Source organism: Streptomyces sp. NPDC086147 (genome assembly GCF_040702165.1).
Lineage (GTDB): Bacteria > Actinomycetota > Actinomycetes > Streptomycetales > Streptomycetaceae > Streptomyces.
Window position 1 is genome coordinate 334,895 of the sequence record NZ_JBFBJO010000006.1, and the last position, 56,980, is coordinate 391,874.

The 56,980-nt window shown below is 73.1% G+C and carries 47 protein-coding genes and 3 tRNA genes (2 of these 50 cut by a window edge); 23 read left to right on the top strand and 27 right to left on the bottom strand.

Going from position 1 to position 56,980, the window contains the following annotated elements; genetic code table 11:
* A protein-coding gene (locus AB0398_RS16935; RefSeq protein ID WP_366375772.1) for a GNAT family N-acetyltransferase crosses the window boundary here: on the bottom strand, window positions 1–2 show a 2-nt sliver of it. Its footprint begins 451 nt before the window's first position; a 2-nt sliver of its 453-nt coding sequence is all that appears in the window; only part of the start codon is in view: it crosses the left edge, with 2 bases visible at window positions 1–2; the stop codon falls past the left edge of the window.
* A 649-nt stretch (window positions 3–651) separates the two neighbouring features.
* Between AB0398_RS16935 and AB0398_RS16940 the strand changes: the two genes are divergently transcribed.
* Window positions 652–2,250 carry a prenyltransferase/squalene oxidase repeat-containing protein gene (locus AB0398_RS16940; protein WP_366375774.1) on the top strand — a complete coding sequence of 533 codons (1,599 nt, stop codon included), beginning with the start codon at window positions 652–654 and terminating at the stop codon, window positions 2,248–2,250.
* Window positions 2,251–2,255: 5 nt separating this feature from the next.
* On the opposite strand, the gene AB0398_RS16945 is transcribed toward AB0398_RS16940, so the two are convergent.
* Complete coding sequence (locus tag AB0398_RS16945) at window positions 2,256–2,816, bottom strand: MarR family transcriptional regulator (RefSeq protein ID WP_366375775.1); 561 nt, start codon at window positions 2,814–2,816, stop codon at window positions 2,256–2,258.
* A gap of 117 nt (window positions 2,817–2,933) precedes the next feature.
* Between AB0398_RS16945 and AB0398_RS16950 the strand changes: the two genes are divergently transcribed.
* Both AB0398_RS16950 and AB0398_RS16955 read left to right on the top strand, forming a co-directional pair.
* A complete protein-coding gene (locus AB0398_RS16950) occupies window positions 2,934–3,350 on the top strand; it encodes an organic hydroperoxide resistance protein (RefSeq protein WP_125668527.1) in 417 nt (138 codons plus the stop codon).
* A 229-nt stretch (window positions 3,351–3,579) separates the two neighbouring features.
* Window positions 3,580–5,634, top strand: coding sequence for a phosphocholine-specific phospholipase C (locus AB0398_RS16955; RefSeq protein WP_366375777.1), 2,055 nt, complete (start codon window positions 3,580–3,582; stop codon window positions 5,632–5,634).
* Between the two features lie 105 nt (window positions 5,635–5,739).
* Here AB0398_RS16955 and AB0398_RS16960 read toward each other — a convergent pair whose 3' ends face one another.
* The gene (locus AB0398_RS16960; RefSeq protein ID WP_366375779.1) at window positions 5,740–6,807 is read right to left on the bottom strand and encodes a hypothetical protein; all 1,068 of its coding nucleotides are present in this window, start codon (window positions 6,805–6,807) and stop codon (window positions 5,740–5,742) included.
* A gap of 110 nt (window positions 6,808–6,917) precedes the next feature.
* Here AB0398_RS16960 and AB0398_RS16965 point away from each other — a divergent pair, with 110 nt between their 5' ends.
* A complete protein-coding gene (locus tag AB0398_RS16965) occupies window positions 6,918–7,505 on the top strand; it encodes a HAMP domain-containing protein (protein WP_366375781.1) in 588 nt (195 codons plus the stop codon).
* Window positions 7,506–7,733: 228 nt separating this feature from the next.
* Here the strand turns inward: AB0398_RS16965 and AB0398_RS16970 are convergent.
* The 3 genes from AB0398_RS16970 to AB0398_RS16980 form a co-directional block, all read right to left on the bottom strand.
* Window positions 7,734–7,810 (bottom strand) — tRNA-Ile (locus AB0398_RS16970).
* A 166-nt stretch (window positions 7,811–7,976) separates the two neighbouring features.
* Window positions 7,977–8,049 (bottom strand) — tRNA-Asn (locus AB0398_RS16975).
* 5 nt (window positions 8,050–8,054) lie between these two features.
* A tRNA-Asn gene (locus AB0398_RS16980) sits at window positions 8,055–8,127 on the bottom strand.
* Window positions 8,128–8,297: 170 nt separating this feature from the next.
* Between AB0398_RS16980 and AB0398_RS16985 the strand changes: the two genes are divergently transcribed.
* From AB0398_RS16985 to AB0398_RS17000, 4 genes are all read left to right on the top strand, one after another.
* Complete coding sequence (locus tag AB0398_RS16985; RefSeq protein WP_366375783.1) at window positions 8,298–8,609, top strand: YtxH domain-containing protein; 312 nt, start codon at window positions 8,298–8,300, stop codon at window positions 8,607–8,609.
* 27 nt (window positions 8,610–8,636) lie between these two features.
* Window positions 8,637–10,076, top strand: a complete 1,440-nt coding sequence (locus tag AB0398_RS16990) for an FGGY family carbohydrate kinase (protein ID WP_366375784.1) — start codon at window positions 8,637–8,639, stop codon at window positions 10,074–10,076.
* A gap of 190 nt (window positions 10,077–10,266) precedes the next feature.
* Window positions 10,267–12,000, top strand: a complete 1,734-nt coding sequence (locus AB0398_RS16995; RefSeq protein ID WP_366375786.1) for an ABC transporter ATP-binding protein — start codon at window positions 10,267–10,269, stop codon at window positions 11,998–12,000.
* A complete protein-coding gene (locus AB0398_RS17000; protein ID WP_366375788.1) occupies window positions 12,000–13,928 on the top strand; it encodes an ABC transporter ATP-binding protein in 1,929 nt (642 codons plus the stop codon). Before AB0398_RS16995 ends, AB0398_RS17000 begins: the two co-directional genes overlap by 1 nt.
* 51 nt (window positions 13,929–13,979) lie before the next feature.
* On the opposite strand, the gene AB0398_RS17005 is transcribed toward AB0398_RS17000, so the two are convergent.
* From AB0398_RS17005 to AB0398_RS17030, 6 genes are all read right to left on the bottom strand, one after another.
* Window positions 13,980–14,948: an RNA polymerase sigma factor gene (locus AB0398_RS17005; RefSeq protein ID WP_366375893.1), complete on the bottom strand. Its 969-nt coding sequence runs from the start codon at window positions 14,946–14,948 to the stop codon at window positions 13,980–13,982.
* A gap of 212 nt (window positions 14,949–15,160) precedes the next feature.
* Window positions 15,161–17,050: a DNA primase gene (gene dnaG, locus AB0398_RS17010; RefSeq protein WP_366375790.1), complete on the bottom strand. Its 1,890-nt coding sequence runs from the start codon at window positions 17,048–17,050 to the stop codon at window positions 15,161–15,163.
* A 29-nt stretch (window positions 17,051–17,079) separates the two neighbouring features.
* Entirely contained in the window at window positions 17,080–18,339 is a 1,260-nt protein-coding gene (locus tag AB0398_RS17015) for an FAD-dependent oxidoreductase (RefSeq protein WP_366375792.1), read from the bottom strand.
* Window positions 18,340–18,647: 308 nt separating this feature from the next.
* On the bottom strand, window positions 18,648–19,958 hold the full coding sequence (locus AB0398_RS17020; protein WP_366375793.1) for a deoxyguanosinetriphosphate triphosphohydrolase: 1,311 nt from the start codon (window positions 19,956–19,958) through the stop codon (window positions 18,648–18,650).
* 34 nt (window positions 19,959–19,992) lie between these two features.
* A complete protein-coding gene (locus tag AB0398_RS17025; protein WP_366375795.1) occupies window positions 19,993–20,772 on the bottom strand; it encodes a sirohydrochlorin chelatase in 780 nt (259 codons plus the stop codon).
* A 532-nt stretch (window positions 20,773–21,304) separates the two neighbouring features.
* Complete coding sequence (locus AB0398_RS17030) at window positions 21,305–21,769, bottom strand: GNAT family N-acetyltransferase (RefSeq protein WP_366375894.1); 465 nt, start codon at window positions 21,767–21,769, stop codon at window positions 21,305–21,307.
* Window positions 21,770–21,854: 85 nt separating this feature from the next.
* Between AB0398_RS17030 and AB0398_RS17035 the strand changes: the two genes are divergently transcribed.
* The 3 genes from AB0398_RS17035 (at window position 21,855) to AB0398_RS17045 (ending at window position 25,505) form a co-directional block, all read left to right on the top strand.
* The gene (locus tag AB0398_RS17035) at window positions 21,855–22,577 is read left to right on the top strand and encodes an aquaporin (protein ID WP_366375796.1); all 723 of its coding nucleotides are present in this window, start codon (window positions 21,855–21,857) and stop codon (window positions 22,575–22,577) included.
* A gap of 34 nt (window positions 22,578–22,611) precedes the next feature.
* Window positions 22,612–23,298, top strand: a complete 687-nt coding sequence (locus tag AB0398_RS17040; RefSeq protein WP_366375798.1) for an ElyC/SanA/YdcF family protein — start codon at window positions 22,612–22,614, stop codon at window positions 23,296–23,298.
* A 104-nt stretch (window positions 23,299–23,402) separates the two neighbouring features.
* The gene (locus AB0398_RS17045) at window positions 23,403–25,505 is read left to right on the top strand and encodes a molybdopterin oxidoreductase family protein (protein ID WP_366375800.1); all 2,103 of its coding nucleotides are present in this window, start codon (window positions 23,403–23,405) and stop codon (window positions 25,503–25,505) included.
* On the opposite strand, the gene cutA is transcribed toward AB0398_RS17045, so the two are convergent.
* The 4 genes from cutA to AB0398_RS17065 are packed head-to-tail and all read right to left on the bottom strand — an operon-like array spanning window position 25,492 to window position 30,508.
* Window positions 25,492–26,214 (bottom strand): divalent cation tolerance protein CutA, encoded by a 723-nt coding sequence (gene cutA, locus AB0398_RS17050; protein ID WP_366375802.1) that lies wholly within the window; start codon window positions 26,212–26,214, stop codon window positions 25,492–25,494. The genes AB0398_RS17045 and cutA overlap by 14 nt on opposite strands.
* Window positions 26,211–28,112 (bottom strand): ABC transporter ATP-binding protein, encoded by a 1,902-nt coding sequence (locus AB0398_RS17055; protein ID WP_366375804.1) that lies wholly within the window; start codon window positions 28,110–28,112, stop codon window positions 26,211–26,213. The genes cutA and AB0398_RS17055 overlap by 4 nt, the downstream gene beginning before the upstream one ends.
* Complete coding sequence (locus AB0398_RS17060; RefSeq protein WP_366375806.1) at window positions 28,109–29,842, bottom strand: ABC transporter ATP-binding protein; 1,734 nt, start codon at window positions 29,840–29,842, stop codon at window positions 28,109–28,111. Before AB0398_RS17060 ends, AB0398_RS17055 begins: the two co-directional genes overlap by 4 nt.
* Before the next feature lie 12 nt (window positions 29,843–29,854).
* Window positions 29,855–30,508: an NAD(P)H-dependent oxidoreductase gene (locus tag AB0398_RS17065; RefSeq protein ID WP_366375808.1), complete on the bottom strand. Its 654-nt coding sequence runs from the start codon at window positions 30,506–30,508 to the stop codon at window positions 29,855–29,857.
* A 336-nt stretch (window positions 30,509–30,844) separates the two neighbouring features.
* On the opposite strand from AB0398_RS17065, the gene AB0398_RS17070 reads away from it, so the two are divergent.
* Both AB0398_RS17070 and AB0398_RS17075 read left to right on the top strand, forming a co-directional pair.
* A complete protein-coding gene (locus AB0398_RS17070) occupies window positions 30,845–31,375 on the top strand; it encodes a hypothetical protein (RefSeq protein ID WP_366375810.1) in 531 nt (176 codons plus the stop codon).
* A 122-nt stretch (window positions 31,376–31,497) separates the two neighbouring features.
* Window positions 31,498–32,115: a class F sortase gene (locus AB0398_RS17075; protein ID WP_366375811.1), complete on the top strand. Its 618-nt coding sequence runs from the start codon at window positions 31,498–31,500 to the stop codon at window positions 32,113–32,115.
* A 15-nt stretch (window positions 32,116–32,130) separates the two neighbouring features.
* Here the strand turns inward: AB0398_RS17075 and AB0398_RS17080 are convergent, their stop codons facing one another.
* From AB0398_RS17080 to AB0398_RS17090, 3 genes are read right to left on the bottom strand one after another with little or no spacing between them, the layout of a single operon-like run.
* Window positions 32,131–32,916 carry a TSUP family transporter gene (locus AB0398_RS17080; RefSeq protein WP_366375812.1) on the bottom strand — a complete coding sequence of 262 codons (786 nt, stop codon included), beginning with the start codon at window positions 32,914–32,916 and terminating at the stop codon, window positions 32,131–32,133.
* Window positions 32,917–32,953: 37 nt separating this feature from the next.
* Window positions 32,954–33,196 carry a hypothetical protein gene (locus AB0398_RS17085; protein WP_366375814.1) on the bottom strand — a complete coding sequence of 81 codons (243 nt, stop codon included), beginning with the start codon at window positions 33,194–33,196 and terminating at the stop codon, window positions 32,954–32,956.
* Window positions 33,189–34,763, bottom strand: a complete 1,575-nt coding sequence (locus AB0398_RS17090; RefSeq protein WP_366375815.1) for a ferric reductase-like transmembrane domain-containing protein — start codon at window positions 34,761–34,763, stop codon at window positions 33,189–33,191. Before AB0398_RS17090 ends, AB0398_RS17085 begins: the two co-directional genes overlap by 8 nt.
* Window positions 34,764–34,980: 217 nt before the next feature.
* On the opposite strand from AB0398_RS17090, the gene AB0398_RS17095 reads away from it, so the two are divergent.
* The 5 genes from AB0398_RS17095 to AB0398_RS17115 all read left to right on the top strand — a co-directional run bounded on the left by AB0398_RS17095 (window position 34,981) and on the right by AB0398_RS17115 (window position 40,565).
* Complete coding sequence (locus AB0398_RS17095; RefSeq protein ID WP_366375817.1) at window positions 34,981–36,204, top strand: FAD-dependent oxidoreductase; 1,224 nt, start codon at window positions 34,981–34,983, stop codon at window positions 36,202–36,204.
* A 1-nt stretch (window position 36,205) separates the two neighbouring features.
* The gene (gene nirB / locus AB0398_RS17100; RefSeq protein ID WP_366375819.1) at window positions 36,206–38,737 is read left to right on the top strand and encodes a nitrite reductase large subunit NirB; all 2,532 of its coding nucleotides are present in this window, start codon (window positions 36,206–36,208) and stop codon (window positions 38,735–38,737) included.
* Entirely contained in the window at window positions 38,734–39,084 is a 351-nt protein-coding gene (gene nirD / locus AB0398_RS17105; RefSeq protein WP_366375821.1) for a nitrite reductase small subunit NirD, read from the top strand. The genes nirB and nirD overlap by 4 nt, the downstream gene beginning before the upstream one ends.
* 41 nt (window positions 39,085–39,125) lie before the next feature.
* Entirely contained in the window at window positions 39,126–39,710 is a 585-nt protein-coding gene (locus AB0398_RS17110) for a helix-turn-helix domain-containing protein (protein WP_366375823.1), read from the top strand.
* A gap of 87 nt (window positions 39,711–39,797) precedes the next feature.
* Entirely contained in the window at window positions 39,798–40,565 is a 768-nt protein-coding gene (locus tag AB0398_RS17115) for an SDR family oxidoreductase (protein ID WP_366375825.1), read from the top strand.
* A 52-nt stretch (window positions 40,566–40,617) separates the two neighbouring features.
* Here the strand turns inward: AB0398_RS17115 and AB0398_RS17120 are convergent, their stop codons facing one another.
* Both AB0398_RS17120 and AB0398_RS17125 read right to left on the bottom strand, forming a co-directional pair.
* A complete protein-coding gene (locus tag AB0398_RS17120; RefSeq protein ID WP_366375826.1) occupies window positions 40,618–41,031 on the bottom strand; it encodes a VOC family protein in 414 nt (137 codons plus the stop codon).
* 117 nt (window positions 41,032–41,148) lie between these two features.
* On the bottom strand, window positions 41,149–41,598 hold the full coding sequence (locus AB0398_RS17125; RefSeq protein ID WP_366375828.1) for a group III truncated hemoglobin: 450 nt from the start codon (window positions 41,596–41,598) through the stop codon (window positions 41,149–41,151).
* Window positions 41,599–41,863: 265 nt separating this feature from the next.
* Between AB0398_RS17125 and AB0398_RS17130 the strand changes: the two genes are divergently transcribed.
* Window positions 41,864–43,018: an alkaline phosphatase PhoX gene (locus AB0398_RS17130; protein ID WP_366375830.1), complete on the top strand. Its 1,155-nt coding sequence runs from the start codon at window positions 41,864–41,866 to the stop codon at window positions 43,016–43,018.
* Here AB0398_RS17130 and AB0398_RS17135 read toward each other — a convergent pair.
* From AB0398_RS17135 to AB0398_RS17155, 5 genes are all read right to left on the bottom strand, one after another.
* Window positions 42,988–44,013, bottom strand: a complete 1,026-nt coding sequence (locus tag AB0398_RS17135; protein WP_366375831.1) for a winged helix-turn-helix domain-containing protein — start codon at window positions 44,011–44,013, stop codon at window positions 42,988–42,990. The genes AB0398_RS17130 and AB0398_RS17135 overlap by 31 nt on opposite strands.
* A gap of 600 nt (window positions 44,014–44,613) precedes the next feature.
* Window positions 44,614–47,325, bottom strand: coding sequence for a pyruvate, phosphate dikinase (ppdK, locus tag AB0398_RS17140; RefSeq protein ID WP_366375833.1), 2,712 nt, complete (start codon window positions 47,323–47,325; stop codon window positions 44,614–44,616).
* Window positions 47,326–47,681: 356 nt separating this feature from the next.
* The gene (dusB, locus tag AB0398_RS17145) at window positions 47,682–48,818 is read right to left on the bottom strand and encodes a tRNA dihydrouridine synthase DusB (RefSeq protein ID WP_366375834.1); all 1,137 of its coding nucleotides are present in this window, start codon (window positions 48,816–48,818) and stop codon (window positions 47,682–47,684) included.
* A gap of 134 nt (window positions 48,819–48,952) precedes the next feature.
* Complete coding sequence (locus AB0398_RS17150) at window positions 48,953–51,586, bottom strand: FG-GAP-like repeat-containing protein (protein WP_366375836.1); 2,634 nt, start codon at window positions 51,584–51,586, stop codon at window positions 48,953–48,955.
* Between the two features lie 74 nt (window positions 51,587–51,660).
* Window positions 51,661–51,882, bottom strand: a complete 222-nt coding sequence (locus AB0398_RS17155; RefSeq protein ID WP_366375838.1) for a DUF6243 family protein — start codon at window positions 51,880–51,882, stop codon at window positions 51,661–51,663.
* A gap of 202 nt (window positions 51,883–52,084) precedes the next feature.
* Between AB0398_RS17155 and AB0398_RS17160 the strand changes: the two genes are divergently transcribed.
* A complete protein-coding gene (locus tag AB0398_RS17160) occupies window positions 52,085–53,143 on the top strand; it encodes an aldo/keto reductase (protein WP_366375840.1) in 1,059 nt (352 codons plus the stop codon).
* A gap of 37 nt (window positions 53,144–53,180) precedes the next feature.
* Window positions 53,181–53,768 (top strand): TetR family transcriptional regulator, encoded by a 588-nt coding sequence (locus AB0398_RS17165; RefSeq protein ID WP_366375842.1) that lies wholly within the window; start codon window positions 53,181–53,183, stop codon window positions 53,766–53,768.
* Between the two features lie 98 nt (window positions 53,769–53,866).
* On the opposite strand, the gene AB0398_RS17170 is transcribed toward AB0398_RS17165, so the two are convergent.
* Window positions 53,867–55,249 (bottom strand): glycine--tRNA ligase, encoded by a 1,383-nt coding sequence (locus AB0398_RS17170; RefSeq protein WP_366375846.1) that lies wholly within the window; start codon window positions 55,247–55,249, stop codon window positions 53,867–53,869.
* 234 nt (window positions 55,250–55,483) lie between these two features.
* On the opposite strand from AB0398_RS17170, the gene AB0398_RS17175 reads away from it, so the two are divergent.
* A complete protein-coding gene (locus AB0398_RS17175; RefSeq protein WP_366375848.1) occupies window positions 55,484–56,473 on the top strand; it encodes a metal ABC transporter substrate-binding protein in 990 nt (329 codons plus the stop codon).
* Window positions 56,474–56,499: 26 nt separating this feature from the next.
* Window positions 56,500–56,980: the 5' portion of a metal ABC transporter ATP-binding protein gene (locus tag AB0398_RS17180; protein ID WP_366375850.1), read on the top strand. 305 nt of this gene lie beyond the right edge of the window; 481 of the gene's 786 nt are visible here — the first part of the coding sequence; its start codon is at window positions 56,500–56,502; the stop codon falls past the right edge of the window.

Consider the following 56,980-nt stretch of genomic DNA (forward strand, 5'->3'; position numbering starts at 1 on the left):
ATGGGGCGAGTATAGGGGCGGATACGGAATGGGCTCCTTACAGTTTGATGAACGGGGAGACGGAGGGGGCGGGAGTCCGGACCTCCGGGATTCGAACGGCCGGTTCGGCAGGGAGTTCGGGAGGTGGCCCGGGAGGGGTGCGGGAGAAGGGTGAAGATCGCTGTTGGGTTTACGATGCGTCATCATGCAAGTACGACGCGTCACCCCTGGTGTGCCCCCGGCCCCTCTTCGCGAGGTCACCGCGCGGGCTTCCGGAGCACCCTTTTCCGGCCTCTTCCTCCGCTTCCTCCTGGCGACACCCCTGCCCGGTGACGGAACGCGGCGCATCGGTCCGGGGGTTACGCGTCTCCACGGGCGGACATGAGCGCGCGGGCCCCGGAGCCACACGCCCCTGGCGCGCGCTCGCCTCTCGCGCGCCCCTTCTCCGCCCGCCCCTTCGAACAGGTCGGCCCCCGAGACCGGGTCCGCCCGGACCACTACGACGTCCTGACCGGCGGCGCGGTCCGGACCGGTGAGGGGCGCCGGGCGGCCGCACCCCGCCGGCCCCGGCCGACTCGGAGGCCGTGCGGCGCCTCTTCCCCCTTCGACGACTCCCCCGCCTTCGCCTTTCCCCCACCGCCTCCACGGCCCTCACCAAGGACGTCCCTCACCATGACGCACTGCGCGCCGCCCTTATCCGGCACCTCCCTCGCCGACCCCGGCCCCCCGCCCCTCACCCGCCCACCCTCCGGTACGGGCCGGCTCGACCGGGCCCGGGCCCGGCTCGCCGCCCGGCTCCTGGCCGCCGCCGGGCCGGACGGCCTGCTGCGGGCGCCCTGCGACAGCCGGATGCTGGAGTCCGCCCTGGCCCTGCGGCTGCTGACGGTGACGGACGTGGACCCGGACGCGCGGGAACGGCTCGTACGGAGGCTGAAGACCGGTCTGGACGAGGGCGCCCCCGATCCCGTGCAGGAGGCGGCGGCCCGCGCGGCCCTCGGCGAGTACGCGGACGGGCGGGGCGCGCTGGCCCAGCTGCTCGGCGGCTTCGACCACTTCACCGCCGGGCGCAAGCACCTGATGTTCCGGACGGTCCTGGCGGAGCTGGGCGCCGACGCGTTCCCCGAACTCCCCGCCCCCGGAACCGCCTTCGGGGCGCGCGGCCAGCAGCGCTGGCTGATCACGGAGATGGCCGCCCTGAAGGTCCTGCACGCCTTCGGTACGCGCTCACCCGGACGCGTCACCGAGGACGACTGGCGGACCCTGGAGCCCTGCGCGCTCCCCGGCCCTCCTCCGTACGGCAACCACCTCGCCCGGATCCTCGCCCTGCTCGCGCTGCGGCTGCGGCCCCGGTACGCGGCGGCCGTCCGGGCGCGGGCGGGCGAGCTGCGGAACGCGCTGCGCGGGGACGGCGGCCTGCCGTTCCTCACGGGCATGGACGTCTTCGCGACGGCGACCGGCGGCCTCGCCCTGGCCGGCGCGGGAGCGCCCGCCCCCGCCCTGCGGACGTTCGCGGACGCCTTGACGGCTCGTCAGAATTGTGATGGCGGCTGGGGTTTCGAGCGGGGCGTCGATCAGAGCGACGTGGACGACACGGCGTACTGCGTGGAGTTCCTGCGGACCGCGGCCCCGGAGCGGTGCGGGGCCGGGGTGGCGGCCGGCGAGCGGTACCTGCTCGCCCGGCAGGGCGCGGACGGCGGCTTCCCGACGTTCGAGCGCGGGACGGCCTCCGAGGTGGCGATAACGGCGGCGGCGGTGAACGCGCTGGCCCCCGAGCCCGCGCACCGCGCGGCGGTCGCGGCCGGCGTCCGGTTCGTCACGGCCCGGCAGGAGGCGGCCGGTCCGTTCGAGCGGAGCTGGAGCCTCAACGAGAGCAACGCCCTCTTCCGCACCGTCCTCGCCCACGACTCCTTCCTCGCGGTGGCGCCCGGCCACCCGGCGGCGGCCGGGGCCGCGCGGGGCCGGGCGCGGGCGGTGGCCCGGCTGCTCGCCACCCAGAACCCGGACGGCGGCTGGGGGCACGTGCCGGCGGACCCGAGCGACCCGATCAGCACGGCGTACGCGCTGATCGGCGTGGCGCGCACGCCGGGCGCGCGGACCGCGACCGCGCGGGCGGTGCGCCACCTCCTGGAGCGGCAGCGGCCGGACGGCGGCTTCACGTCGCGCCCGGACCAGGCGGGCCCCCGGCCGCTCGCCTATCACGTCCCGCTCCTGACGGACGTCTGCGTACTGCTCGGCCTGAACCACGCGCGCGCGGGGCTGGCGGCGCCCTGAGGGGATCAGGCGCAGCCGGAGAGGTCCCCGGGGTCGACGGCGTCGAGCCGGACGGCCAGCGCGTGGAGCCGTTCGCGCAGGTCGCCGAGGTCCGCGAGGTCCAGGCCGGTGGCGGCGGCGATCCGGCGCGGCACGCCGAGGGCCTTCTCCCGCAGCGCCGTCCCGGCCTCCGTGAGGCGCACGGTGACGGACCGCTCGTCCTCGGGGCTGCGCCGCCGCTCGACGTACCCGGCCGCTTCGAGCCGCTTGAGCAGCGGCGACAGGGTCCCGGAGTCGAGCCGCACCCGCTCCCCGATCCCCTTCACGGACAGCTCGCGGTGCTCCCAGAGCACGAGCATCACGAGGTACTGGGGGTAGGTGAGCCCGAGCTCCCTGAGGGCCTCGCGGTAGACGCCGTTGAAGGCGCGGGTCGCCGCGTGCAGCGAGAAGCAGATCTGCCGGTCGAGGCGGAGGAAGTCCCCGTCCGGGAGACCGTCGGGAAGGCCCGCGGAGGGACCGGTGGGGCCGTCGGGAAGGCCCGCGGAAGGACCGGCGGGGCCGTCGGGGAGGGTGTCGGGCGTCTCCATGCCTCCAGGATACGCGAGAACGCATCACACCCGATTGAGTTGCGCACAATTAAATAGCGCGCTACAAATGAAGGACCACCGCATCCCAGGACAGCGATCAGGACGGAAGAGGAACCCATGGACGCGATCTACACCGCCGTCGCCACCGCCAACGGCCGCGAGGGCCGCGCCGTCAGCTCCGACGGCCACATCGACCTCCCCCTCGCCCACCCGCAGGCCCTCGGCGGCAACGGACAGGGCACCAACCCCGAGCAGCTCTTCGCCGCGGGCTACGCGGCCTGCTTCGCCAGCGCCATGGGCGTGGTGGCCCGCCAGGAGAAGATCGACATCACGGACGCCTCCGTCACCGCCGAGGTCTCCATCGGCAAGGACCCCGCCGACGGCGGCTTCGGCCTCGCGGTCGTCATGCGCGCCGAGTTCCCGGAGCACCTCCAGGGCGAGGCGGGCCTGGCGCTCCTGAAGAAGACCCACGCCTTCTGCCCGTACTCCAAGGCCACCCGCGGCAACATCGAGGTCGAGCTCGTCGTCGAGTAGCCGCGCCCCCGCCTTCGCGCGGGAGACGTGTGAAGGTCCCGGTGCCGCCCGCGCGCACCGGGACCTTCGCACGAACGGCACGGGGGGTTCGTCCGCCGTACGGCGGGCAGCCATGGGACGGCCGCCGGGCGGTGGCCCGCGGACGCTGTCCTTGGGGCGCCCGCCGGGCAGGAGCCCGGCCGCCGCACGCTCCGCCCGTGCCCGCCCCCACCCCGGAGGAGAACTCCCCATGGCCGACCTCGACCGCCGCCGGTTCCTTCAGCTGACCGGCGGCGCCGCCGCGTTCACGCTGCTCTCGGAGAGCATCGCCCGCGCCGCCGCGATACCGGCACAGGGTTCCACCGGCACCCTCCAGGACGTCGAGCACATCGTCGTCCTGATGCAGGAGAACCGTTCCTTCGACCACTACTTCGGCGCGATGAAGGGCGTACGGGGCTTCGGCGACCCCCGGCCGGTGACCCTGCCCAGCGGCAAGTCCGTCTGGAACCAGTCCGACGGCTCCAAGGTGACGCTGCCCTTCCGGCCGGAGAGCGCCCGCCTCGGCATGGAGTTCCTCCAGGGCCTCAACCACGACTGGGCGGGCGGCCAGAAGGCCTTCGCGAAGGGCCGGTACGACCAGTGGATCCCGGCCAAGACCAAGGCCACGATGGCGCACCTCACCCGTGAGGACATCCCGTTCCACTACGCGCTCGCCGACGCGTTCACGGTCTGCGACGCGTACCACTGCTCGTTCATCGGCTCCACCGACCCGAACCGCTACTACCTGTGGAGCGGCCACACCGGGAACGACGGCACGGGTGGCGGCCCGGTCCTCAACAACGCCGAGGCGGGCTACGGCTGGAAGACGTACCCCGAGCGCCTGGAGGCGGCCGGGGTCTCCTGGCGGGTCTACCAGGACGTCGGCGACGGCCTGGACGCGGCGGGCTCCTGGGGCTGGATCAACGACGCGTACCGGGGCAACTACGGCGACAACTCGCTCCTCTACTTCAACAGCTACCGGAGCGCCCAGCCCGGGAACCCGCTGTACGACAAGGCCCGCACGGGCACGAACGCCAAGGCCGGCGAGGGCCTCTTCGACCGGCTGCGCGCCGACGTGCAGGGCGGCCGGCTGCCGAAGGTCTCCTGGATCGCGGCCCCGGAGGCCTTCTCGGAGCACTCCAACTGGCCCGCCAACTACGGCGCCTGGTACATCGCGCAGGTCCTGGACGCGCTGACCTCGAACCCGGACGTGTGGGCCCGTACGGCCCTGTTCATCACGTACGACGAGAACGACGGCTTCTTCGACCACGTGGTCCCGCCGTACGTCCCGGCCTCGGCGGCGCAGGGACTCTCCACCGTCGCGACCTCCCTGGACCACTTCCCCGGGAAGACGGGCTACGTCGCCGGCCCCTACGGCCTCGGCCCGCGCGTCCCGATGATCGTCGTCTCGCCCTGGTCGAAGGGCGGTTACAGCTGCTCGGAGACCTTCGACCACACCTCGGTCATCCGCTTCATGGAGGCGCGCTTCGGCGTCCGGGAGCCGCAGATCTCCCCCTGGCGGCGGGCCGTCTGCGGCGATCTGACCTCGGCCTTCGACTTCACGCGCGCGGACGCCCGGCCGGCCGCGCTGCCGCCGACCGCCGGCTACTACCCGCCGGACCGCAGCCGCCACCCCGACTTCCCGGCCACCGCGCCCGCGTCGGGCACGATGCCCCGCCAGGAGCGGGGCGCGAAGCCGACCCGCCCGCTGAAGTACGCGCCGTACGTGGACGGCGCCGCCGACACGGCGGCCGGTACCTACCGCCTGACCTTCGGCGCGGGCCCCGGCGCGGGCGCCCAGTTCTACGTCACCTCGGCCAACCGCACGGACGCGCCCTGGACGTACACGGCAGAGGCGGGCAAGTCGATCGCGGACACCTGGAACACCACGTACTCGGCCGGCGTCACCGACCTCACGGTCCACGGCCCCAACGGCTTCCTGCGCCGCTTCCGCTCCCCCGGCAGGACGCCCGTCCCGGAGGTCGCCGCCCGCCACAACGCCGGCACGGGCCACCTGGACCTGACCTTCACCAACGCGGGCGCGACCACGACGGTGACGGTGACCAACTCCTACGGAGGCTCCCCGAAGACCCTGACGGTCGCCAAGGGCGCCACGGTCACCCACACCGTCCCCCTGACCGCCGGCCACCGCTGGTACGACGTGACGATCACGGCGGCATCGGCCCCGGACCACCTCCGCCGCCTCGCGGGCCACGTGGAGACGGGCGCCCCGGACGTCTCGGACCCGGGGATCCTGACGTACTGAGCCCGACCTGGCCGGTGCCCGTTCCGGTGCCCGGGGGCGCCGGGACGGGCACCGGTCCACGGCCCGCCCGTCACCCGGTCCGGTCGCCGCTCCGCGGCAGGCGCTTCAGCGCGAGGTACAGGAGTGCGGCCGTGTACGCGCACAGCACGGTGATCCCGGCCCACCACGGGAGCGGGTGAGCGGCGTGCCGTCCGCGGGCCCGGTCCGGTGCCCGGCGACGGCGAACCGCGCCGAGACCACGAGCACGACGAGCAGGGCAGGGATCAGGCCGCCCAGGGTGCTTTCCACCGGGCGCGCGCCGTCCTCGGCGCCTTTCGGGCCGATGTCGCCGGCGCCGGTGATCGCACCATTCTTCTCCACCGCCCCGGACGCCAGGTGGTCCTTCTCCCAGTCCGTACGGTTCCGCTCGCCGACCCCGTCGTCGCTCCAGCCCCCGGCGGCGGCGCCCCGGAGGGCGATCCTGTCGAAGGTGCCGCCGGCCTGCGTCCAGCGCACCTGTTCCGTGGCGCCGCCCAGGCCGGTCCGCCGCAGCGTCAGGTCCCCCGGGGAGGCGGCGAACAGCCCCACCCGCACGGTCCCGGGCAGCCCCGGCAGGCGTACGGCACCGACCTCCGTCCACGTCGTGCCGTCGGCGGACTCGTGGCCGGTGACGGTGTCGCCCGACCGGGTCAGCCGCAGCCAGCGCGGCGCCCCCTCCGCGACTCCCCCGCCGCTGCCGGCGATGTCGTGGCGGTAGTCGTACTGCATCCGTACGCCGTGGCCGCCGGTGACCATCAGCGCCGCGTAGGAGGAGCCCGGGCGGACGCCGTCCTTGACGATGATCCCGGCCTTCGCCCACGGCACCAGGCCAGGGACGATCCGGTCGTGGTGCGGCGGCGGATAGGTGATCGTGCCCGTCATGGACGTCAGCCGGACCGTGATGCTGCCCTCGGGGCCCATCTCGCGGTTCAGGAAGGAGAACCGGTCGTTGACGAGGGAGCCGTCCGGCCCGGTCGGCTCGGCCGGGCAGGGGTCGTCGCAGGAGGCGTGGTTGCCGTACGCCTGGAGCAGTCCCAGCGCGACGACGGCCAGGGCGGCGACCGCCATCGCGACCAGCCTGTCCACGCGCCGGAACCCGGTCCACTCCCGCCGGAGCCGTTCTGTGGTCGAAGTCGTCGGAGTCGTCGAAGTCATGGACCCGGTCTACGGATCCGGCCGTAACACCGTCCGAACCGCCGCTGTCACCCCGCTGTCAGGTCCGGCCGGGCATGCTGGGTCCGGCCGGACGCGAAGGGGTGGGGACCATGGGCAGAGTGCGGGGCGGAACCGTCCGCCGACGATTCACGCTCCTGTACGCCAGCGGGTACCTCGCGTCCGGGACCGTGCTGCTCGCCCTGGCCTACCTGCTCTCCGGGACCCGGGTGACCGCGCTCGCGCCCGAGCGGCTTCCCGGGCGGGTCCCGCCGGGCGGTTCCGAACCCGGCTCCGACCTCGCCGCCGCCGAGCAGCGGATCCGGGACCTGGGGAGCCGGCTCGCGGACGCGCAGCAGAACCGCCGGCTGCTCGTCGGCTTCCTGATCGCACTGGCCGTGACGGCGGTCGTCTCGCTCCTGCTCGGCCGGCTCCTCGCCGACCGGGTCCTGCGCCCGCTGCGACTGATCACGGCGGCGACACGGCGGATCTCCGCGGAGAACCTGCACGAACGGCTCGCCGTCTCCGGCCCCGCGGACGAGGTCAAGCAGCTCGCCGACACGGTCGACGGCCTTCTGGAACGCCTCGCCGACACGGTGACCGTCACCATCGGACGGCTGCGCCGCAAGCTGGGCGGCCCGCCGGTCATCACGACGACGACCGGGGTGGGCTACCGGATCGCCGACGCCCCGAACGCCTGAACGGTGAGGTGCCGTCAAGAAAGCGGATGTTCGGCACGATGTGCGGCGTGTCACACGAGGGAGTCGCGGGACCGCCGTGGGACCCTCGTCCTGGATTCGACCCTGTGTTCCGCCGAGAACCCCGGACCGAGACGGTTCGCGCCCGGCGAGGCGGACCGCAGGCACCCGAACCGCCCCGCGCGAGAACACCCCCGTATGGGCGTTTCCGCAGCTCAGAACGTTTTTCTTTGGTGGGGCGGGTGGGACTCGAACCCACGGCCGACGGATTATGAGTCCGCTGCTCTAACCGGCTGAGCTACCGCCCCGTTCGGTGAGGCGCGTACATGTGTGCGCGCCGTCTGCCGCAGCATAGCCGCTCATACGATCTCCTGCTCCGGAAGATCGGCTCTGCTCGACCATGAGGACTCCGCCGTGCCCCGTGCGGTTCCCCCGGACGCGAAAAAGGACCCCGAAGGGTCCTCTTCCGTTCCGCTCCCCCGGCTGGACTCGAACCAGCAACCCTCCGGTTAACAGCCGAATGCTCTGCCAATTGAGCTACAGGGGATCGCGCTCCCCCGACTGGACTCGAACCAGTAACCTGCCGGTTAACAGCCGGCTGCTCTGCCAATTGAGCTACAGGGGATTGCTGCGTTGCACCGAACGGATCCACCTCGGACCTTCCCGGGCGGCGCGCGTTCGCTGCGACACATACATTAGCGCAAGCAGGGGGGTGCTCCGCCAATCGGTATCGCCGTGGCACCGCCGTGGGCACCAGCGATGCATCAAGCAAGCTCTCCAGGGAAGGTGGTGGCCATGCGATACAAGCTGACGTTCATCGTGGGACTCGCCCTCGGTTACGTGATCGGCACGCGGGCCGGACGCGAGCAGTACGAGAAGTTGAAGAAGTCCGCCAAGGACTTCACCGACAACCCGGCCGTGCGCAACGCCGCCGAGTCCGCCGCCCAGACCGGGCGGCAGGTCGCCGGCAAGGCCGCGCACGTCGTGGGCGACAAGGTGGGCGACCACCTGCCGCCCGCCGTGGCCGACAAGGTCCACGCGCTGCGCGAGCGCGGCCAGAGCAACGGAAAGGTCGAGAGCAAGGAGTGGGGCACCAGCAACACCTGAGGCCCCGCGTGCGGCAGAATCTCTGTCATGGGGATAGTCGCCGGACTGGACAGCTCTGCTGAGTTCACACGCATCGTCGTCTGCGACACCGACACCGGTGCCGTACTGCGCCAGGGGTACGCCCCGCATCCCGGCGAGCCGAAGGCGGTGGACGTCGATCCGCAGACCTGGCTGCTCTCGCTCGGGGAGGCCGCCACCGGCGGCCTCCTGGAGGGCGTGGAGGCCATCGGGGTCTCCGCGCAGCAGCACGGGCTCGTGCCGCTCGACGCGCAGGGCGGCCTCGTGCGGCCCGCGCTCGTGCGCAACGACAAACGGGCGCAGGTCGCCGCCGCCGATCTGATCGACTCCCTCGGCGGCCGGCAGGCCTGGGCCGAGGCCGTCGGCAGCGTGCCCGCCGCCGGGCAGCCGGTCGCCAAGCTGCGCTGGCTGGCCCGCACCGAGCCCGAGCAGGCCCGGCGCACCGCGCTCGTCCTCCAGCCGCACGACTGGCTGGTCTGGCAGCTCCTCGGCCGTCCCGCGCGCCGCACCACCGACCGGGGCGCCGCCTCCGCCACCGGCTACTGGTCGGCCCGCACCGGCGCGTACCGCCCCGACCTGGTCGAGCTCGCGCTCGGGCACCGGGCCGCGCTGCCCGAGGTCCTCGGGCCCTCCGACGCCGCCGGCACCACCCCCGAGGGGCTGCTGATCTCGGCCGGCACCGGCGAGACGATGGCCGCCGCGCTCGGCCTCGGGCTCGGCCCCGGCGACGTGGTGGTCTCGCTCGGCGCCTCCGGTTCCGTGATGGCCGTGCACCACGAGGCCCTCTCCGACCCCGGCGGCATGATCACCTCCTTCGCCGACGCCACCGGCATGCACCTGCCGGTCGTCTCCACCTCCAACGCGGTGCGGGCGCTGCGCGGCACCGCCGAGATGCTGGGCCTCGACTCCCTCGACGAGCTCTCCGCGCTGGCCCTGAAGTCCACGCCGGGCGCCTCCGGGCTCGTCCTGCTGCCCTATCTGGAGGGCGAGCGGACCCCGAACCTGCCGCACGCGGCGGGCACGCTCAGCGGGCTGCGGCGCGAGTCGATGAAGCCCGAGCACCTGGCGCGGGCGGCGTTCGAGGGGATGCTCTGCGCGCTCGCCGACGCCCTGGACGTGCTGCGCGGGCGGGGCGTGGAGGTGCGGCGGGTCTTCCTGCTCGGCGCCGCCGCCGCGCTGCACGCGGTGCAGGCGCTGTCGCCGGCGGTCTTCGGCGCGCAGGTCGTCGTCCCCCAGCCGGCCGACTACGCGGCGCTCGGCGCGGCCCGGCAGGCCGCCTGGGCCCTCGGGGTCGCGCGGGGCACCCTCTCGCCCTCCGCTCCCCCGGCCTGGCAGGGCGCCGCCACGCAGGTCCTGGAGCCCGGGGACGAGCTGGCGGCGGGACAGGCCGTGCGGCAGCAGTACACGGCGACGCGGGAGCAGATCCACCCGGGCGCGTTCGCCGGGTGACCGCCGGCCCGGGGGCGGCCGGCTCCCGGGCCTCGGACGGGTGACCGCCGCCGGTCCGGGGCGGTGCGCGGGATCCGGGGCCCGCTCGGGAAAGGTCCCGCGGAAGTCCCTTCGTAAAGACTTCCCCAGGCTTTCCACCGCCCCGGAAACCGGTCGTAACGGCCCGGGGCGGCGGGCGATAGTAAGTCCCGTGCTCATAAGACTTCTCCGGACCCATCTGCGCCCGCATCGAAAACCCATCGCGCTGCTCGTGCTGCTCCAGTTCCTCCAGACCTGCGCGAGCCTCTACCTGCCGACCCTGAATGCCGACATCATCGACAACGGTGTCGTGCACGGGGACACCGGCTACATCCTCCGCTTCGGCGCCCTGATGGTCGGCGTCTCCGTCGTCCAGATCGTCTGCAACGTCGGGGCCGTGTACTACGGCGCGCGGACCGCGTCCGCCCTCGGCCGGGACGTGCGCGGCGCCGTCTTCGACCGGGTGCAGTCCTTCTCCGCCCGGGAACTCGGGCACTTCGGCGCGCCCTCGCTGATCACCCGCACGACCAACGACGTGCAGCAGGTCCAGACGCTGGTCCTGATGGCGTTCACCCTGATGGTCTCCGCACCCATCATGTGCGTCGGCGGCATCGTGATGGCGCTCGGCCAGGACGTGCCGCTGTCGGGCGTGCTGCTCGCGGTGGTGCCGGTGCTCGGCGTCTCCGTGTCGCTGATCGTGCGGCGGATGCGGCCTCTCTTCCGGACCATGCAGACGCGCCTCGACACGGTGAACCGGGTGCTGCGCGAGCAGATCACCGGCAACCGCGTCATCCGGGCCTTCGTGAAGGACGGGTACGAGGAGGAGCGCTTCCGGGGGGCCAACGCCGAGCTGACCGACGTGTCGATGGCGACGGGCCGGCTGATGGCGCTGATGTTCCCGACGGTGATGACGGTCGTGAACGTGTCCAGCGTGGCCGTGGTCTGGTTCGGCGCGCACCGCATCGACGGCGGCGGGATGGAGATCGGCGCGCTGACCGCCTTCCTCGCCTATCTGATGCAGATCGTGATGGCCGTCATGATGGCCACCTTCATGTTCATGATGGTGCCGCGCGCCGAGGTCTGCGCCGAGCGCATCGAGGAGGTCCTCGCGACCGACTCCAGCGTGGTGCCGCCGACCGAGCCGGTGACGGCGCTCGACCGGCGCGGGCACCTGGAGGTCAGGGGCGCGGAGTTCCGCTACCCGGGCGCGGAGGAGCCGGTCCTCAAGGACGTCGGGCTCGTCGCCCGGCCCGGCGAGACCACCGCGATCATCGGTTCGACGGGCAGCGGCAAGTCGACCCTGCTCGGGCTCGTGCCCCGGCTCTTCGACACGACCGGCGGCGAGGTCCTCGTGGACGGCGTGGACGTCCGCGTCCTGGACCCCACCCTCATGGCCAGGACCGTCGGGCTCGTGCCCCAGAAGCCGTACCTCTTCTCGGGGACGGTGGCGACGAACCTGCGGTACGGGAAGCCCGACGCGACCGACGAGGAGCTGTGGCACGCCCTGGAGGTCGCCCAGGCCGCCGACTTCGTACGGAACCTGGAGAACGGTCTGAACGCGCCGATCGCGCAGGGCGGCACCAACGTCTCCGGCGGGCAGCGGCAGCGGCTCGCCATCGCGCGGACGCTCGTGCAGCGGCCGGAGATCTACCTGTTCGACGACTCGTTCTCCGCGCTCGACTACGAGACGGACGCGCTGCTGCGGGCCGCGCTCGCCGAGGAGACGGCGGACTCGACCGTGGTGATCGTCGCCCAGCGGGTGTCGACCATCCGGGACGCCGACCGGATCGTGGTCCTGGACGAGGGCCGGGTGGTGGGCACCGGACGGCACCACGAGCTGATGGCGGACAACGAGACGTACCGGGAGATCGTGCTCTCCCAGCTGACCGAGGCGGAGGCAGCCTGATGGCCGGTCCTGGCGGACGCATGATGGCCGGTGGCGGCCCCGACCAGCGGTCGATGGACTTCAAGGGCTCGGGCAGGCGGCTGCTGAGGCAGCTCGCGCCGGAGCGCGGCGCGCTCTGGGTGATGCTGGTCGCCGGCGTGCTCTCGGTGGCGGCCTCGGTGGTCGGGCCGAAGATCCTGGGCCGGGCGACGGACCTGATCTTCGCGGGGGTGATCGGACGGCAGACGGACGCGGGCGCCACCAAGGCGGAGACGCTGGAGCGGCTGCGCGCCGGCGGGCAGGACGGCATGGCGGACATGCTGTCCGGCGTCGACTTCGTCCCGGGGCGGGGCATCGACTTCTCCGCCGTGGGCGAGGTGCTGCTCCTGGTCCTCGCGGTGTACGTGGCGGCGGGCCTGCTGATGCTGGTCTCCACCCGGCTCTCGATCAAGGTGATCAACCGGACGGTCTACCGGATGCGGGAGGACGTCCAGACGAAGCTGGCACGGCTGCCGCTGTCGTACTTCGACAAGGCCAAGCGCGGCGAGGTGCTGTCCCGGGCGACCAACGACATCGACAACATCTCGCAGACGCTCCAGCAGTCGATGGGGCAGCTCATCAACTCGCTCCTGACGATCGTCGGCGTGCTCGTGATGATGTTCTGGATCTCGCCGCTGCTCGCCCTGGTGGCGCTGGTGACGGTGCCGGTGTCTGTGTTCGTGGCGGCGCGGATCGGCAAGCGCTCGCAGCCGCACTTCGTGCAGCAGTGGAAGTCCACGGGCACGCTCAACGCGCACATCGAGGAGATGTACACCGGGCACGCCCTGGTGAAGGTCTTCGGGCGGCAGGAGGAGTCCGCGCGGGACTTCCGCGAGCAGAACGAGGCGCTGTACGAGGCCGGGTTCAAGGCGCAGTTCAACTCCGGCGTGATGCAGCCGGTGATGTTCTTCATCTCGAACATCAACTACGTCCTGGTGGCCGTGGTCGGCGGTCTGCGGGTGGCGAGCGGCACGCTCTCCATCGGTGACGTGCAGGCGTTCATCCAGTACTCGCGCCAGTTCTCGATGCCGCTGACGCAGGTCGCGTCGATGGCGAACCTGGTGCAGTCGGGCGTGGCCTCGGCGGAGCGGGTCTTCGAACTGCTCGACGCGGAGGAGCAGGAGCCGGACGCCCCGACGAGTGAGAAGCCCCTCGAAGCCCGCGGCCGGGTCTCCCTGGAGCACGTCTCCTTCCGCTACGAGGAGGACAAGCCGCTCATCGAGGACCTGTCGCTGACGGTGGAGCCGGGGCAGACGGTCGCGATCGTCGGTCCGACGGGCGCGGGCAAGACGACCCTGGTGAACCTGCTGATGCGGTTCTACGAGGTGACGGGCGGCCGGATCGCCCTGGACGGGGTGGACGTCGCGAAGATGTCGCGCGAGCGGCTGCGGAGCGGGATCGGGATGGTCCTCCAGGACACCTGGCTCTTCGGCGGGACGATCGCGGACAACATCGCGTACGGCGCGACGCGCCCGGTGACCCGGGAGGAGGTCGAGGAGGCGGCGCGGGCCGCGCACGCCGACCGCTTCGTCCGGACCCTGCCCGACGGGTACGACACGGTCCTGGACGACGAGGGCTCGGGGGTGAGCGCGGGCGAGAAGCAGCTGATCACCATCGCGCGCGCGTTCCTCTCCGACCCGGTGATCCTCGTCCTGGACGAGGCCACCAGCTCGGTCGACACCCGCACCGAGGTCCTCATCCAGAAGGCGATGGCCCGCCTCGCCCACGGCCGCACCTCGTTCGTGATCGCCCACCGCCTCTCCACGATCCGGGACGCGGACGTGATCCTGGTGATGGAGAACGGCTCGATCGTGGAACAGGGCACGCACGAGGAACTGCTGTCCTCGGGCGGCGCCTACTCCCGCCTGTACGCGGCGCAGTTCGCGCAGGCGGTGGCGGAGGTGGACTGACGGCGGGCCGGCCCGTACCGCTCCACGGGTGGTACGGGCCGGGGGCCGGTCTCAGTCGAGGTAGCCGCGCAGCTGGTCCGCGTAGGCGTGGTCGCGGAGTTTGTTGAGGGTCTTGGACTCGATCTGGCGGATGCGTTCGCGGGTGACGCCGAAGAGCCGGCCGATCTCCTCCAGGGTGCGGGGGCGGCCGTCGTCGAGGCCGTAGCGGAGCTGGACGACCTTGCGTTCGCGTTCGTTGAGGGTGGAGAGGACGTCCTCCAGGTGGCGGCGGAGGAGCAGGAAGGCGGCGGACTCGACCGGGGAGGCGGCGTCGCCGTCCTCGATGAGGTCGCCGAGGGCGACGTCCTCCTCCTCGCCGACGGGAGTGTGCAGGGAGACCGGCTCCTGGGCGAGGCGGAGCACCTCCCCGATGCGCTCGGGGGGCAGGTCCAGCTGGGCGGCGACCTCTTCGGCGGTGGGTTCGTAGCCGCGTTCCTGGAGCATGCGGCGCTGGACGCGGACGACCCGGTTGATGAGTTCCACGACGTGGACGGGGACGCGGATGGTGCGGGCCTGGTCGGCGAGGGCCCGGGACATGGCCTGGCGGATCCACCAGGTGGCGTACGTGGAGAACTTGAAGCCGCGCGCGTAGTCGAACTTCTCGACGGCCCGGATGAGGCCGAGGTTGCCCTCCTGGACGAGGTCGAGCATGGTCAGGCCCCGGCCCACGTACCGCTTGGCGACGGAGACGACGAGGCGGAGGTTGGCCTCGACGAGCCTGCGCTTCGCGATCCGGCCGAGGACGACGAGCTGGTCCAGTTCGCCCGCCAGGCGGGTGTCCAGGTCCGGGGTGCCGGCGAGCTTCTCCTCGGCGAAGAGGCCGGCCTCGACGCGGCGGGCCAGTTCGACCTCCTCCTCGGCGCTGAGGAGCGGGATGCGGCCGATCTCGCGCAGGTACTGCCGGAAGAGGTCGGAGGAGGGAGCGTTGCCGCCGGGGTCCGGGCGGCGGCGCGGGGCCGGGACGGCGGGCTCCTCCGTCATCTCCTCCGCGGGCTCCTCCGTCATCTCCTCCCTCACCTCGCCGGACTCTGCCCGGTCCTGCTGGTCCTGCTGGTCCTGCGGCACGGTCTGGGTCTGCACGGCGGGCGACCTCCAGGAGGAGCGGAACGGCACCGTCGTCCAGTGTGGGGTACGACACATCGCCGCCACGAGGGGCGTGCGGTGACTTTTTGAGTCCGCCGGGTGACCGTGCGTCAGAGCGCGGCGGCGCCGTTGTTCCGCAGGGACTGCCCGTACTGGGTGAGCACCCACAGTTCGTTCTGCACGGCGGCCACCTTCTCCGGGTCGCCGTTCGGGCCGAGGCGGGCCAGGGTGCCCTGGACGTCGCGGATGCGGCGGTCGACGGCGCGGAGCCGGACGGTGACGAGCTGGTCGCCCGCGTAGGCCTCGTCGACGGTCTTGGCGAAGATCGTCTCGACGGCGAGTTCGGTGACGAGGGCGCGGACGGTGTCGTCGGGGGCGGCCGCGCGGACCGCGTCGAGGTAGTCGGCGGGCGCGCCGGTGGCGCCGCCCGCGTCCTGGACGCACTGGCGGACCGCCGCGTAGGGCGGGGCGGTGAACTCGTCGATGCCGTAGGCGTCGAAGGCCGGGGAGACCAGTTCGGGCCGCTGGAGGGCGAGTTTGAGGAGTTCGCGCTCGGTGCGGTGGGCGGGGCTGCGCAGGTTGAGCGCGGGGCCCGGCGGTGCCGCGGGTGCCTGGATCTGCGGCATCTCGCGGCGCGGCCGGTCGTCCGTGCGGCCCCGGCCGCCGCGGTCGCGCTGCCACTGGGCGACCCGGCTGACCCGCTGCACGACGAACCGCTCGTCCATGATCCCGAGCATGCCGGCGAGCTGGACGGCGACGCCGTGCCGTACGGCCAGGTTCTTGAGCTTGGCGACGATCGGGGCGGCCTCGTCCAGGGCGGCGGCCCGGCCCGCCGGGGTCTCCAGGTCGTAGCGCCGCACGATCTGGCGGAGGGCGAACTCGAAGAGCGGGGTGCGGGGTTCGACCAGGTCGGCGACGGCCTCGTCGCCCTTGGCGAGCCGCAGGTCGCAGGGGTCCATGCCCTCGGGGGCGACCGCGATGTACGTCTCGGCGGCGAACTTCTGGTCGTCCTCGAAGGCGCGCAGGGCCGCCTTCTGGCCGGCGGCGTCGCCGTCGAAGGTGAAGATGACGCGGGCCGAGCCGTTGTCCATGAGGAGGCGGCGGAGGATCTTGACGTGGTCGCCGCCGAAGGCGGTGCCGCAGGTGGCGATGGCGGTGGTGACCCCGGCGAGGTGGCAGGCCATGACGTCGGTGTAGCCCTCGACGACGACGGCCCGGCTGCTCTTGGCGATGTCCTTCTTGGCGAGGTCGATGCCGTAGAGGACCTGGGACTTCTTATAGACCGGGGTCTCGGGGGTGTTGAGGTACTTGGGGCCGTTGTCGTCGTCGCGGAGCTTGCGCGCGCCGAAGCCGACGATCTCGCCGCCGACGTCCCTGATCGGCCACATGAGCCGGCCGCGGAAGCGGTCGATGGGGCCGCGGCGGCCGTCCTGGGAGAGTCCGGAGAGGATCAGCTCCTTGTCGGAGAAGCCCTTGCCGCGCAGGAAGCGGGTGAGGTGGTCCCAGCCGGCCGGGGAGTAGCCGACGCCGAAGTGCTCGGCGGCGGCCTGGTCGAAGCCGCGCTCGGCGAGGAACTTCCGGCCGATCTCGGCCTCGGCGGAGCCCAGCTGGTCGGCGTAGAAACGGGCGGCGGCCTGGTGGGCCTCGATCAGCCGGATGCGCTCCCCGCGCTGGTGGCCGGGGTTGTAGCCGCCCTCCTCGTACCGCAGCGTGATGCCCGCCTTGGCGGCGAGGCGCTCGACCGTCTCCGAGAAGGAGAGGTGGTCGATCTTCATCACGAAGGCGATGGTGTCGCCGCCCTCCTGGCAGCCGAAGCAGTGGAAGAGTCCCTTGCTCGGGCTGACCTGGAAGGAGGGCGACTTCTCGTCGTGGAAGGGGCAGAGCCCCTTGAGGTTCCCGCCGCCCGCGTTGCGCAGCTGGAGGTACTCGGACACGACGGCGTCGATCGGGACCGCGTCCCGGACCGCCTTCACGTCGTCATCGTTGATCCTGCCTGCCACGCGTGAAGTCTACGTGCGGGCGGAGGTGATCAGATCAGGCTCTCCAGGGAGACGGAGGGGTCGGCGAGGGCGTCGGTGTCCACGGCCGCGCGGGAACGGATGAGCCGCTGGATCGGCTCTGTGACGTCCCACACGTTCACGTTCATCCCGGCGAGGACGCGCCCGTCCTTGAGCCAGAAGGCGATGAACTCGCGCTTGCCGGTGTCGCCGCGGACCACGACCTGGTCGTACGAGCCGGGGGGCGCCCAGCCCGAGTACTCCATGCCCAGGTCGTACTGGTCGGTGAAGAAGTACGGCACCCGGTCGTACGAGACGTGCCTGCCGAGCATGGCGCGGGCGGCGGCGGGGCCGCCGTTGAGGGCGTTGGCCCAGTGCTCGACGCGGAGCCGGGTGTGGAGGAGCGGGTGGTGGGCGGCGGCCACGTCGCCGGCGGCGAAGACGTCCGGGTCGGAGGTGCGCAGGGACTCGTCGACGGCGATGCCGCCGCCGTCGGCCCGGTCGACGAGGGCGAGCCCGGAGTTCTCGGCGAGGGCGGTGCGGGGGGCGGCGCCGATCGCGGCGAGGACGGCGTGCGCCGGGTGCTCCTCGCCGTCGTCGGTGCGGACGGCGAGGACCAGGCCGTCCTGGCCGACGATCTCGGTGAGCCGGGCGCCGAAGTGGAAGCGGACGCCGTGGTCGCTGTGGAGGTCGGCGAAGAGCTGGCCGAGCTCGGGGCCGAGGACCCGGTGGAGCGGGGTGGGGTCGGCCTCGACGACGGTGACCTCGGCGCCGTAGCCGCGGGCGGCGGCGGCGACCTCCAGGCCGATCCAGCCGCCGCCGGCGATCACCAGGTGCCCGTTGTCCCGGCCGAGGCCGGCGAGGACCTGGCGGAGCCGGTCGGCGTGGGCGAGCCGGCGCAGGTGGTGGACGCCGGTGAGGTCGGTGCCGGGGACGTCGAGGCGGCGCGGCTCGGAGCCGGTGGCCAGGAGCAGCTTGTCGTAGCGGATGACGGTGCCGTCGCCGAGGCGGACCGTGCGGGCCTCGCGGTCGATCGCGGTGACGGGCTGCCCGAGGTGCAGTTCGACGTCGTTCGCCGCGTACCAGGCGGGCTCGTGGACGAGGGTGCTGTCGCGCTCCTTGTCCCCGGTGAGGTAGCCCTTGGAGAGGGGTGGGCGCTCGTAGGGGTGGTCGCGTTCGTCCCCGATGAGGATCACCCGGCCGTTGAACCCCTCGGCGCGCAGGGTCTCCGCCGCCTTGGCCCCTGCCAGGCCCCCGCCGACGATGACAAAGGTCTGATCTGCGTCGACCACGTCGTTTCCTCCTCGTTGCGACCGGTTCCAACCTACGCCCCCGGACGCTCGTCCGGCCGTACCGCCCCGGGGCCGCATGCGAGCGTCCCGCACGGAGGGGGGCGGCGGAAGAGGGCCCGGGGGCGGGGGTCCCAGGGCGTGTGTCGAAAGTGGCGTCGTCTGCCCGAAGGGCAGGCCCGGCGGTGTCCGGTGCGTGCGATCGCAAGGCGGAGGGTCGCCCCGATACTGGTTGTATCGGGGCGATCCCGACAACGCGGCGAGCGTGCGTGCCGGGCGCCGCTGGGCAGGCGGGACTTTCGACACACGCCCTAAACCCGCGGGTGGTGGAAGCGGGCGTGGAGGGCGCGGGCGGAGGCGTCGGTGAGGGAGGCGATCTGGTCGACGACCACGCGCTTGCGGGCCCGGTCGTCGGGCGCCGCGTCGTAGGCGGCGCGGAACTGCGGTTCGAGTCCGTCGGGGGCGCGGGCGGCGAGGGCCTCGGCGAGTTCGGCGACGACGATCCGCTGGTCGGCGCGGAGGGCCTCCTGCTCGGCGCGCTGCATCACGTAGCGGACGGCGACGGCCTTGAGGACGGCGCACTCGTTGCGGGTCTCGCGGGGGACGACGAGCTCGGCGCCGTAGCGGGTGAGGCGGCCGGAGCCGTACGCCTGGCGGGTGGCGCCCTCGGCGGAGAGGCAGAAGCGGCCGATGAGCTGGCTGGTGGCGTCCTTGAGGCGGGCCTGCGCGACGGCCGAGCCGTCGTAGCCGTGCGGCCACCACTCCTGGTCGACGAGCCGGTCCAGGGCCTCGGCCAGCTCCTGCGGGTCGGTGTCCTCGGGTACGTAGCGGCCGATGGCGACCTGCCAGATGTCGGCGCGCTCGGGCTCGGCGAGGAGGAGGTTGGGGTCGATGTGCCCGGCGTGCAGGCCGTCCTCGAAGTCGTGGACCGAGTAGGCCACGTCGTCGGACCAGTCCATGACCTGGGCCTCGAAGCACTTGCGGTGGGCGGGGGCGCCCCGCCGGATCCACTCGAAGACGGGCAGGTCGTCCTCGTACACGCCGAACTTGGGGGAGCCGGGGTCCCGGGGGTCGCCGCCGCGTTCCCAGGGGTACTTGGTGGCGGCGTCGAGGGCGGCGCGGGTGAGGTTGAGGCCGACGCTGACGAGTTCGCCGTCGGCGTCCTTGACGAAGCGCTTGGGCTCGATGCGGGTGAGGAGGCGGAGGGACTGGGCGTTGCCCTCGAAGCCGCCGCAGTCCTTGGCGACGTCGTTGAGGGCCTGTTCGCCGTTGTGCCCGAAGGGCGGGTGGCCCATGTCGTGGGAGAGGCAGGCGGCTTCGACGAGGTCGGGGTCGCAGCCGAGGGCGGCGCCGAGTTCGCGGCCGACCTGGGCGCACTCCAGGGAGTGGGTGAGCCGGGTGCGGGGGCTGGCGTCCCAGGCGTGGCTCCTGGTGCCGGGGGTGACGACCTGGGTCTTGCCGGCGAGGCGGCGGAGCGCGGCGGAGTGCAGCACGCGGGCGCGGTCGCGCTGGAAGGCGGTGCGGCCCGGCTGCTTGTCGGGCTCGGGGTCCCAGCGCTCGGTCGCGGCGGGGTCGTATCCGGGGAGGTCGGTGCTGTCCTTGGTGTCCTTGATGCCTTCCATGACCCGAAGGTAACCGGAAGGACCTGAGAAGCGCTCAGACGGCGGTGAGTTCCCGCGCGTGGACGGCGGCGGTACGGGCGGCGAGCGCGCGGTCGTGGCGGTGGAGGACCAGGCGGGCGAGGGCCGGGTGGGCGCCGAGCGGCGCGGCGGCGATCCAGGGGGCCTGGGCGGCGGCGCGGGCGGCGAAGAGACCGGGGGCGGTGAAGCAGGAGGCGACCGCGACCCGGTGGCGGCCCCGGGCGGCGAGGGCGGCGACGGCCTCGGGGACGGTGGGCGCGGCGGCGGAGGCGTAGGCGGGGACGACGGGGACGCCGAGGCGCTCGCCGAGGAGGGTGGCGATGCGGCGGGTCTCGGCGCCGGACCGGGGGTCGCGGGAGCCGGCGGCGGCGAGGACGACGCCGGTGGTGCGCCGGTCGCGCTCCTCCGGGGTCCAGCCCGCTTCGGCGAGGCGGCCGGCGAGGGCCTCGACGAGGAGGGGGTGGGCGCCGAGGGGGGCGGCGACGTGGGCCCGGAGGCCGGGTGCGGCGGCGACGGCGGCGGGCAGGTCGTGGGTGACGTGGTGTCCGGGGGCGAAGAGGAGGGGGACGAGGACCGCCTCCCGGCCCTCGGCGGCGAGGCCGGCGAGGGTCTCGTCGAGGAGGGGTGCGTTCAGCTCGATGTGGGCGAGGCGGACGTCGAGTCCGGGGCGGAGCTCGCGGACGCGGTCGAGGAGCCGGAGCAGGGTGGCGCGGGCGCGCGGGTCGCGGCTGCCGTGGCCGACGGCGACGAGGGTCGCCGGACGGCGGGGGGTGGCGGGTGCGGTGCGGTGGTGCATGGCGGGTGTACCTCCTCGTGGGGCTTCCCCTGCGGGCGGCCGTACGGACGCACCCGGCCGGATTCCTCTGGCGGGCGGCCGCGGGGCGGGGTCGCCGTGCCCGGCGTCGTCGGCGGGCGGATGCCGGGCGGGAGCGTCGGTTCCTGCGGCGGACGGGCGCCGGGCGGAGGGATTCGGACCTCCGGGGGCCGTGCCTCCGGGGGCCGTGCCTCCGGGGGTCGTGCCTCCGGGGGTCGTGCCTCCGGGGGTCGTTCCTCCGGGCCCTGGGGCTCCGGTGGCCGTACCCCCGTCCTCCGGGTCTCCGGCTCCCGGATCTCCGGTCTCCGCGTCCCCGGGTGGCGGGTGCCGTACGGACGCACCTCGCCGAGCCGGTTCCCGAGGTGCTCGGTGATCCTGATGAGCAGTTCGGCGGCGTTGTCGAACGTGCTGTCCGGCTCCGTCATGGACCGATCCTGCGGGTCCCGCGTTGCCTGCCCGTTGCGCGGGGGTCACGGCTGTTTTCCGCGACCTCACGGCCGCCGCGCGCGTCCTGTCAGGACGGTTCCGGGCGCCACGCGTACCGGACGTCCGGCTCGCGCTCCTCGTTGCGCGAGCCGTCGGTGTGCTCGGCGGCGACGAAGCCGTGCCGCTCGTAGAAGCGCCGCGCCGGGGCGTTGACCCGGAACGTCCAGAGCTCCAGGCCGGCCGGGCGGCGCCGCTTGGCCAGGTCCACGAGCCGGTCGCCGACGCCCCGGCCGCGCCACGGCGGGTCGACGTAGAGCTGGTCCAGGTCCTCGCCGTCGAGGACCATCACGGCGACGGGCACGTCCCCGACGGTCGCCACCCAGGTCTCCCGGTGGGGGACGAGCACCTCCCGGAACCAGTACCGGACCTCGTCGTCGGTGTGCGCCCGGCGCACGTCCGGGAGCGCCGCCGCGTAGGAGCGCAGCCAGACCTCGGCCGCCCCGGCGGCGTCGGAGCCGACCGCGCGGCGGACGACGAGGTCGTCGATCTTCATCGTGTTCACGGTCCGGATCGTACGGACACCGCGCTCCTCCCCTCCCCTCTTTTTTCCTTCCGAATCACGGAATATCTTTTCCACCATGAGAATGTCCCCCGCGTCGCTCCCCCGGCGCGCCGCCGCCGAGTTCATCGGCACCGCCTCCCTCGTCGCCGTCGTCGTCGGCTCCGGCATCCGCGCCGACTCCCTCAGCCAGGACACCGGTGTCCGGCTGCTCGCCAACGCCTCCGCCTCCGCGCTCGGCCTCGGGCTGCTCATCGCCCTCATCGGCCCGCTCTCCGGGGCGCACTTCAACCCCGTCGTGACGCTCTCCGAGTGGTGGTCCCGGCGCCCCGAGCGCGGAGGGCGCGAGGCCCTCGCCTACATCGGCGCCCAGCTCGCCGGGGCGGTCTCGGGCGCCCTGCTCGCCGAGGCGATGTTCGGCCGGGCGCCCGGCTCCTGGGCCACCGAGCCGCGCTCGGCCCTCCACCTGCTGCTCGGCGAGGCCGTCGCCACCGCCGGTCTCGTCCTGGTCGTGCAGGGCCTGCGCCACATCGGCCGGCCCGCCCTCGCGCCGGTCGCCGTGGCCGGCTACATCGGCGCGGCGATCTGGTTCACCTCCTCCGGCTCCTTCGCCAATCCGGCGGCCACCGTGGGCCGTTCCCTCTCCGACTCCTTCACCGGGATCGCCCCCGCCTCGGTGCCCGCCTTCGCCGCCGCGCAGCTCCTCGGGATGCTGTGCGGCCTGGTCCTGGCGGGTGTGCTCTACGGCACGGACCGGGCGTCCGGTGAACCGAACCCGGCCGAGGCGCGTCGGACGGGGTGACAGCACACACGTTCCCGTCCACGGAGGTTCCCGCATGCCGGCACGGTTCACCCGGTGGCTCCCCCGCAGCGTCCGGGCCCGCCGCAGCGCCGTCCAGGCCGTGATGGCGGGCGCCGTCCTCGCGCTCCTGCCCGCCGCCTGGATGCACACGGCCGCCGCCGGGAAGCTCCGCACCACCGCCGACGTGCCCGCCCGGGACGTCGCCGTCGTCTTCGGCGCCGGCCTGTGGAAGGGCCGCCCCACCCCGTACCTCGCGCACCGGCTCGACACCGCCGCCGAGCTGTACCGCACGGGCAAGGTGCGGGTCCTCCTCGTCACCGGCGACAACAGCCGGACCGCGTACGACGAGCCCAGCGCCATGCGCGCGTACCTCACCGGGCGCGGGGTGCCGGACGAACAGATCGTCAGCGACTACGCGGGTTTCGACACCTGGGACTCCTGCGTCCGGGCCAGGAAGGTCTTCGGCGTCGACCGGGCCGTCCTCGTCACCCAGGACTTCCACGTCAAGCGGGCCGTCGCACTGTGCGGGCGCGCGGGCGTCGACGCGTACGGGGTCGGGGTGGCCGAACCCCACGACGCCACCTGGTACTACGGCACCACCCGGGAGGTCCTCGCGGCGGGCAAGGCCGCCCTCGACGCCGGTCTGCGGCCCGATCCCCGCTTCCTCGGCCCGGAGGAGAGGGGCGTCACCGAGGCGCTGGCGTCACCCCACGGGCGGTGAACCGGGCGGACTCACCCTCCGCCGCCCGCCCGGCGGAGGGCCTGGCACCGCGCCCGTAATACGCCGCGCCGTCCCGCGTAACACTCCCGTCCCACGCTTGCGGCATGTCCGACGCCACCGCCGTCCCCACCCACTGCCCCTACTGCGCCCTCCAGTGCGGGATGTCGCTGCGTCCCACCGGCGCTCCGGAGCTGCCCGCCGAGGTGGTCGAGCGGACCGACTTCCCCGTCAACCGGGGCGCCCTGTGCGGCAAGGGCCGCACCGCCCCCTCCGTACTCTCCTCCCGGGTCCGGCTCACCGAGCCCCTGGTCCGAAGCCCTGACACGGGGGCCCTGGTGCCCGCGTCCTGGGAGGAGGCGCTCGCCGCCGTCGCCGACGGGCTGCGCCGGACCCGCGCCGACCACGGTCCCGATGCCGTGGGGGTCTTCGGCGGCGGCGGCCTCACCAACGAGAAGGCGTACTCCCTGGGCAAGTTCGCCCGGGTCGTCCTCGGCACCTCGCAGATCGACTACAACGGGCGCTTCTGCATGTCGTCGGCGGCCGCCGCGCACCAGCGGGCCTTCGGTCTCGACCGGGGCCTCCCCTTCCCCCTGGAGGACGTCCCGGGGACCGGGTGCGTGATCCTCGTCGGCTCCAACCTCGCCGAGACCATGCCGCCCGCCCTGCGCTACCTCACCGAGCTGAGGGAGAACGGCGGAAAACTGATCGTCGTCGACCCGCGCCGCACCCGCACCGCCGAGCAGGCCGACCTGCACCTGGCGCCGCGCCCCGGCACCGACCTCGCGCTCGCCCTCGGCATGCTGCACCTGGTGGTGGCCGAGGGCCGGGTGGACGAGGAGTTCGTGCGGGAGCGGACCGGCGGCTGGGAGGAGGCCCGCGCCGGGGCCATGTCCCACTGGCCCGAGCAGGTCGAGCGGATCACCGGCGTGTCCGTGCCGCTGCTGCGCGAGGCCGTCGCGATGTTCTGCGACGCGCCCACCGGCATGGTCCTCACCGCGCGCGGCCCCGAGCAGCAGTCCAAGGGCACCGACACCGTCGGCGCCTGGATCAACCTGTGCCTGGCCACCGGCCGGGCCGGACGGCCGCTGAGCGGCTACGGCTGCCTCACCGGCCAGGGCAACGGCCAGGGCGGCCGCGAGCACGGCCAGAAGGCCGACCAGCTCCCCGGCTACCGCAAGCTCGACGACCCGGCCGCACGCGCGCACGTGGCCGGGGTGTGGGGCGTCGACCCGGAGTCACTGCCGGGGCCGGGGCGGAGCGCGTACGAACTCCTGGACGCGCTCGGCGGGGACGTGCGGGCCCTGCTGCTCATGGGCTCCAACCCGGTGGTCTCCGCGCCGCGCGCCGCGCACGTCGAGGGGCGGCTGCGGTCGCTGGACTTCCTCGCCGTCGCGGACGTGGTGCTCTCCGAGACCGCCGCCCTCGCCGACGTCGTCCTGCCCGTCGCCCAGTGGGCGGAGGAGACCGGCACCATGACCAACCTGGAGGGGCGCGTCCTGCTCCGCCGCCGGGCCCTCGACCCGCCCGCCGGGGTGCGGAGCGATCTGGAGGTGCTGCACGGGCTCGCGGGGCTCCTCGGACACGGGAAGGGCTTCCCCGTCGACCCCGAGGAGGTCTTCGAGGAGCTGCGCCGCGCCTCGGCCGGCGGGCCCGCCGACTACGCGGGCATCGACTACCGGCGCGTCGAGGAGGAGCGGGGCGTGTTCTGGCCGTGCCCCGGGCCGGACCACCCGGGGACGCCCCGGCTGTTCCTGGACCGGTTCGCGACGGCCGACGGGCGGGCCCGGTTCGTGCCGGTGACGCACCGGGCGGCGGCCGAGGAGACCGACGCCGAGTACCCGGTCGTGCTGACCACGGGCCGGGTGGTGTCCCAGTACCAGTCGGGGGCGCAGACCCGGCGGGTGGACGAACTGAACGCGGCGGCGCCCGGCCCCTTCGTGGAGCTGCACCCGAGGCTCGCGCAGCGGATCGGGGTGACCGAGGGCGAGCGGATCACGGTGGTGTCGCGGCGCGGCCGGGCGGTCGCGCCGGCCCGGATCACCACGTCGATCCGGCCGGACACCGTCTTCATGCCCTTCCACTGGGCGGGCGAGGGCCGGGCGAACACCCTGGTGAACCCGGCGCTCGACCCGGTCTCCCGGATGCCGGAGTTCAAGGTGTGCGCGGTGCGCCTGGAACCGGCCGACAACGCCGCTACGGCCGGCTGAACCAGTCGCCGCTCTCGATCACCGGGCCGAGGGGCGCGTCCGGGGCCGCCAGGAAGACCCAGGCGGAGACCCGCGCCCCGTCCCGTGACCGTACGACGTCCTTCGCCACCCGCTCGTAGCCGACGGGCAGTTCGAGGCGGTCGAGCAGGCCGAACAGCTCGCCGTAGGCGCCGGGCGCGGGCGTGAGCAGGGTGCCGACCACCCGGCCCTTCGCCGCCGGGACGACGTACGGGTAGCCGGGACCGTCGTACAGGACCGCGCCGTCGAGCACGGCGTCGTCCTCGGTGCCGATCCGGCCGGCCAGGAACCGGTCGTGGTTGTACGCGCCCGGGCGGAGCGTCCCGTACACGAAGAACGGCAGCTCGTCGTCGGCCACCGGGCCCTCGATCGCCGGGTCGGGCGAGGTCTCCCGCTCGACCCAGCGGGCGTACCCCTCGCTCACCCGGGTGACCCGGGTGGCGAGGATCTCGGGCGTCTCGTAGTCGTGGGCGGCGAGGAGGTGCGCCTCCAGGGCGGGATAGCGGGCCTCGGTGGTCTTGAGGACCACCTCCCACTCCTCGGTGGTGTCGATCGCGCCCCGCCAGTGGTAGACGGAGGTGACGGGCCCGGCGATCTGCGCGCAGGCGGCGAGCCGGGCCTCGACGGCGCCGCGCGCCAGGGCGTCGGCCTTGGCGCGCGCGTCGGTGGTGGTGCGGACGGTGACGATCACGTCTCCACCGTACGGGCGAACTGGGCCGCGTGCAGCCGGGCGTAGGCCCCTCCGGCGGCGAGCAGCTCCTCGTGGGTGCCCTGCTCGGCGATCGCGCCGCGCTCCATCACCAGGATGGTGTCGGCGTCGCGGATCGTGGAGAGCCGGTGGGCGACGACGAAGCTGGTGCGGCCCGCGCGCAGCGAGGACATGGCCTGCCTGACGAGGAGTTCGGTGCGGGTGTCGACGGAGCTGGTGGCCTCGTCGAGGACGAGGATCACCGGGTCGGAGAGGAAGGCGCGGGCGAGGGTGACGAGCTGCTTCTCGCCGGCGCTGAGGCCGCCGCCGTCCTCGTCGAGGACGGTGTCGTAGCCGTCGGGCAGGGTGCGGACGAACCGGTCGGCGTGGGCGGCCCGCGCCGCCGCGACGATCCGCTCGCGGGAGACCTCGCCGGGGACCCCGTAGGCGATGTTCTCGGCGATGGTGCCGCCGAAGAGCCAGGTGTCCTGGAGGACCATGCCGGTGCCGGAGCGCAGCTCCTCGCGGGTCATCGCGGCCGTGTCGACGCCGTCGAGGGTGATCCGGCCGCCGGTGGGCTCGTGGAAGCGCATCAGCAGGTTGACCAGGGTGGTCTTGCCGGCGCCCGTGGGGCCGACGACGGCGACGGTCCGGCCGGGCTCGACGGTGAGGGAGAGGTCCTCGATCAGCGGCCGGTCGGGCTCGTGGCGGAAGGAGACCTTCTCGAAGGAGACCCGGCCGCGCAGCGGTTCGGGCCGCCGGGGCTCGGCCGGGTCGGGCGTCTCCTCCTCGGCGTCGAGGAGGTCGAAGACCCGCTCGGCGGAGGCCACTCCGGACTGGAGCAGGTTGGCCATGGCGGCGACCTGGGTGATGGGGCCGTTGAACTCGTACGAGTACTGGACGAAGGCCTGTACGTCGCCGACGGTGAGCGTGCCGCTCGCGACCCGCAGTCCGCCGACCACGGCGACGGCCACGTAGTTCAGGTTGCCGACGAAGGTCAGCGCGGGCTGGATGAAGCCGGAGACGAACTGGGCGCGGAAGCTCGCCCGGTACAGCTCCTCGCCCAGCTCGTCGAAGCGGCGCACGGCCTCCTCGCGCCGCCCGAAGGCGACGACCTCGGTGTGGCCGGTGACCATCTCCTCGACGTGGCCGCCGAGCCGGCCCGTGACCGCCCACTGCTTCACGAACTGCGGCTGGGCGCGCCGTCCGACGAGGGCGGCGACGGCGAGGGAGACCGGGACGGTGGCGAGGGCGACGAGGGCGAGCAGCGGGGAGATCCAGAACATCATCGCGAGGACGCCGACCAGGGTGAGCAGGGCGCGCACCATCTGGCTGAAGGCCTGCTGGAGGGTCTGGGTGACGTTGTCGATGTCGTTGGTGGTGCGGGAGAGGACCTCGCCGCGCGGCTGCCGGTCGAGGTGGGAGAGGGGCAGCCGGGCCAGCTTGTGCTGGGCCCGCTCGCGCAGCCGGTGCCCGGCCCGCTGGACGACGTCGGTGGCGATCCGCTGCTGGAGCCAGATGAGGACGGAGGAGCCGAGGACGACGGCGGCGGAGAGGGCGAGGACCCGGCCGACGGCGGCGAAGTCGACCCCGGCGGGGCGGGTGACGCCGGTGACGACGAGGTCGGTGGCGCGGCCGAGGAGGAGGGGCGCGAGGACGGAGAGGGCGACGCCGCCGGTGCCGGCGGCGAGGAGGGCGAGCAGCCGGGCCCGGTCGGGGGCGAGGGTGCGCAGGAGGCGGAGGCCGGAGGCGCGGAAGGAGAGGGAGCGTTCGAGGGAGGGGGTGGCGGGGCCGGGGCCGCGCTGGGGCGGGGGGCCGGTGCGGGCGGGGGCGGCGGGGGCCCGGTCCCGGGCCCCGTCGTGGTCGGGGGCCGGGTCGCGGGGCTTCGTGGGCGTGGTCACGCGGCCTCCTCCTCGGTGAGCTGGGAGAGGACGATCTCCCGGTAGGTGGGGTCGTCCCGCAGGAGGGACGCGTGGGTGCCGGTGCCGACGACCCGGCCCCGGTCGAGGACGACGATCCGGTCGGCGTGGCGGACGGTGGAGACGCGCTGGGCGACGACCACCACGGTGGAGCCGGCCGTCTCCTCGGCGAGCGCGGCCCGCAGCCGGGCGTCGGTGCCGGGGTCGAGGGCGGAGAAGGAGTCGTCGAAGAGGTAGAGCCGGGGGCGGGCGACGAGGACGCGGGCGATGGCGAGCCGCTGGCGCTGGCCGCCGGAGAAGTTGGCGCCGCCCTGGGAGACGGGCGCGTCGAGCCCCTCGTCGAGCTCCCGGACGAAGTCGGCGGCCTGGGCGGTCTCCAGGGCGTGCCACAGCTCCTCGTCGGTGGCGTCGGGCCTCCCGTAGCGGAGGTTGGAGGCGATCGTGCCCGAGAAGAGGTACGGCTTCTGGGGGACGATCCCGACGGTCCTGGCCACGAGGGCGGGGTCGAGGGTGCGGACGTCGGCGCCGTCGACGAGGACCCGGCCCTCGGTGGCGTCGAAGAGGCGGGGCACGAGCCCGAGGAGGGTCGACTTGCCGCTGCCGGTGGAGCCGACGATCGCGGTGGTCTCGCCGGGCCGGGCGACGAGCCCGACCTCGTGCAGGACGGGTTCCTCCGCGCCGGGGTAGCGGAAGCCGACGCCGTCGAGTTCGAGCCGGCCGGGGCCGTGGAGCTCGCGGACCGGGTACGCGGGCGGGGCGACGGAGGAGCGGGTGTCGAGGACCTCGCGGACGCGTTCGGCGCCGGCCTCGGCGCGCGGCATGTGCATCAGGAGGAAGAGGGCCATCATCACGGACATGGCGGTCTGGAGCAGATAGCCGAGGAAGGCGACGAGCCCGCCGGGCTGGAGGGCGCCGGAGTCGATGCGGTGGGCGCCGACGTACACCAGGGCGACCGTGGTCAGCTCCCAGATCACCAGGACGACGGGGAACATGAGGGCCTGTAACCGGCCGGCCCGCAGGCCGACGGAGAACAGCTCGTCGTTGGCGACGGCGAACCGTTCCCGCTCGTGCCGGTCGCGGACGAAGGCGCGGACGACCCGGACGCCGGTGATCTGTTCGCGCAGGATCCGGTTGGTCAGGTCGACGCGGCGCTGCATGCCCCGGAAGAGGGGCCGCATGCGGAGCACGACGCTGCCGACGGCCCCGGTCATCACGGGCACGAAGAGGACCAGGACGAGGGCGAGCGGCACGTCCTGGCGCAGGGCCATGACGATGCCCCCGGCGCACAGGAGCGGGGCGGCGACCAGCATGGTCAGGACGAGGACGGTGAACGTCTGGATCTGCTGGACGTCGTTGGTGGTGCGGGTGATGAGGGAGGCGGCGCCGAAGCGGCCCCGCTCCCGGGCGGAGAAGTCCTGGACCCGGCGGAAGACCTCGGAGCGCAGGTCGCGGGCGACGCCCATGGCGACGCGGGCGCCGGTGTAGGTGGCGGCGGCGGCCGCCGCGACCTGGAGGAGGGTGACGGCGGCCATCCGGGCGCCCCCGGAGAGGACCCGTCCGGTGTCGCCGCGCAGGACGCCGTGGTCGATGACGCCGGCGTTGAGGGCGGGCAGGGCGAGGGAGGACAGGGTCTGGACGAGCTGGAGGGCGACGAGGAGGACGAGGAGGTTCCGGTACGGCCGGAGGCGGGGGAGGAGGAGCCGGAAGAGCACGGTGCCGCCTCCTCACGCGCCGTACGGGCGGACGGACTTGGCGTCCCGGAGGGCGTGGGCCCACCAGGCGAGCTGGTCGAGGAGGGCCTTGGCCGCGCCCTCGGGCCCGGCCGGGTCCCGGTGCCGTCCGTCCTCGTCGAACTGCGCGTGGGCGTGCGGGAAGGAGACGGTGTCCCGGACGGTGACGGCGTGCATCTCGGCGAAGACCTGGCGGAGCTGCTCGACGGCCCGCAGGCCGCCGGAGATCCCGCCGTAGGAGACGAAGCCGACGGGCTTGGCCTGCCATTCGGTGTAGTGGCGGTCGATCAGGTTCTTGAGGGCGGCGGGGAAGGAGTGGTTGTACTCGGGGGTGAGGACGACGAAGGCGTCGGCGTCGTCGAGGACCGGGGTGACCTTGGCGAGTTCGGCGCGGACGGCCGGGGAGGGGTCGTACGAGAGGGCGGTGGGGAGGTCGACCTCGGCGAGGTCGACGACCGAGACGGCGAAGTCCTCGCGCTCGGCGAGGCGGGAGAGGAACCAGTCGGCGACGACGGGGGCGAACCGGCCCTCACGGTCGCTGGCGACGACGAGGGCGAGGGAGAGGGGGGCGGGAGGAGCGGAGACGGCGGCGGGATCGGGGCCGGGGGCGGGGGAAACGGCGGGCTGCGTGGAGTCGGTGAGGTCCATGTCGATGATCGTGGTACCTCAAGTTTGGTTGAGGTCAAGCGGCGGTCCGGGGCGGGTGCGGGCGGCTCGGCCCCCCGCCCAGTGAAGAGGGTGCGGACGGCCCGGTCACCCGTTCGGCGCGAGTCCCGACCGGGCGTGTCGAGAGCGGCTCCGACCTGCGGAAACGTCCGGCATCCAGGCGGCGCGCCGTATCGAACGGCCCCATCCTGATGCCCCATCAGCAGGCGGCGGGCGTGCGGCGGCCTTTACCTCGGTCACAGAAGGTCCGGTCCCGGGAAGTCCCTCCCGGGAGGACCGTCCCGGCATGACCGCACGCGCGCTCCGGAGGACCCCATCATGCGCACCACTGCCCGCCTGTTCACCGGTACCGCGCTGACGGTCGCCGCACTCGGGGCGTTCGCCGTCCCGGCGGCGCACGCCGGTGAGGAGTGGAACGAGTCCGAGGGTCGGCACGAGACCCTGGAGGTCTACCCGTCGTCCGCGTCCCCCGGCACCACGGTCACCGTGAACACCCTCGCCTGCGGCAAGAACGGACGCGGCGTCGGCGACGCGAACTCGCTCGGCGCGGGCGACTTCCGCCTGAAGCCGAGCACCCACAAGGAGATCGTGGTGGGGCAGTTCACCGTGCCCCAGCACGCCAGGGCCGGTACCTACGGCATCAGCGTGGCCTGCGACAACGGCAAGACGGCCCGGGGCGACCTGACCGTCACGCACCGGCGTCCCAGCGGCCACGTCCAGACCGGTGTCGGGGGCAGCGTCGGCCCCGACACCGCCCAGGTCGCGGCGGGCGCGGCGGTGCTGGCCGCGACCGCCGTCGGCGGTGCCCTGTTCCTGCGTCGCCGGGCGAGCGGCGCGCGGGGGCACTGAGGCACCGCCCCATCCTGCCCCCGCCGCACGCCCGTACGGGCCCGGCGGGGGCAGGACCACATCCCGGCACGTTCCGGCAGCGCGTCGAGAAGCGGTGCATCGAAGAGACGGAAGGGATCCAGGTGAGCAACAGGAGCAAGGGCTGGGGCATGGCGGTGGCCGCCTGCGTGGGTCTCTGGCTCGTCCAGAACGGCTCGGAGAGCGTCACCCCGCCCGTGCCGTCCGCCGCCCAGGCCTTCGCCGCCGGGCCGAGCGTCCACACCGACGCCGCCGCCGACCCGCTGCCGCCCTCGGCGCCCGTACGGCTGCGCATCCCCGAGACCGACGTGGACACCCCGATGAAGGGGCTGGGCCTGGCGGCGGACGGCACCCTCGAAGTGCCGCCGGCCGGGGACCGGAACCTGGCCGGCTGGTACGAGGGCGGCACCACGCCCGGCGCGAAGGGGACCGCGGTCGTCGCGGGCCACGTCGACAACGCGGACGGGCCCGCCGTCTTCTACACCCTCGGCGCGCTGAAGAAGGGCCACCGGATCGAGGTGGACCGGGAGGACGGGCGCACCGCCGTGTTCACGGTCGACGCGGTCGAGGTGTACGAGAACGACGCCTTCCCGAGCGGCAAGGTCTACGACGAGGCGGACCGGTCCGAGATCCGGGTCATCACCTGCGGCGGCGGGTTCTCGAAGAAGAACGGCTACCAGGGGAACGTGGTCGCCTACGGGCACCTCATCGGAGTGAAGTAGCCCGGCCCCGGCGGCTCACCCCCACTGGTCGAAGGCGAGCTTCGCGACCAGGGAGAAGACCACCACGAGCAGTACGCCCCGGACGAACTCGGCGCCCTTGCTCAGCGCCATCCGGGCGCCGACCGTCCCGCCGACCAGGTTGAAGACCGCCATGACGGCGGCGAGCTGCCAGTACACGGTGCCCTGGTGGGCGAACATCGCGAGGGCGCCCGCGTTGGTGCAGACGTTGACGATCTTGGCGGTGGCGGAGGCGGTCACCAGGTCGAGGTGGAGGACGGCGGTCAGGGCGAGGACCAGGAAGGTGCCGGTGCCCGGCCCGAACAGGCCGTCGTAGAAGCCGATCCCGCCGCCGACGACCACGATCGCGGTCACGATCCTGGCCCGGGTCAGCGGCGCCCGCTCCTCCCCCTCGGCCCGCGCGCCGAAGGAGGGCCGGAGCATCACGAAGGCCGCCACGCCGAGCAGCACCACCATGATCACCGGGCGCAGCACCTCGCTGCTGATCCCGGCGGCGAAGAAGGCGCCGGTCATGGAGCCGGCGAGGGCCGCGAGCCCGATCCGCACCGCCGTCCCGACCCGGACGGGCGCCTTGCGGACGTAGGTGACGGCGGCGCCGGTGGTGCCGACGATCGCGACGGCCTTGTTCGTGCCGAGGATCTGCGCGGCCGGGGCGTGCGGGAGGCCGAGGAGCAGGGCGGGCAGCAGGAGCAGCCCGCCGCCGCCCACCACGGCGTCGATCCAGCCCGCGACGAGAGCGGCGAGGCAGAGCAGGACGAGCGTGGTCAGCGATATCTCGGGCATGGACGTGAGCCTAGGGAGACGGTCGTTGGCCCGTCCATCAATCGCGGGAGAGTTGAGCTACGTCTGAGCTTGCCGCGCCCGGTCCGCGGTCGGGCGGGGGCGGGGCGGCCGGGGTGACGGCGGCGGTGAGCAGGGTCGCGGCGAGCACCCCGGTGCCGAGGAGACCGGCGGCGAGGCGCCGCCGGGCCCACTCGCCCGGGAGGCGCCGGGCGCTGTGCCGGGGGCCGGGGCCGGAGCCGGAGCCGGAGCCGCTACTGAGGTCGGGGCCGGGTCTAGGCACGGTCGAAGTCCTCGCTGTGGATGCGGGAGGCCGGCACCCCGGCCCGGATCAGGGAGGCGGTCGCGGCGCGGGCCATCGCGGGCGGGCCGCACAGGTACACGTCGTGGGCGGCGAGGTCGGGCACGAGGTTGCGCAGGGCCCGGGGCGCGAGCGGGTCGAAGGAGCCGTCCGAGGGGCCGAGGAGGAAGTGGAGGGCGGCCCGCCGTTCGCGGGCGATGGCCTCCAGCTCCTCGCGCAGGACGACGGCGGAGGCGTCCGAGGCGCGGTAGAGGAGGGTCACGTCGCCGGGCCCGCCGGGCAGGGTCTCGAAGAGGGCCCGCAGCGGGGTGATGCCGACCCCGCCCGCGAGCAGCAGCACCTTGCGGCGGGTGCGGCGGTGGGCGGTGAGCGCGCCGAAGGGCCCGGAGGCGAGGACCCGGGTGCCGGGGCGGAGCCGCCGGACGCGGCGGGTGTGGTCGCCGAGCGCCTTGACGGTGATCCGCAGGGTGTCGTCGCGGACGGGCGCGGAGAGCGAGAAGGGCAGGGCGGTGGCCCAGAGGCCGCGCCGCAGGAAGCGCCAGCGGAAGAACTGGCCGGGCTCGGCGCACAGCCGGTCCACTCCCCTGCCCCGGATCAGGACCGAGACGACCCCGGGGCCCTCGTCGCGGACCTCGGCGACCCGCAGGTCGTGGCGGAGGGCGGCGCGGGCGGGGACGACGAGCCGGTACCAGAGGAGGAGGACGGCGACGGTGGCGTGCGCCATGGACCAGAGCCAGCGGGTGAGGAGGCCGTCGGCGACGTCGGGGCCCGCGAGCTGGTGGACGAAGCCGAGCGCGGCGGCGAGCAGCGCGCCGAGGTGGACGGCCCGCCAGGTCTCGTGCCGGAGCCTGCGCCGTACGGAGCGGGCGGAGGTGATCCCGACGGCGACGAGCAGGGCGGTGCCCGCGGCGGCGGCGGCGATCGCCCCGTACGAGAGGAGGTCTCCGGCGGCGGTGACCAGGTCGGCGTGGGTGTGGGCGGCGTGGCCGCAGAGGGCGAGGACGGCGTGGGCGGCGATCAGGCCGAGGACGTACCGGCCGCCGAGGGCGTGCCAACGGGCGAGCCGGTCGGCGCCGACGCCGTGCTCGACGGCCGGGACCCGGGCCATGAGCAGCAGCAGGACGAGGACGCCGTACCCGGCGAGGAGTCCGGTGAGGTGGGCGCCGGACGCGAAGAGGACGTCGAGCCGGGCGGAGGGCCGGGCCTGGAGTCCCCAGAGGAGGCCGACGCCCCCGGCACCGGCGACGATCCCGGCCCGCAGCCGCTCGGGCGCGAGCCGGAGCACGGGGGCGGCGGGCGGAGCCGCGGGCGGGGCGGTGGGCGGCGGGCCCGCGGACCGGGCGCCGGGCCGGACGAGCGGGCCTGCGGACGGGGCGGGCCGGGCGGGTATGTCCGTCGGCCGGGCGGGCGCGTCGACGGGCCGGGCGGGCACGTCGACCGGCCCGGCGACCGGGGCCGGACCCCGGCGTCGGCGGTGGGATCCGGGGGCCCGCGGCGCGGTGAGGGGCGCGAGGGGTACGTAGAGGGGGTGGCTGGCCTCGGTGGTCACGTCCGGCACCCTAGGGGCGCCCGTATACGGGAATCCGCAGCTCAGCCGCGTCTCCGCGATCCTTAAGGCGGCCTTGAGGCGAGGCTGACCACGGGTTAACCCCGACGCCGGTCCGGCGGCCCCTCACAGCGGACGGCGCCGGGAGCGGAGATCAGCGTTCCGTACGGGAAACAGACGGGATGCCGCCGGGTAACACCGGCCGCGCACGCTTCCGGTCATGAGTACACGGATCGTGGTGGTCGGGGGCGGAACGGCGGGCGCCCGGCTCGCCCGGCGCCTGCCCGTCACCCTCCTCGGGGAGGAGCCGCACGCACCGTACAACAGGGTGCTGCTCGCCGACGTCCTCGCCGGGCGGTACGCCCCCGAGGTGATCGCGCTGCCCGGGACCCGCGAGCCGGCCCGGATCGGGACGCGGGCGGTGCGGATCGACCGGGCCGCGCGGACGGTGGAGTGCGCGGACGGCTCGCTCGTCGGCTACGACCGCCTGGTCCTGGCGACGGGCTCCAACCCGGTGCTGCCGCCGCTGCGCGGACTGCGCGGGGCGGCCCTTCCGGCGGGCGTCCACCCCTTCCGCACGCTCGACGACTGCCTGGCGCTGCGCGCGTCGGTACGGCCGGGCGTGCGGGCCGTGGTCGTCGGCGGCGGGCTCCTCGGGGTGTCGGCGGCCCGGGCGCTCGCGGCGCTCGGCGCGGACGTGGTCCTCGCCCAGCAGGGCGAGCGCCTGATGGAGCGCCAGCTCGACGTCCACGCGTCGGCGCTGCTCCGGGAGCACGTCGAGTCCCTCGGGGTCGAGGTGCACACCGAGTGCCGGGTGGGCGGTCTGCGGCAGCGGGACGGGGCGGTCACGGCGGTCGAACTCGCCGACGGCTTCGTGCTGGACGCCGGGGTCGTGGTGCTGGCCTGCGGGGTGCGGCCCCGGGTGGCCCTGGCCCGGGAGGCGGGGCTCGACGTCGCCACCGGGATCGTGGTCGACGACGAGCTGCGGACCTCCGACCCGGCCGTCCACGCGGTGGGCGACTGCGCGGAGCACGCGGGCCGGGTGTACGGGCTCGCGGGCCCGGCGCTCGAACAGGCGGACGCGCTGGCGGAGCTGCTGGCGAGGGAGACCGGGACCGAGGCCTCCGACGCGCCCGCGCCCGTGCCCACGGCCGCCTACACCGGCACCCGCGCCCTCACCCGGCTCACCCTCACCGGCCCGCGCCCGCTCGACCTGGCCGCCTTCGGCGAGGTCACCGCGCGGCCGGGCGACGACACCGTCCAGCTCACCGACCCCACCCGCGGCGCGTACCGCAAGGTCGTCGTCCGGGGCGACCGGCTCGTCGGGGGCGTCCTCCTCGGCGACCTGGCCGCGGTCGGCGCGCTCGCCCGGGCCTGGGAGGGCGACGAAGCCCTCCCGGAGGCCCCCCTGCTCCACCTGCTCACCCACGACGGAGGCTCCTGACATGAGCGCTGACGCTGACACCACCGCGCACACCCCGACGATCGTCCTGGTCGGCCACGGAATGGTCGGCCAGCGGTTCCTGGAGGCGCTCGCCGACCGGGGCCTGACCGGGCGGGCCCGGATCGTGGTCCTCTGCGAGGAGCCGCGCCCGGCCTACGACCGCGTCCAGCTCACCTCGTACTTCTCCGGGAAGACCCCCGACGACCTGTCGATGGTCGGGGCGGGGTTCATGGCGGAGCACGGCATCGAGCTGTACGTGGGCGACGCGGCCGCGTCGGTGGACCGGGAGGCCCGGACGGTCACCGCCCGTTCGGGGCGGGTCTTCGCGTACGACACGCTCGTCCTGGCCACCGGCTCGTACCCCTTCGTCCCGCCGGTGCCCGGCAAGGACGCCCGGGGCTGCTTCGTCTACCGCACGATCGAGGACCTGCTCGCGATCGAGGAGTACGCGAGGACGGCGACGACCGGTGCGGTGGTCGGCGGCGGTCTGCTCGGCCTGGAGGCGGCGGGCGCGCTCAAGGGCCTCGGCCTGGAGACGCACGTGGTGGAGTTCGCGCCGCGTCTGATGCCGGTGCAGGTGGACGAGGGCGGCGGCGCGGCCCTGCTGCGCACGATCGAGCGGATGGGCCTGGGCGTCCACACGGGGACGGGCACGCAGGAGGTCGTGACGGCGGACGGCGCCGTGACGGGCATGAGGCTGTCGGACGGCTCCGAACTGGCCGTGGACATGGTCGTGTTCTCGGCGGGCGTGCGGCCCCGGGACCAGCTCGCCCGGGACTGCGGGCTCGCCGTGGGCGAGCGCGGCGGCATCGCCGTCGACGAGCTGTGCCGGACCTCGGACCCGGCGGTCTTCGCGATCGGCGAGTGCGCGCTCGCGGTCGACGGACGGGTCTACGGCCTGGTGGCGCCGGGCTACGAGATGGCGCAGACGGTGGCGGCGGTCCTCGCGGAGGAGGAGGACCGGGGGTTCACGGGCGCCGACATGTCGACCAAGCTGAAGCTGCTCGGCGTGGACGTGGCGTCCTTCGGCGACGCGCACGGCACGGCCGAGGGCTGCCTCGACGTCGTGTACTCCGACTCCCGCTCGGGCGTCTACAAGAAGCTGGTGGTGGACGGCGAGGGCGTGCTGCTCGGCGGCGTCCTGGTCGGCGACGCCGACTCGTACGGGCTGCTGAGGCCGCTGACCGGCACGGTCCCGCCGGTCTCGCCCGAGCAGCTGGTGCTTCCGGCGGGCGCGGGCGCGCCGGTGGCGCTCGGCCCGTCGGCGCTTCCGGACGACGCGGTGATCTGCTCCTGCCACAACGTCACGAAGCACGCGATCGGCCAGTGCTCCTCGCTCGCCGAGGTGAAGAAGTGCACCAAGGCCGGCACGGGCTGCGGCAGTTGCGTGAAGGTGATCGAGAAGCTGCTGCCGGCCGCCGTCGACAAGGGGCTCTGCGGCTGCTTCTCGTACGGCAGGAGCGAGCTGTACGAGATCGCCCGCACCCTGCGCGTGACCTCGTTCGCCGCGCTGCTCGACTCGCACGGGCGGCCGGAGGCGCGGGGCGGCGAGGGCTGCGAGGTCTGCAAGCCGACCGTGGGCTCGATCCTGGCCTCGCTCAACAACGGCTACATCCTGGACGGCGAGCAGGCCTCCCTCCAGGACACCAACGACCACTTCCTCGCCAACATGCAGCGCAACGGCTCCTACTCGGTCGTGCCGCGCATCCCCGGCGGCGAGATCACTCCGGACAAGCTGATCGTGATCGGCGAGGTGGCCCGCGACTACGGCCTCTACACGAAGATCACGGGCGGCCAGCGGATCGACCTCTTCGGCGCGCGGGTGGACCAGCTCCCGGCGATCTGGACCCGGCTGGTCAACGCGGGCTTCGAGTCGGGGCACGCGTACGGCAAGTCGCTGCGGACCGTGAAGTCCTGCGTCGGGCAGACCTGGTGCCGGTACGGCGTGCAGGACTCGGTGAAGATGGCGATCCAGCTGGAGCTGCGCTACCGGGGGCTGCGCTCGCCGCACAAGCTGAAGTCGGCGGTCTCGGGCTGCGCCCGCGAGTGCGCCGAGGCGCAGTCGAAGGACTTCGGGATCATCGCGACGGCCAGTGGCTGGAACCTGTACGTCGGCGGGAACGGCGGCGCGACCCCGCGCCACGCGGACCTGCTCGCCCAGGACCTGTCGGACGCCGAACTGGTCCGGCTGATCGACCGGTTCCTGATGTTCTACATCCGGACGGCGGACCGCCTGGAGCGGACGTCGACCTGGCTGGAGCGCCTGGAGGGCGGGCTCGACCACCTCAAGGACGTGGTGGTGCACGACTCGCTCGGGCTCTGCGACGAGCTGGAGGCGCTGATGGCGGCGCACGTGGACGCCTACCAGGACGAGTGGGCGCAGACCCTCGACGACCCGGAGCGGCTGCGACGCTTCGTCTCCTTCGTGAACGCCCCGGACGCGCCGGACCCCTCGGTCCGGTTCGTGCCGGAGCGCGACCAGATCAAGCCGGACCTGACGTTCCTCACCCTGGAAGGGGTTGCCTCCCGATGACGACGCTCGAACTGTCCCTCTCCCCCGAGTCCTGGATGGCCGTCTGCGAGGAGGCCCGGCTGACCCCGGGCCGCGGCGTGGCGGCGCTGCTGCCGGACGGCCGGCAGGTGGCGGTCTTCCGGGACCGGCGGGGCCGGACGTACGCGATCGACAACCGCGACCCGTTCACGGGGGCGCAGGTGCTCTCCCGGGGCCTCCTCGGCTCGGCGGACGGGCGCCCGTTCGTGGCCTCGCCGCTCCTGAAGCAGCGGTTCGACCTGGAGACGGGCCGCTGTCTGGACGACGAGGAGGTCGCGGTGGCGGTGTATCCGGTGCGGGCGGTCCAGCTCGATCCGGCGTTCTCCTGAATTACTTGACCGATCGTTCCAGATGGATCTAGGGTCCTGTCGTGGCCAGGACCAAGGAATTCGATCCGGACGCCGCGCTCCGGGCAGCCCTCGAACTGTTCTGGGCGCGCGGCTACGAGGCGACGACGATGGCGGACCTCGTGGAGCACCTCGGGGTGGGCCGCGCCAGCCTCTACGCGACCTTCGGGAACAAGCACGAGCTGTACCTGAAGGCGCTGGACCGGTACACGGAGACCAACGACCCCCGGCTCGTCGAGGAGCTGTCCGCGCCGGGCCCCGCCCTGCCGGCCGTCCGGGCGCTCGTCCGCCGCTTCGCCGCCGAGGCGGCGGCCGACGGGGAGCGCCTGACCGGCTGCTTCGTCACCAACTCGGCGGCGGAGCTGGGGCCGCACGACACGGCGGTGGCCCGCCGGGTCGAGCTGAGCTGGGAGCAGCTGGAGACGCTGCTGCACGCGGCGCTCGCGCGGGCCCGCGCCGGGGGCGAGCTCCCGGCCGGCCGCGATCCGCGCGCGCTGGCCCGGATGCTCCTGGTCCTGCTCCAGGGCGTCCGGGTGGTCGGCAAGGCGTCGAGCGACCCGGCCAGGGTGCGGGACGCGGCGGAACAGGCGCTGACCCTGCTGGACTGAACGATCCGGGGACGGGCACCCGCGAGGGTGCCCCTTTCTTCGGCCCTCATATTGGAACGTACGGTCAAAAACAAAGGGAGACACTCCATGACCGCCGCACGCTTCACCGACCGCGTCGTCCTCGTCACCGGGGCCGGTTCCGGCCTCGGCCGGGCCGTCGCGCTCGCCTTCGCCGCCGAGGGCGCGAAGGTCGTCGCCGCCGGGCGCACGGCGGAGACCCTGGAGGAGACGGCGGCCCTGATCGGGGCCGCCGGGGGCACGGCCGCGGCGGTCACCGCCGACGTGACCGACGCCGCCTCCACCCGGGAGCTGGTCCGGCGCACGGTCGAGCTCTTCGGCGGCCTGGACGTCGCGGTGAACAACGCGGGGGTGTTCCGGGGCGGCGGCCACAGTGCCGCCGACCTCCCGCTGGAGGATTGGCAGGCCCTGCTCGACGTCAACGTCACGGGGGTCCTGCACGCGCTCCAGGCCGAGGTGGCGCACATGCGGGCGCACGGCGGCGGGGCGATCGTGAACGTCTCGTCCAACCTGGGCGCGCACGTCCGGATCCCCGGTGTCTTCGGCTACCAGGTCTCCAAGGCGGCCGTGTCGGCGCTCACCCGGGCCGCGGCCCTGGACCACGTCGGCGACGGGATCCGGATCAACGCGGTCAGTCCGGGGGCGTCGGAGTCCACGATGTCGCTGCGGCCCGGCGAGACCGAGGCCGAGCGGGAGGTCCGGATGAAGGAGGAGTCGCCGCTCGGCCGGATCTCGTCCGCCGCGGAGGTGGCGGCGGCGGTCCTCTACCTCGCCTCGGACGCGGCCGGCTCCGCCGTCGGCACCGACCTGGTGATCGACGGCGGGGTGGCGGCCTGAGTCTCCGTCCGCCGGATCAGCCCTGGCAGCGGCGGGGTCCATCCGTCCGGGCTCAGCCCTGGTCGGCGGCCGGGTCCATCCAGAAGACCTCCCAGTGGTGGCCGTCCAGGTCGGTGAAGGAGCGCCCGTACATGAAGCCCATGTCCATGGGCTCCTTCGCCGGCGTGCCACCGGCGGCGAGGGCCGCGTCGGCCAGCTCGTCCGCCTTCTCGCGGCTCTCGGCGCTCAGCGTGATGAGCACCTCGGTGGCCTTCGTGGCGTCGGAGATCTCCTTGCCCGGGGCGGTGAACTCCTTGAACTTCTTCTCGGTGAGCAGCATCGCGAAGATCGTGTCGCTGATGACGAGACAGGCGGCGGTGTCGTCGCTGAACTGCGGGTTGAAGGAGTAGCCGAGCTTCTCGAAGAAGGCCTTGCTGGCATCGAGGTCCTTCACGGGCAGGTTCACGAAGATCATCTGCGGAGCCATGGCGTTCTCTCTTCCTCGGTCGTCCGGCCCGCTCGGTGCGTTCCGGCGCTTTCGAGAGGTAGGACGGGGGCGCCGCCCGAAACTCATCGCCGCTCCGGAAAGGATTTTTTGTCGGGGTCAGGCCGCGGTGCGCAGCCGGAGGGCCGCGAGGGGCACGAACCCTCCGCCCCCGCCCCGGGTGGACGCCTCGGGCCCGGCGAGCCGCCGCAGCATGGCCAGGGCGATCCGCTCGCCCTGCGCCTTGGCCCGCTCGGCCAGCGGCCCCTCGTGGAGGCCGTCGACGGTGGCGCGCCAGAGCTGCACCCACCGCCCGAAGTGGGCGGCGGTGAGCGGCCGGGCGGAGTGGAGCGCGGCGTGCGGGGCGAAGGCGTCCCGCCCGTAGGAGGCGGTACGGAACAGGGCCCGCTCCCAGAAGTCGGTGATCCCCGGCAGATGGGCCTCCAGATCGGTGCCCGCGACCTCCGTGAAGAAGGGCCCGACGAGCGGATCGGCGAAGGCCTCGGCGTAGAAGCGGCGCAGCAGCGCGTCGAGGTCGGCGCGGTCACTGATGTCCCGGGTGGCAGGCATGCCCCCCAGTCTCCCCCGGCCCGGCCGGCCTCCCCAGTGCCGAAGGTCCCTTCCGGAGGTACGCGGGGGCCGGGGTCCGCGCCGGGGCTCCGCCCGGCAGCCGCCCCCTCCCCCACCCTCCCCCATACCCCCGCCCCACACCCGCCGCCTCCCCTTCACCGCTCGTTGACGCCCCGTCAACTCCCCGCTCCTAGGTTGCGGAGACGCGCGACCCCGTCGCCGACCGGTGCGACGGGGCATTCACCATCCTTCTCGGGAGTGAGACGTGGAGCGACGCGGTTTCCTGCGCGGAGCGGTCATCGGTACCTCGGCCGCCGCCTTCGGCGGCAGCCTGTGGCACGGGGCGGCCTTCGCCGCCCCGGCCCAGCCCGGCGCGGGCCCCTACGGGGCGCTCGGCCCGGCGGACGCGAACGGCATCCAGCTTCCGGCCGGGTTCACCAGCCGGGTGATCGCCCGGTCCGGCCAGACGGTCACCGGCACCTCGTACACCTGGCACAGCGCTCCCGACGGCGGCGCCTGCTTCGTCGACGGCACCGGCTGGATCTACGTCTCGAACTCGGAGGTCAACCCGAGCGGCGGCGCGAGCGCGGTGCGGTTCAACGCGTCGGGCACGATCACCGGCGCGTACCGCATCCTCTCCGGCACCCGGCAGAACTGCGCGGGCGGCGCCACCCCGTGGAACACCTGGCTGTCCTGCGAGGAGGTGTCCCTCGGCTACGTCTACGAGTCGAACCCGTGGGGCGGCACGGCCTACCGCCGGGACGCGATGGGCCGCTTCAAGCACGAGGCGGCGGCGGCCGACCCGGTCCGCAGGGCGGTCTACCTGACCGAGGACGAGACGGACGGCTGCTTCTACCGCTTCCTGCCCACCACCTGGGGCAACCTCTCCTCCGGCACCCTCCAGGTCTTCAAGGCGTCCACGGCCACCTCCGGCAGCTTCACCTGGCAGAACGTGCCGGACCCGGACGGCTCCCCGACCGTCACGCGCAACCAGGTCTCCGGCGCCAAGCGCTTCAACGGCGGCGAGGGCTGCTACTACGCGAACGACACCGTCTGGTTCACCACCAAGGGCGACAACCGGGTCTGGCAGGTCAACCTGGCCGCCGGCACGTACGAGCTGGCCTACGACGACTCGCTGGTCTCCGGCGGCGCCCCGCTCACCGGCGTCGACAACGTCACCGGCACCTCCTCCGGCGACCTGTACGTCGCCGAGGACGGCGGCAACATGGAGATCTGCGTCATCACCCCGGACGACGTCGTCGCCCCGTTCCTGCGGATCAACGGCCAGTCCGGCTCGGAGATCACCGGACCGGCCTTCTCGCCCGACGGCAGGCGGCTGTACTTCTCCAGCCAGCGGGGCACGAGCGGCAGCTCCTCGGGCGGCATCACCTACGAGGTGACGGGTCCGTTCCGCGCGTAGCAGCGCAGCTCCACCTTCTTCTGCTGGGCGCCGCCGAGGAGGGCGGCGCCCAGTGGCGTCAGGGTGTGCAGGACCGCGTTGCCGTGGCGCAGGGTCGCGATGAGCCCGGCCTCGCGCAGGACGCCGGCGTGCTGGCTGGCCGAGGCGAGCGACACCCCGGCGCGGCGCGCGAGTTCGCTGGTCGTGCCGCCGTCGCCGATGGCGTGCAGCACCGTCGAGCGGGTCTGGCCGACGAGCTTGGCGAGCGAGGAGCCGCCCGGCGCGCGGACGGTCGGCGCCTCGCCGTGGGTGACGGGGTAGACGAGGACCGGCGGCAGCGCGGGGTCGCGCAGCACGACGGGCGTCCCCCGGCAGAAGTACGAGGGCTGGAGCAGCAGTCCGCGCCCGTCGAGGTACACGTCCCGGTCCACCGGGTAGTCGGCCTCCAGGACGGGCGCGCGCCAGCGCAGCATCGGCGGCAGCGAGGCGAGGAGTTCCTCGGCGCCGCCGTCCAGGAGGGCCCGGCCGCGGCGGGCCCGGTCGGCCTCGACGCGGGCCAGGATGTGCGGCCAGTAGGGCTCGACGACGGCCCGGTGGTAGCCGCGCAGCGCCCCCACGAGCCGGTCGAAGGGCTCCGGTCCCCCGTCGGCGAGGGCACGCAGCGAGTGGGGCACGGTCCGTCCGCCGGAGCGGTCGGCGGCGAGGAGCGAGAGCTCTCCGCGCAGCCGTCCGGGGTCGGTCGCGCGGATCGCCTGGAGGCCCTCGTCGAGGCCGTGGACGCCCTCGGCGGGCGTCAGGAAGTCGGGGAAATATCCCCTGCCGGGGACGAGGGCGGCGAGGAGGCGGGTCTCACCGCCGAGCCGTGCCCGGGCCTCCGCCCGCCATTCTCCGTAGACGACGGGGCCGCGCCGGTCCCTTAAACGGTGAAAGCTCAGAATCGTTTCCCACAGAACATCCGGCCGGGCCGCCGTCCGCACCCCCGCCAAGTCGTTTCCGGTGAAATGAATCCGCAGCATGAGGTCCCCACCTGTGCACTCGCAACCACCCCCGACGTCGAGTATGCACAGCATCACTGCACGTTACCAGGGTGTTTCAGCCACAGTTGAAAAGCATCGCGGCGAACGGGGCGGAACCGAAAAGCTGTACGGGTCGGGCAGGAAACCTTCTGGACCGAGGTGACGTGGTGAAGACCGTGGGGGGCTTTGCCCGTCCGGCGGCGGTCGGCGAGGGTTGCGGCTCACCTGCCCGGCATCGGTAAAGGGCGCGGCCTCCGGGTGGGGATCCGGGGGTCGCGCCCGCCCCGTTCTTTGCGGCGCGGAAACAGGAAAGTTCAATGGCCAATAATTCGATCGGCCGTAATTGAACACGAATCCACATCCGATCGACGGCCCGGCGAAATGAGCGGCCGGCCCTCGGGGAGAAAAACGACGGGACGGACACCTCCGCACAAAGGTGTCCGTCCCGTCCCTGTGAATCCGGAGCCGCCGCCCGCCGGTGAGGGTGGTGAAGTGGACCGGCGGCGACCCCGGGAGTTCGGTGAATCCGCTGCTGAACGGGGGTTCAGCGGGGATCCGGGCCGGCTCCTGAACAGGGGTTCAGGAGCCCGCCGTACCGCCTCAGCGGCTGTCGCTGCCCTTCGACTCGGCCGCCGCGCGGCCCGCCTCCAGACGCGCCACCGGGATCCGGAAGGGCGAGCAGGAGACGTAGTCGAGGCCCACCTCGTGGAAGAAGTGCACCGACTCCGGGTCGCCGCCGTGCTCGCCGCAGACGCCGAGCTTGATGTCGGGGCGGGTGGCGCGGCCGGCCTCGACGGCGCTGCGGACCAGGGCGCCCACGCCGTCCTTGTCGATGGTCTCGAAGGGGCTGACGCCGAAGATGCCCTTCTCCAGGTACGCCGTGAAGAAGCTGGCCTCCACGTCGTCGCGGGAGAAGCCCCACACCGTCTGCGTCAGGTCGTTGGTGCCGAAGGAGAAGAACTCGGCGGCCTCGGCGATCTGACCGGCGGTGACGGCGGCGCGCGGCAGCTCGATCATGGTGCCGAGCGCGAGCTTGAGGTCGACGCCGGTCTGCGCGCGGACCTCCTCGATGACCTGCTCGGCCTCCTCGCGGACGATCTCCAGCTCCTGGACGGTGCCGACGAGCGGGATCATGATCTCGGCGCGCGGGTCGCCCTTGGCGTCGATCCGCTGGGCCGCGGCCTCCGCGATGGCCCGGACCTGCATGGTGAACAGGCCGGGGATGACCAGGCCGAGGCGGACGCCGCGCAGACCCAGCATCGGGTTCTGCTCGTGCAGCCGGTGCACGGCCTGGAGCAGGCGCAGGTCGTTCTCGTGCGGCTCCTTGCGGGACTCGGCGAGGGCGACGCGGACCGACAGCTCGGTGATGTCGGGCAGGAACTCGTGCAGCGGCGGGTCGAGCAGCCGGACCGTGACGGGCAGCCCGTCCATGGCCTCGAAGAGCTCCACGAAGTCCTGCTTCTGGAGCGGCAGGAGGGCCTTGAGGGCGTCCTCGCGCTCGGCGTCCGTGTCCGCGAGGATCAGGCGCTCGACGTACTGGCGGCGCTCGCCGAGGAACATGTGCTCGGTGCGGCACAGCCCGATGCCCTGGGCGCCGAAGCGGCGGGCGCGCGAGGCGTCCTCGGCGTTGTCGGCGTTGGCGCGGACCCGCAGGCGGCGGACGCGGTCGGCGTAGGCCATGATCCGGTGGACGGCCTGGACCAGCTCGTCGGCGTCGTCGGCGCCGGCGTGCATCCGGCCCTCGAAGTACTCGACGACCGGGGACGGCACGACGGGTACCTCGCCGAGGTACACCTTGCCGGTGGAGCCGTCGATGGAGACGACGTCGCCCTCCTCGACCACCTGGCCGTCGGAGGTGGTCATCCGGCGGCGCTTGGTGTCGACCTCCAGCTCCTCGGCGCCGCAGACACAGGTCTTGCCCATGCCGCGGGCGACGACGGCGGCGTGCGAGGTCTTGCCGCCGCGCGAGGTGAGGATGCCCTCGGCGGCGATCATGCCGTCCAGGTCGTCGGGGTTGGTCTCGCGGCGGATCAGGATGACCTTCTCGCCGGAGCGGGACCACTTGACGGCCGTGTACGAGTCGAAGACGGCCTTGCCGACGGCGGCGCCCGGGGAGGCGGCGATGCCGCGCCCGATCTGCTCGACCTTCGCGTCCTCGTCGAACTTGGGGAACATGAGCTGGGCGAGCTGGGCGCCGTTGACGCGCTGGAGCGCCTCGGCCTCGTCGATCAGGCCCTGGTCCACGAGCTGGGTGGCGATGCGGAAGGCGGCACCGGCGGTGCGCTTGCCGACGCGGGTCTGGAGCATCCAGAGCTGGCCGCGCTCGATGGTGAACTCGATGTCGCAGAGGTCCTTGTAGTGGGTCTCAAGGGTCTCCATGATGTGCATGAGCTGGTCGTACGACGTCTTGTCGATCGACTCCAGGTCGGCCAGCGGCACCGTGTTGCGGATGCCGGCGACGACGTCCTCGCCCTGCGCGTTCTGGAGGTAGTCGCCGTAGACGCCCTGGTGGCCGGAGGCGGGGTCGCGGGTGAAGGCGACGCCGGTGCCGGAGTCCGGGCCCAGGTTGCCGAAGACCATCGAGCAGACGTTGACGGCGGTGCCGAGGTCGCCCGGGATGCGCTCCTGGCGGCGGTACAGCTTGGCGCGGTCCGTGTTCCAGGAGTTGAAGACGGCCTCGATGGCGAGGTCCATCTGCTCGCGCGGGTCCTGCGGGAAGTCGCGGCCGGTCTCGGCCTTCACGATCTTCTTGAACTGCTTGACGACCTTCTTGAGGTCGGCGGCGTCCAGGTCGGTGTCGCTGGCGGCCTTCTTGGCGGCCTTGACCTCGTCGAGCGCGTCCTCGAAGAGCTCGCCGTCGACGTCCAGGACGGTCTTGCCGAACATCTGGATGAGGCGGCGGTACGAGTCCCAGGCGAAGCGCTCGTTGTCGGCCTGGCGTGCGAGGCCGGCGACGGACTCGTCGGAGAGGCCGATGTTCAGCACGGTGTCCATCATGCCCGGCATGGAGAACTTCGCGCCGGAGCGGACGGAGACGAGCAGCGGGTCGTCGGCCTGGCCGAGCTTCTTGCCCATCTTCCGTTCGAGGGCGTCGAGGTGCGCGCTGACCTCGTCGCGGAGCGCGGCCGGCTCCGAGCCGCTCTCGAGGTAGACCTTGCACGCCTCGGTGGTGATCGTGAAGCCGGGGGGAACCGGGAGACCGAGGTTGGTCATCTCGGCCAGGTTCGCGCCCTTGCCACCGAGCAGGTCCTTCAGGTCCCTGTTGCCCTCGGTGAAGTCGTAGACGAACTTCTGATCATTGTTTTCCGACACGGGCCACGACTCCTCGACGACTCGGTTGGCTGCCCTGACGGCGAGGAACATACCCAGATCGAAGGCTTCTAGGGAGGTACGCCTAGCGGTCAGCTGGTCTTAACCACCCGTCCGCCAGCGCTTCGAAAGTAACCGAGCGGTAGCTTCCGCTTTCAGGGCCCGAAGACGCGATGACCCAAAACAGAGGCAAGTCGCTCAGGTGAGCGATCATCGCGACTTTTGCGTTCAACTTCTGAACGCAAAAAGGGTGGCACCGGGTGCCACCCTTCAGGCGGTGCAGTCGTTCGTAACTTGCTCATGTGAGCGCCAACCCCCTCAAGGGTGGCGAGGATCACTCCCCGAGAAAGGCTTGAATCTCAGCCGCCGGACGTGTCCAGCTCCGCGTCCTCGCTCACGCCGGAGCAGTCGTACGGGTCCTTCAACCAGCCGTCCGGCAGGACGACTCGGTTGTTTCCGGACGTACGACCGCGGGGGCCGTCCGCGCCGACGGGCCACGCCTGGTCCAGGTCGAGCTCGCTCAACTGAGCGCGCAGCTCGTCCAGGGAGGAGGTGATCGCCAGCTTCTTGCGCATCTCCGAACCGACCGCGAAGCCCTTCAGGTACCAGGCCACGTGCTTGCGGAAGTCGATGACACCGCGTGCCTCGTCCCCGAGCCACTCGCCGAGCAGCCGGGCGTGGCGCACCATCGCGTCCGCGACCTCCCGCAGGGGCGGCTGGGCATAGGCCCCCGTACCCTCGAAGCCCGCCACGAGGTCCCCGAAGAGCCACGGGCGGCCCAGGCAGCCGCGCCCGACGACCACGCCGTCGCAGCCGGTCTCGCGCATCATCCGCAGGGCGTCGTCGGCCGACCAGATGTCGCCGTTGCCGAGCACCGGGATCTCCGGCACGTGCTCCTTGAGGCGCGCGATGGCGTCCCAGTCGGCCGTGCCGCCGTAGTGCTGGGCCGCCGTCCGCCCGTGCAGGGCGATCGCCGTGACGCCCTCCTCGACCGCGATCCGGCCCGCGTCCAGGAAGGTGATGTGGTCGTCGTCGATGCCCTTGCGCATCTTCATCGTGACCGGCAGGTCGCCCGCGCTGGTCACGGCCTCGTGCAGGATCGCCCGCAGCAGCGGCCGCTTGTAGGGCAGGGCCGAGCCGCCGCCCTTCCGGGTCACCTTGGGGACCGGGCAGCCGAAGTTCAGGTCGATGTGGTCGGCCAGGTCCTCGTCGACGATCATCCGCACGGCCTTGCCGACCGTCACCGGGTCCACCCCGTAGAGCTGGATCGAACGCGGCTTCTCCGTCTCGTCGAACCGGATGAGCTGCATCGTCTTCTCGTTGCGCTCGACCAGGGCGCGCGTCGTGATCATCTCGCTCACGAACAGCCCCTTGCCGCCGGAGTACTCGCGGCAGAGGGTGCGGAAGGGGGCGTTGGTGATGCCGGCCATCGGGGCGAGCACCACCGGCGGCTGCACGATGTGCGGCCCGATGGCGAGGGGGGTGAACGCGGTCATGGGCCCATTGTCGCGTACGACGGCGGTCATTAGTTAGCCGTACTATCCGAACATACCCGACCTCACATCCGGGGCACCCGGGGGCGCGGGCAGTGGTCGCCGCCGTCCGCACCCCCGGGCACCTTCCGGTCCCGCTACCAGCGGACGGGCGCGACCTTCGGGTCGTCGAAGGTGGTGTCGCCCCGACCGGTCCAGATCTTCAGCGTGCCGTCGGTGTCCCGGGCGAGGACGTCCGCCTTGCCGTCCTCGGTGAAGTCCCCGACGACGGTCTCGGTGGAGTTCCAGTCCTGGATGGCGGGCTTCTTCGGCCAGAAGGTGCCGTCCGGTCTGCGGACCCACACCATGAGGTCGCCGGAGTCCACCGCCATGATGTCGGCCCCGCCGTCGCCGTTGAGGTCCCCGGCGACGGTCTGGGTGAAGATCCAGCCCTTCGTCACGTCCCTCGGCTGCTTGAAGGCGATGGGCGTGGAATCGGTGCCCGCCCAGATGTGGAGCTGCTTCGTGTCCTCATGGGCGGCGATGATGTCCACCTTGCCGTCGATGTCGAAGTCGGCGACGGCCACCTCCTTGAACTTCCAGCCCAGCGTGACGCATTCGCGCGAGCCGAAGCGGCCGTTCCCCAGGCCGGGCCACGCCCACAGCTCGTCCGCGGTCGAGCCCTCGGACAGGGGCGGTGTCCTGGCCATGATGTCGGCCTTGCCGTCGCCGTTGAAGTCCCCCGCGACGGTCTGGGTGTGGTTCCAGTCGTTGGTGACGTGCAGCGAGCGGTCGAACGAGCCGTCCCCCCGGCCGAACCAGATCCTCATGGTCGAGGAGGTGGCGTCCCGGGCGATGAGGTCGGTGAGACCGTCGCCGTCGAAGTCGGCCGCGGCGGTCTGCGAGAGGTGCTTGGACGTTCCGGTGACCGCCGCGGCGAACGTGTCGGCCAGGCGCTGGGTGCCGGTGTCGTTGAAGTGCAGGTCGTCCCGGCCCGACTTGTAGGCGCGGGCGAGCCGGGTCGGTGCGGCGGGGTCCCGGGTGGCGCGGTCGAGGTCGACGTGGCCGGGCAGGGTCCGGATGTGGGCGTTGACGGCCTGCCGGGCCCTCTCGTGGGCGGGGTTGTCGGAGCAGCCGGTCGGTTTGCCGCTCTGGCACGCGAACGGCGGGATGGTCGCGACCGTGACGTCGGTGCCGCGGGCACGGGCGTCCGCCATGATCGTGTCGATGCCCGCCTTGAGCGCGGCTCCCTCCACTCCGGCGCCCCCGGAGAGGATGTCGTTGACCCCCTCGTAGAGGACCACGCGGCGGACGCCGGGCTGGGCGAACACGTCGCGGTCGAGCCGGTTCAGGGCGGCCGGACCCGCGGCGTCGAGGAGGTTCACCGTCGTGCCGGATCCCACGTCGACCGAACTGCCGTGGTCCTGGAGGACTCTGTTGCTGCTCAAGCCCATGTTCAGGACCCCCGGCGCGGCCGGGTCGCCGGCGAGCACCTTGGCGAACAGGTCGGGCCAGCGCTGGTTCTCGTCCTCGGTGCTGTGGGAGCCGTCGGTCTGGGAGTCACCGATCATGACGACGGTCCCCGGGGAGCCGTCGGCCTCCACGTCGAGACCGCTGAGCAGGGTCCACTTGGACGGGCTCGCCGTGAAGCCGGTCTGGCCGGCCTGACGCGTGAGATCGCCCGCGCCGACGTACGTCTTCGACAGGGCGTAGGAGTGCACGGGGGCACCCTTGACCTCGCCCGGGAGGTGGACGCTGACCAGGAGGTCACGGCCGGCGGTGACGGGGAACGCGATCCGGTCGCTGACCAGCTCGCCGCCCGCCGGCATGGTGGTCCGGCCCTTGGGGAACGTCACCTCGCGGACGGCTCCGGTGGCCGCGCCCGTCTTGGCGGACCGCTCGGCGAGGGTGACGCGTCCGAGGGTGACGGGCCGGAATCCGAAGGTGTTCGTGAAGCGGAGCCGGAAGCCGGATCCACTCTTGTGCGGGTGGACGACCATGCGCAGGGTCTGGTTGTTCCATACGGGCCAGTAGCCCTCGGGCTCCTTGCCCATCCCCTCCGGCGGCGCGAGGGCCGCGCCCCAGCTTCCCGTCCATGTCTTGCCCTCGGACGACGCCGTGGTGGTGTCGCGGATGCCGACGGAGAAGACGTGCAGACCGGGGGCCGTCGGCAGCTTGACGGTCTTCACGGTCTTGGTGCGGTCGAGCGGGACGGTGACCGCGTAGACGTTCTTGCCGCCCTCCCTGTTCGGCCTGCCCGAGGAGAAGGACTCACTCGTCACGGTCACCGCGGGGGCCGACTGCTTGGCCGGGTTCCAGATCCAGCCCTCCACGCCGAGGCGGTACGTCGACGTGGTGCCGTCGGTGTACGTGACGGTGCCGTCGCCCTGGACGGGCCCGCGCTCGGCGGCGGCCAGAAAGCCGAGGGCGTCGCCCTTGCCCGACAAGGCGAAGGTCTGCCCCTCGGCCTTCGCGTTGTCCCCCTCCGAGGTCGCGCTCGGCCAGGTGTGGTTCGTGCCGTTGACGGTGATCGGCGCCCCCGGCTCCCAGCCGGCGGCGGCGAGCAGGGCGCCGGAGTAGCTGTTGCCCGCTCCGTCGAAGCCGGGTCCGTTCGAGCTGCCGCCCTCTGGGGTGATGGCCGTGTTGTTGAAGGCCTCCTGGAAGGATCCGAGCACGGTCCCTTCGGCGTGCGCGGTTCCGGCGACGGGTCCGACGGCGGCCAGCGCCAGGGCGAGGGCGAGGACGGACGCGCCCGCCCTCGTCCGCACGGGGCCGGGTCTTCTGTACTGCAAGGACGTTCTTCCTCTCGATCGCGAAAAGGGCCCGGGGCGGGGAACGCCTCGGGCCCTTCGTGGTGCGGTGCTGGTTACTCCTGGCCGCTGCCGGGCGCGTCGGCGCCCCCGGCGCCCTCCGTGCCGCTCTCGGCTCCCCGCGCGCGTTCGCGCATCTTCCTCAGGAGCTCCTGCTTCTGGTCCTCGGCCGTGCGCCGGTCGGCGGCGCGGTCCCGGGTGGTGGCCTGCTGGTCGGCGCGGGACAGCTTCTTGCGCTGTCCGCCGACGCCGAGGAGGTTGTTGCGGCCCTTCGCCATGGGGTTCTCCCGTCAGTGGTGAGGTGGTCGGTGGTCGGGCTCGGTCAGCCCCGGCGCTGAGCGCTCACTCGTAGATCTGGAAGAACGAACACATGCCGGGGACGCTACCCCGGCCCCGTCCCGGCGGCACCCGATTTTCCCCGCACCACTCGAAGGAATGACAGATATTGAAATCTGTCATCGCACATGCCATGGTTGAACCATGACCACGACCCAGAGCACGACACCCTCCCCCGACCGCGTCCCCACCCGCCCGCTCGGCGCCACCGGCCCCCGGGTCTCCGCCCTCGGCCTCGGCTGCATGGGCATGTCCGCGCTGTACGGCGAGAGCGACCGCGCCGAGTCGATCGCGACCATCCACGCCGCCCTGGACGCCGGGGTGACCCTCCTCGACACCGGCGACTTCTACGGGATGGGGCACAACGAACTGCTGATCGCCGAGGCGCTGCGGACCGCGCCCGCCGCCGCCCGCGAGCAGGCCCTCACCAGCGTGAAGTTCGGCGCGCTCCGCACGGTCGAGGGCGGCTTCACCGGGTACGACGGGCGGCCGGCCGCCGTGAAGAACTTCGCGGCGTACTCGCTCCAGCGCCTGGGCACCGACCACATCGACGTCTACCGGATCGCCCGCGTCGACCCGGACGTGCCGATCGAGGAGACCGTCGGCGCCATCGCCGAACTGGTCGAGGCGGGACACGTGCGGCACGTCGGGCTCTCCGAGGTCGGCGCGGACACCCTGCGCCGGGCGGCGGCCGTGACCCCGATCGCGGACCTCCAGATCGAGTACTCGCTGATCTCCCGGTCCATCGAGGAGAAGATCCTGCCCACCGCCCACGAGCTCGGCATCGGGATCACGGCCTACGGCGTGCTCTCGCGCGGGCTGATCAGCGGCCACTTCACCCGGGACCGGGAGCTGGCGCCGGGCGACTTCCGGGGCATGAGCCCGCGCTTCCAGGGCGAGAACCTCCAGCGGAACCTGGACCTGGTGGACCGGCTGCGGGCGCTCGCGGAGGCGAAGGGCGCCTCCGTCGCGCAGATCGCCGTCGCCTGGGTCCTGGCGCAGGGCGAGCGGCAGGGCGCGGACGTGGTGCCGCTGATCGGCGCCCGGCGCCGGGACCGGCTCGCGGAGGCGCTCGGCGCCCTGGACGTCACGCTCGACGCCGCCGACCTGGCCGCGATCGAGGAGGCCGTCCCGGCGGGCGCGGCGGCCGGCGAGCGGTACCCGGCGGCGCAGATGGCGCACCTGGACAGCGAGCGGTCGTGAGCGTCGGCGGGTTCAGGCCGAAAGGTACTGTCCTTCCATGGCCGCCACCGAGACCCTGACCGCAGAGCGCATCCTCGAAGCGACCGAGGAGGTGCTGAGGCGCTACGGCCCGGCGAAGGCGACCGTCGTGGACGTGGCCCGGGTCCTCGGCGTCAGCCACGGCAGCGTCTACCGCCACTTCCGCACCAAGGCGGCGCTGCGCGAGGCGGTGACCGAGCGGTGGCTCTCGCGCACCGAGACCGCCCTCGCCGAGCTGACCGCGGCCCCGGACCGGCCGGCGCCGGAGAAGCTGCGCGCCTGGTTCGCCCACCTCTTCGAGGCCAAGCGGCACAAGGCGGGCGACGACCCCGAGCTGTTCGCCACGTACAACGTGCTGATCGACGAGAGCAGCGGCGTGGTGGAGCAGCACATCGGCGTTCTGATCGACCAGGTCCGGTCGATCGTGGCGGAGGGCGCCGAGGAGGCGGAGTTCGCCGCCCCCGACCCGGACGCGACGGCCCGCGCGCTCTTCGACGCGACCTCCCGCTTCCACGACCCGGCCTACGCGCCGGAGTGGCGGCGCCCGACGATCGAGACCGAGTTCGAGGCCGTGGTGGAGCTGCTGCTGCGCGGTCTGCGCGCCTGAGAAGGGCCCGTACGACGGGGAAGCCCCCGGTTCCGTGGTCCGGAACCGGGGGCTTCGCCGTACTGACGTACTGCCGTCCTGAAGGAAGGCGCCGCGACTCAGCAGCCGAGGAGGCGGCTGCCCAGGTAGCCCTGGATCTGGTCGAGGGAGACGCGCTCCTGCTTCATGGTGTCGCGCTCGCGCACGGTCACCGCGTTGTCGTCGAGGGTGTCGAAGTCGACGGTGATGCAGAACGGGGTGCCGATCTCGTCCTGACGGCGGTAGCGGCGGCCGATGGCGCCGGCGTCGTCGAACTCGATGTTCCAGTTCTGGCGCAGGTCCGCCGCGAGGCCCTTGGCCTTCGGGGAGAGCTGCGGGTTGCGGGAGAGCGGCAGGACCGCGGCCTTGACCGGGGCCAGGCGGTGGTCGAGGCGCAGCACGACGCGCTTCTCCATGACGCCCTTGGCGTTGGGGGCCTCGTCCTCGGTGTACGCGTCGAGCAGGAAGGCCAGCATCGTGCGGCCGACACCGGCCGCCGGCTCGATGACGTACGGCGTGTAGCGCTCGTTGGACTCCTGGTCCAGGTAGGTCAGGCTGGCGCCGGAGGCCTTGGAGTGGGCGCTCAGGTCGTAGTCCGTGCGGTTGGCGACGCCCTCCAGCTCGCCCCACTCGCTGCCGCCGAAGGAGAAGCGGTACTCGATGTCGGCGGTGCGCTTGGAGTAGTGGGAGAGCTTCTCCTGCGGGTGCTCGAACCAGCGCATGTTCTCCTCGCGCAGGCCCAGGCCGGTGTACCAGTTCCAGCGCTGCTGCATCCAGTACTCCTGCCACTCCTCGTCCTCGCCCGGCTTGACGAAGAACTCCATCTCCATCTGCTCGAACTCGCGGGTCCGGAAGATGAAGTTGCCCGGAGTGATCTCGTTCCGGAAGGACTTGCCCATCTGCGCGATGCCGAACGGGGGCTTCTTGCGCGCGGTGGTCTGCACCTGGGAGAAGTTGGTGAAGATGCCCTGGGCGGTCTCGGGACGCAGGTAGGCGACGGAGCCGGAGTCCTGGGTCGGGCCGAGGTGGGTGGAGAGCAGGCCCGAGAAGTTCTTGGGCTCGGTGAAGGTGCCCTTGTTGCCGCAGTTGGGGCAGTTGAGGTCGGCGAGGCCGTTCTCGGGGAGACGGCCGTGCTTCTCCTCGTACGCCTCCTCCAGGTGGTCGGCGCGGAAGCGCTTGTGGCAGGAGGTGCACTCGGTCAGCGGGTCGGTGAAGGTGGCGACGTGACCGGACGCCTCCCAGACCTCGGTCGCCAGGATGACCGACGAGTCGATGCCGACGACGTCCTCGCGCGAGGTGACCATGTAACGCCACCACTGGCGCTTGATGTTCTCCTTGAGCTCGACGCCCAGGTGCCCGTAGTCCCAGGCGGCGCGCTGGCCGCCGTAGATCTCGCTACAGGGGAAAACGAAGCCACGGCGCTTGCTCAGGCTGACGATGGTGTCGATCTTGTCGGCGGCCACGGTGCTCTCTTCATTACGACGACGGAAAGGATGGGAACTGCGGCGCGAAGCGCCTCTGTGGGGGGTGGTGGTCGGGAGACGGGTGGGCGAATGCCACAGGTTACCGGCGCCCGTACCCCCCGCATCAAATCGGTTCCGGGTAAGGGGGGCGGGAGGGAGAGCGGGGCGTCGCGTGGGTGGGACCACACGGAAGGCAATTGACAACCGTTTCCAATTTTGTTGAAAATGAGTGTCATGAACGTACGTCGCCTGATACCCAGCACCGCCCTCGCCGGAGCCGTCGCGCTCGGCCTCGTCTCCCTCTCCGCCTGCGCCGGGACCTCCGACGCCGCCGACGGGGGCAAGGGCGGCAAGCTGGACGTGGTGGCGTCGTTCTATCCGATGCAGTACCTGGCCGAGCAGATAGGCGGCGGCCACGTCGCCGTCGAGACGCTCACGAAGCCCGGCGTCGAGCCGCACGACCTGGAGCTCAAGCCGAAGCAGATCGGCGAGCTCGGCGAGGCCGACGTCATCGTCTACCTCAAGGGCGTCCAGCCCGCCGTCGACGAGGCCATCGCCCAGGCCGGCGTGAAGAACACGGTCGACGCCACCACGCTCACGAAGCTGGAGGCGCACGGCACCGGGGCCGGACACGACCACGGCCACGGCGAGGAGGGCCACGAGCACGCCGGGGAAGAGGGCCACGACCACGGCTCCGAGGCCGGCACCGACCCCCACGTCTGGCTCGACCCCGTGAAGTACGCCGAGGTCGCCAAGGGCGTCGGCAGCGCCTTCGAGAAGGCCGACCCGGACCACGCCGCCGACTACAAGAAGAACACCGACGCCCTGGTGAAGAAGCTCGGCGACCTGAACACCGAGTTCGAGACGGGCCTGAAGAACACCGCGACCCGCACCTTCATCACCACCCACTCCGCCTTCGGCTACCTCGCCGAGCGCTACCACCTGGAGCAGGAGGGCATCGCCGGCGTCGACCCCGAGTCCGAGCCGAGCCCCGCCCGCATGAAGGAGCTCCAGGAGATCGCGGCCAAGGACAAGGTCTCCACGGTCTTCTTCGAGACCCTGGCGAGCGACAGGACCGCGAAGACCCTCGCCGGCGACACCGGTCTGAAGACCGACGTGCTCGACCCGCTGGAGGGCATCACGGACAAGTCCCGGGGCAGCGACTACATCGAGGTCATGCGCTCCAACCTCACCGCGCTGAAGAAGGCCCTCGGCGCCAAGTGACCACCGCACAGCAGGAGGTACGGCCCATGGCACAGGAAACCACCGCCGAGGCCCCCGAAGCCGTCGTCTCCGTCCGGGGGGCCACCGCGGCCCTCGGCGGCCGCCCCGTCCTCCGGGGCGTCGACCTCACCGTCCACCGCGGTGAGGTCGTCGCGCTGCTCGGCGCCAACGGCTCCGGCAAGTCCACCGCCGTCCGCTCCGTCATCGGCCAGGTGCCGCTGACCAGCGGCACGATCGAGCTGTTCGGCACCGACCGGAAGCGGTTCCGCGACTGGGCCCGCGTCGGGTACGTGCCGCAGCGCACCACCGCCGCGAGCGGCGTCCCCGCCACCATCCGCGAGGTCGTCACCTCGGGCCGCCTCTCCCGCCGCCGCTTCGGCCGGCTCGCCAGGCAGGACCGGGCCGCCGTCGAGCGGGCCATCGCCCTCGTCGGCCTCGCCGACCGCGCCGGGGACTCCGTCGACGCCCTCTCCGGCGGCCAGCACCAGCGGGTCCTGATCGCCCGCG

Coding starts and splice junctions, on each gene's coding strand:
- AB0398_RS16940 (WP_366375774.1), top strand. CDS start 652: ATGACGCACTGCGCGCCGCCCTTATCCGGCACCTCCCTCGCCGACCCC.
- AB0398_RS16945 (WP_366375775.1), bottom strand. CDS start 2,816: ATGGAGACGCCCGACACCCTCCCCGACGGCCCCGCCGGTCCTTCCGCG.
- AB0398_RS16950 (WP_125668527.1), top strand. CDS start 2,934: ATGGACGCGATCTACACCGCCGTCGCCACCGCCAACGGCCGCGAGGGC.
- AB0398_RS16955 (WP_366375777.1), top strand. CDS start 3,580: ATGGCCGACCTCGACCGCCGCCGGTTCCTTCAGCTGACCGGCGGCGCC.
- AB0398_RS16960 (WP_366375779.1), bottom strand. CDS start 6,807: ATGACTTCGACGACTCCGACGACTTCGACCACAGAACGGCTCCGGCGG.
- AB0398_RS16965 (WP_366375781.1), top strand. CDS start 6,918: ATGGGCAGAGTGCGGGGCGGAACCGTCCGCCGACGATTCACGCTCCTG.
- AB0398_RS16985 (WP_366375783.1), top strand. CDS start 8,298: ATGCGATACAAGCTGACGTTCATCGTGGGACTCGCCCTCGGTTACGTG.
- AB0398_RS16990 (WP_366375784.1), top strand. CDS start 8,637: ATGGGGATAGTCGCCGGACTGGACAGCTCTGCTGAGTTCACACGCATC.
- AB0398_RS17000 (WP_366375788.1), top strand. CDS start 12,000: ATGGCCGGTCCTGGCGGACGCATGATGGCCGGTGGCGGCCCCGACCAG.
- AB0398_RS17005 (WP_366375893.1), bottom strand. CDS start 14,948: ATGACGGAGGAGCCCGCCGTCCCGGCCCCGCGCCGCCGCCCGGACCCC.
- AB0398_RS17020 (WP_366375793.1), bottom strand. CDS start 19,958: ATGGAAGGCATCAAGGACACCAAGGACAGCACCGACCTCCCCGGATAC.
- AB0398_RS17025 (WP_366375795.1), bottom strand. CDS start 20,772: ATGCACCACCGCACCGCACCCGCCACCCCCCGCCGTCCGGCGACCCTC.
- AB0398_RS17030 (WP_366375894.1), bottom strand. CDS start 21,769: ATGAAGATCGACGACCTCGTCGTCCGCCGCGCGGTCGGCTCCGACGCC.
- AB0398_RS17035 (WP_366375796.1), top strand. CDS start 21,855: ATGAGAATGTCCCCCGCGTCGCTCCCCCGGCGCGCCGCCGCCGAGTTC.
- AB0398_RS17040 (WP_366375798.1), top strand. CDS start 22,612: ATGCCGGCACGGTTCACCCGGTGGCTCCCCCGCAGCGTCCGGGCCCGC.
- AB0398_RS17045 (WP_366375800.1), top strand. CDS start 23,403: ATGTCCGACGCCACCGCCGTCCCCACCCACTGCCCCTACTGCGCCCTC.
- AB0398_RS17065 (WP_366375808.1), bottom strand. CDS start 30,508: ATGGACCTCACCGACTCCACGCAGCCCGCCGTTTCCCCCGCCCCCGGC.
- AB0398_RS17070 (WP_366375810.1), top strand. CDS start 30,845: ATGCGCACCACTGCCCGCCTGTTCACCGGTACCGCGCTGACGGTCGCC.
- AB0398_RS17080 (WP_366375812.1), bottom strand. CDS start 32,916: ATGCCCGAGATATCGCTGACCACGCTCGTCCTGCTCTGCCTCGCCGCT.
- AB0398_RS17095 (WP_366375817.1), top strand. CDS start 34,981: ATGAGTACACGGATCGTGGTGGTCGGGGGCGGAACGGCGGGCGCCCGG.
- nirB (WP_366375819.1), top strand. CDS start 36,206: ATGAGCGCTGACGCTGACACCACCGCGCACACCCCGACGATCGTCCTG.
- nirD (WP_366375821.1), top strand. CDS start 38,734: ATGACGACGCTCGAACTGTCCCTCTCCCCCGAGTCCTGGATGGCCGTC.
- AB0398_RS17115 (WP_366375825.1), top strand. CDS start 39,798: ATGACCGCCGCACGCTTCACCGACCGCGTCGTCCTCGTCACCGGGGCC.
- AB0398_RS17120 (WP_366375826.1), bottom strand. CDS start 41,031: ATGGCTCCGCAGATGATCTTCGTGAACCTGCCCGTGAAGGACCTCGAT.
- AB0398_RS17125 (WP_366375828.1), bottom strand. CDS start 41,598: ATGCCTGCCACCCGGGACATCAGTGACCGCGCCGACCTCGACGCGCTG.
- AB0398_RS17135 (WP_366375831.1), bottom strand. CDS start 44,013: ATGCTGCGGATTCATTTCACCGGAAACGACTTGGCGGGGGTGCGGACG.
- dusB (WP_366375834.1), bottom strand. CDS start 48,818: ATGACCGCGTTCACCCCCCTCGCCATCGGGCCGCACATCGTGCAGCCG.
- AB0398_RS17155 (WP_366375838.1), bottom strand. CDS start 51,882: ATGGCGAAGGGCCGCAACAACCTCCTCGGCGTCGGCGGACAGCGCAAG.
- AB0398_RS17160 (WP_366375840.1), top strand. CDS start 52,085: ATGACCACGACCCAGAGCACGACACCCTCCCCCGACCGCGTCCCCACC.
- AB0398_RS17165 (WP_366375842.1), top strand. CDS start 53,181: ATGGCCGCCACCGAGACCCTGACCGCAGAGCGCATCCTCGAAGCGACC.
- AB0398_RS17175 (WP_366375848.1), top strand. CDS start 55,484: ATGAACGTACGTCGCCTGATACCCAGCACCGCCCTCGCCGGAGCCGTC.